This is a genomic window from Streptomyces sp. DH41 (assembly GCF_029813785.1).
GTDB lineage: Bacteria > Actinomycetota > Actinomycetes > Streptomycetales > Streptomycetaceae > Streptomyces.
Genome location: NZ_JARVKY010000010.1, coordinates 229,692 through 284,678 on the forward strand (window position 1 = coordinate 229,692; position 54,987 = coordinate 284,678).

At 71.7% G+C, this 54,987-nt stretch carries 45 protein-coding genes; 25 read left to right on the forward strand and 20 right to left on the reverse strand.

Features of this window, described 5'->3' with window-relative positions; genetic code table 11:
* Positions 1-354: 354 nt before the first annotated feature.
* A complete protein-coding gene (locus QC283_RS18935; protein WP_053132192.1) occupies positions 355-1,032 on the forward strand; it encodes a response regulator transcription factor in 678 nt (225 codons plus the stop codon).
* A 31-nt stretch (positions 1,033-1,063) separates the two neighbouring features.
* A complete protein-coding gene (locus tag QC283_RS18940; protein WP_279562736.1) occupies positions 1,064-2,338 on the forward strand; it encodes an ATP-binding protein in 1,275 nt (424 codons plus the stop codon).
* Positions 2,339-2,411: 73 nt separating this feature from the next.
* Here QC283_RS18940 and QC283_RS18945 read toward each other — a convergent pair whose 3' ends face one another.
* Positions 2,412-3,002 (reverse strand): GtrA family protein, encoded by a 591-nt coding sequence (locus QC283_RS18945; protein WP_279562737.1) that lies wholly within the window; start codon positions 3,000-3,002, stop codon positions 2,412-2,414.
* A gap of 166 nt (positions 3,003-3,168) precedes the next feature.
* On the opposite strand from QC283_RS18945, the gene QC283_RS18950 reads away from it, so the two are divergent.
* The 4 genes from QC283_RS18950 (at position 3,169) to QC283_RS18965 (ending at position 7,283) form a co-directional block, all read left to right on the forward strand.
* Positions 3,169-4,308 (forward strand): 5-(carboxyamino)imidazole ribonucleotide synthase, encoded by a 1,140-nt coding sequence (locus QC283_RS18950; RefSeq protein WP_279562738.1) that lies wholly within the window; start codon positions 3,169-3,171, stop codon positions 4,306-4,308.
* Positions 4,305-4,844 carry a 5-(carboxyamino)imidazole ribonucleotide mutase gene (gene purE / locus QC283_RS18955; protein WP_279562739.1) on the forward strand — a complete coding sequence of 180 codons (540 nt, stop codon included), beginning with the start codon at positions 4,305-4,307 and terminating at the stop codon, positions 4,842-4,844. The genes QC283_RS18950 and purE overlap by 4 nt, the downstream gene beginning before the upstream one ends.
* 5 nt (positions 4,845-4,849) lie before the next feature.
* On the forward strand, positions 4,850-6,028 hold the full coding sequence (locus QC283_RS18960) for a dipeptidase (protein WP_279562740.1): 1,179 nt from the start codon (positions 4,850-4,852) through the stop codon (positions 6,026-6,028).
* A 124-nt stretch (positions 6,029-6,152) separates the two neighbouring features.
* The gene (locus tag QC283_RS18965; RefSeq protein ID WP_279562741.1) at positions 6,153-7,283 is read left to right on the forward strand and encodes a dipeptidase; all 1,131 of its coding nucleotides are present in this window, start codon (positions 6,153-6,155) and stop codon (positions 7,281-7,283) included.
* A gap of 3 nt (positions 7,284-7,286) precedes the next feature.
* Here QC283_RS18965 and QC283_RS18970 read toward each other — a convergent pair whose 3' ends face one another.
* Together QC283_RS18970 and QC283_RS18975 are read right to left on the reverse strand one after the other, a co-directional pair.
* Entirely contained in the window at positions 7,287-7,679 is a 393-nt protein-coding gene (locus QC283_RS18970) for a VOC family protein (RefSeq protein ID WP_279562742.1), read from the reverse strand.
* A 35-nt stretch (positions 7,680-7,714) separates the two neighbouring features.
* Complete coding sequence (locus tag QC283_RS18975; protein ID WP_279562743.1) at positions 7,715-8,086, reverse strand: VOC family protein; 372 nt, start codon at positions 8,084-8,086, stop codon at positions 7,715-7,717.
* A 99-nt stretch (positions 8,087-8,185) separates the two neighbouring features.
* On the opposite strand from QC283_RS18975, the gene QC283_RS18980 reads away from it, so the two are divergent.
* Positions 8,186-8,692, forward strand: coding sequence for a CGNR zinc finger domain-containing protein (locus QC283_RS18980; protein ID WP_279562744.1), 507 nt, complete (start codon positions 8,186-8,188; stop codon positions 8,690-8,692).
* A gap of 110 nt (positions 8,693-8,802) precedes the next feature.
* On the opposite strand, the gene QC283_RS18985 is transcribed toward QC283_RS18980, so the two are convergent.
* Positions 8,803-10,146 carry a UDP-glucose dehydrogenase family protein gene (locus QC283_RS18985; RefSeq protein WP_279562745.1) on the reverse strand — a complete coding sequence of 448 codons (1,344 nt, stop codon included), beginning with the start codon at positions 10,144-10,146 and terminating at the stop codon, positions 8,803-8,805.
* 180 nt (positions 10,147-10,326) lie between these two features.
* Between QC283_RS18985 and QC283_RS18990 the strand changes: the two genes are divergently transcribed.
* Positions 10,327-11,484 carry an acyl-CoA dehydrogenase gene (locus QC283_RS18990; RefSeq protein ID WP_279562746.1) on the forward strand — a complete coding sequence of 386 codons (1,158 nt, stop codon included), beginning with the start codon at positions 10,327-10,329 and terminating at the stop codon, positions 11,482-11,484.
* Positions 11,485-11,526: 42 nt separating this feature from the next.
* Here the strand turns inward: QC283_RS18990 and QC283_RS18995 are convergent, their stop codons facing one another.
* Complete coding sequence (locus QC283_RS18995; protein ID WP_279562747.1) at positions 11,527-12,093, reverse strand: acyl-CoA thioesterase; 567 nt, start codon at positions 12,091-12,093, stop codon at positions 11,527-11,529.
* Positions 12,094-12,210: 117 nt separating this feature from the next.
* Between QC283_RS18995 and QC283_RS19000 the strand changes: the two genes are divergently transcribed.
* Positions 12,211-13,497: an LCP family protein gene (locus QC283_RS19000; RefSeq protein ID WP_279562748.1), complete on the forward strand. Its 1,287-nt coding sequence runs from the start codon at positions 12,211-12,213 to the stop codon at positions 13,495-13,497.
* A gap of 25 nt (positions 13,498-13,522) precedes the next feature.
* Here QC283_RS19000 and QC283_RS19005 read toward each other — a convergent pair whose 3' ends face one another.
* The gene (locus QC283_RS19005; RefSeq protein WP_279562749.1) at positions 13,523-15,034 is read right to left on the reverse strand and encodes an LCP family protein; all 1,512 of its coding nucleotides are present in this window, start codon (positions 15,032-15,034) and stop codon (positions 13,523-13,525) included.
* A 137-nt stretch (positions 15,035-15,171) separates the two neighbouring features.
* On the opposite strand from QC283_RS19005, the gene QC283_RS19010 reads away from it, so the two are divergent.
* Entirely contained in the window at positions 15,172-16,212 is a 1,041-nt protein-coding gene (locus QC283_RS19010; protein ID WP_279562750.1) for a glycosyltransferase family 2 protein, read from the forward strand.
* 87 nt (positions 16,213-16,299) lie between these two features.
* On the opposite strand, the gene QC283_RS19015 is transcribed toward QC283_RS19010, so the two are convergent.
* The 8 genes from QC283_RS19015 to QC283_RS19050 all read right to left on the reverse strand — a co-directional run bounded on the left by QC283_RS19015 (position 16,300) and on the right by QC283_RS19050 (position 27,687).
* A complete protein-coding gene (locus tag QC283_RS19015; protein WP_279562751.1) occupies positions 16,300-16,737 on the reverse strand; it encodes a spore-associated protein A in 438 nt (145 codons plus the stop codon).
* Positions 16,738-16,923: 186 nt separating this feature from the next.
* A complete protein-coding gene (locus tag QC283_RS19020; RefSeq protein ID WP_279562752.1) occupies positions 16,924-18,603 on the reverse strand; it encodes an LCP family protein in 1,680 nt (559 codons plus the stop codon).
* Positions 18,604-18,681: 78 nt separating this feature from the next.
* Positions 18,682-20,433, reverse strand: a complete 1,752-nt coding sequence (locus QC283_RS19025) for an LCP family protein (RefSeq protein WP_279562753.1) — start codon at positions 20,431-20,433, stop codon at positions 18,682-18,684.
* A 204-nt stretch (positions 20,434-20,637) separates the two neighbouring features.
* Positions 20,638-22,302 (reverse strand): LCP family protein, encoded by a 1,665-nt coding sequence (locus QC283_RS19030; RefSeq protein WP_279562754.1) that lies wholly within the window; start codon positions 22,300-22,302, stop codon positions 20,638-20,640.
* A gap of 353 nt (positions 22,303-22,655) precedes the next feature.
* The gene (locus QC283_RS19035) at positions 22,656-23,075 is read right to left on the reverse strand and encodes a spore-associated protein A (RefSeq protein WP_279562755.1); all 420 of its coding nucleotides are present in this window, start codon (positions 23,073-23,075) and stop codon (positions 22,656-22,658) included.
* Between the two features lie 211 nt (positions 23,076-23,286).
* Complete coding sequence (locus QC283_RS19040) at positions 23,287-25,074, reverse strand: LCP family protein (protein ID WP_279562756.1); 1,788 nt, start codon at positions 25,072-25,074, stop codon at positions 23,287-23,289.
* 280 nt (positions 25,075-25,354) lie between these two features.
* Positions 25,355-26,569 (reverse strand): LCP family protein, encoded by a 1,215-nt coding sequence (locus QC283_RS19045; protein WP_443032644.1) that lies wholly within the window; start codon positions 26,567-26,569, stop codon positions 25,355-25,357.
* 353 nt (positions 26,570-26,922) lie between these two features.
* Complete coding sequence (locus QC283_RS19050; RefSeq protein WP_279562757.1) at positions 26,923-27,687, reverse strand: TIGR03089 family protein; 765 nt, start codon at positions 27,685-27,687, stop codon at positions 26,923-26,925.
* A gap of 139 nt (positions 27,688-27,826) precedes the next feature.
* On the opposite strand from QC283_RS19050, the gene QC283_RS19055 reads away from it, so the two are divergent.
* Positions 27,827-29,164 (forward strand): peptidoglycan recognition protein family protein, encoded by a 1,338-nt coding sequence (locus tag QC283_RS19055; RefSeq protein ID WP_279562758.1) that lies wholly within the window; start codon positions 27,827-27,829, stop codon positions 29,162-29,164.
* Between the two features lie 130 nt (positions 29,165-29,294).
* Complete coding sequence (locus tag QC283_RS19060) at positions 29,295-30,377, forward strand: NDP-sugar synthase (protein WP_279562759.1); 1,083 nt, start codon at positions 29,295-29,297, stop codon at positions 30,375-30,377.
* Positions 30,378-30,642: 265 nt separating this feature from the next.
* Here the strand turns inward: QC283_RS19060 and QC283_RS19065 are convergent, their stop codons facing one another.
* The 4 genes from QC283_RS19065 to QC283_RS19080 all read right to left on the reverse strand — a co-directional run bounded on the left by QC283_RS19065 (position 30,643) and on the right by QC283_RS19080 (position 34,670).
* Positions 30,643-31,647: a DNA-3-methyladenine glycosylase family protein gene (locus tag QC283_RS19065; protein ID WP_279562760.1), complete on the reverse strand. Its 1,005-nt coding sequence runs from the start codon at positions 31,645-31,647 to the stop codon at positions 30,643-30,645.
* A 72-nt stretch (positions 31,648-31,719) separates the two neighbouring features.
* Positions 31,720-33,000, reverse strand: coding sequence for a coenzyme F420-0:L-glutamate ligase (locus tag QC283_RS19070; protein ID WP_336620652.1), 1,281 nt, complete (start codon positions 32,998-33,000; stop codon positions 31,720-31,722).
* A gap of 131 nt (positions 33,001-33,131) precedes the next feature.
* A complete protein-coding gene (cofD, locus tag QC283_RS19075; protein ID WP_279562762.1) occupies positions 33,132-34,115 on the reverse strand; it encodes a 2-phospho-L-lactate transferase in 984 nt (327 codons plus the stop codon).
* 33 nt (positions 34,116-34,148) lie between these two features.
* A complete protein-coding gene (locus tag QC283_RS19080; RefSeq protein ID WP_279562763.1) occupies positions 34,149-34,670 on the reverse strand; it encodes a cysteine dioxygenase in 522 nt (173 codons plus the stop codon).
* Between the two features lie 684 nt (positions 34,671-35,354).
* On the opposite strand from QC283_RS19080, the gene QC283_RS19085 reads away from it, so the two are divergent.
* From QC283_RS19085 to QC283_RS19095, 3 genes are all read left to right on the forward strand, one after another.
* The gene (locus tag QC283_RS19085; protein WP_279562764.1) at positions 35,355-35,618 is read left to right on the forward strand and encodes a WhiB family transcriptional regulator; all 264 of its coding nucleotides are present in this window, start codon (positions 35,355-35,357) and stop codon (positions 35,616-35,618) included.
* A 259-nt stretch (positions 35,619-35,877) separates the two neighbouring features.
* Positions 35,878-39,678 carry a glycosyltransferase family 2 protein gene (locus QC283_RS19090; protein ID WP_279562765.1) on the forward strand — a complete coding sequence of 1,267 codons (3,801 nt, stop codon included), beginning with the start codon at positions 35,878-35,880 and terminating at the stop codon, positions 39,676-39,678.
* Positions 39,675-41,204: a DUF5719 family protein gene (locus QC283_RS19095; RefSeq protein WP_279562766.1), complete on the forward strand. Its 1,530-nt coding sequence runs from the start codon at positions 39,675-39,677 to the stop codon at positions 41,202-41,204. Before QC283_RS19090 ends, QC283_RS19095 begins: the two co-directional genes overlap by 4 nt.
* Before the next feature lie 114 nt (positions 41,205-41,318).
* Here QC283_RS19095 and QC283_RS19100 read toward each other — a convergent pair whose 3' ends face one another.
* Positions 41,319-41,780 (reverse strand): metallopeptidase family protein, encoded by a 462-nt coding sequence (locus QC283_RS19100; RefSeq protein WP_279562792.1) that lies wholly within the window; start codon positions 41,778-41,780, stop codon positions 41,319-41,321.
* A gap of 294 nt (positions 41,781-42,074) precedes the next feature.
* Here QC283_RS19100 and QC283_RS19105 point away from each other — a divergent pair, with 294 nt between their 5' ends.
* The 9 genes from QC283_RS19105 (at position 42,075) to QC283_RS19145 (ending at position 52,347) form a co-directional block, all read left to right on the forward strand.
* A complete protein-coding gene (locus QC283_RS19105) occupies positions 42,075-42,500 on the forward strand; it encodes a DUF3499 domain-containing protein (RefSeq protein ID WP_279562767.1) in 426 nt (141 codons plus the stop codon).
* 208 nt (positions 42,501-42,708) lie between these two features.
* Positions 42,709-44,325 carry an L-lactate permease gene (locus tag QC283_RS19110; RefSeq protein ID WP_279562793.1) on the forward strand — a complete coding sequence of 539 codons (1,617 nt, stop codon included), beginning with the start codon at positions 42,709-42,711 and terminating at the stop codon, positions 44,323-44,325.
* 79 nt (positions 44,326-44,404) lie between these two features.
* Entirely contained in the window at positions 44,405-45,772 is a 1,368-nt protein-coding gene (locus tag QC283_RS19115) for a phosphomannomutase/phosphoglucomutase (protein ID WP_279562768.1), read from the forward strand.
* Positions 45,773-45,966: 194 nt separating this feature from the next.
* The gene (locus tag QC283_RS19120) at positions 45,967-46,137 is read left to right on the forward strand and encodes a Trm112 family protein (RefSeq protein ID WP_003975784.1); all 171 of its coding nucleotides are present in this window, start codon (positions 45,967-45,969) and stop codon (positions 46,135-46,137) included.
* Between the two features lie 73 nt (positions 46,138-46,210).
* Positions 46,211-47,338, forward strand: coding sequence for an SIS domain-containing protein (locus tag QC283_RS19125; protein WP_279562769.1), 1,128 nt, complete (start codon positions 46,211-46,213; stop codon positions 47,336-47,338).
* Positions 47,339-47,471: 133 nt separating this feature from the next.
* Positions 47,472-48,623, forward strand: coding sequence for a mannose-6-phosphate isomerase, class I (gene manA / locus QC283_RS19130; protein WP_279562770.1), 1,152 nt, complete (start codon positions 47,472-47,474; stop codon positions 48,621-48,623).
* 154 nt (positions 48,624-48,777) lie between these two features.
* A complete protein-coding gene (locus QC283_RS19135) occupies positions 48,778-49,758 on the forward strand; it encodes a cation diffusion facilitator family transporter (RefSeq protein WP_279562771.1) in 981 nt (326 codons plus the stop codon).
* A gap of 355 nt (positions 49,759-50,113) precedes the next feature.
* Positions 50,114-51,571: an adenosylhomocysteinase gene (ahcY, locus tag QC283_RS19140; RefSeq protein ID WP_279562772.1), complete on the forward strand. Its 1,458-nt coding sequence runs from the start codon at positions 50,114-50,116 to the stop codon at positions 51,569-51,571.
* Between the two features lie 161 nt (positions 51,572-51,732).
* Entirely contained in the window at positions 51,733-52,347 is a 615-nt protein-coding gene (locus QC283_RS19145) for a hypothetical protein (RefSeq protein ID WP_279562773.1), read from the forward strand.
* Positions 52,348-52,399: 52 nt separating this feature from the next.
* Here the strand turns inward: QC283_RS19145 and QC283_RS19150 are convergent, their stop codons facing one another.
* Positions 52,400-53,401, reverse strand: a complete 1,002-nt coding sequence (locus tag QC283_RS19150) for an RDD family protein (protein WP_279562774.1) — start codon at positions 53,399-53,401, stop codon at positions 52,400-52,402.
* 126 nt (positions 53,402-53,527) lie between these two features.
* Here QC283_RS19150 and QC283_RS19155 point away from each other — a divergent pair, with 126 nt between their 5' ends.
* Positions 53,528-54,535, forward strand: coding sequence for a stage II sporulation protein M (locus QC283_RS19155; RefSeq protein WP_279562775.1), 1,008 nt, complete (start codon positions 53,528-53,530; stop codon positions 54,533-54,535).
* The last annotated feature ends 452 nt before the right edge of the window (positions 54,536-54,987 follow it).

Sequence of the window (54,987 nt, forward strand, 5' to 3'; positions counted from 1 at the left end):
CAGGTCATTCCTTTCAAGGCCGGCCGTGGGGGCCGGCCCGCACACAAAAGAGACCCTCAGCGTCGTACTGTCGCCAAAGGGTCCCCTGGGTGCTACAGGCGCTGATTCACCATACGGCAGGACACCGCCCGGTATGGAAGGACTTGAGACGCGGATCACAGGTGATACTGGAACCGCGAACGATCTTTCGAAGGTCCATCACAGGATGGCACCCCACAGCCGCAGGTTCGCACAAGGGGTCGGCGGTGGGCCGAGTGGGCAGGTCACGCGGCGGGTGCCCGGCTTGTCCGCAGGTAAGAGATCCTCGGGTCGATCACGCCCCGGGCGCTGCTCCGAGCGGACTACCATCAGCTCATGACCCGTGTACTGCTCGCCGAGGACGACGCGTCCATCTCGGAGCCGCTGGCCCGCGCACTGCGCCGGGAAGGGTACGAGGTCGAGGTGCGTGAGGACGGACCCACCGCACTCGACGCCGGCCTGCAGGGCGGCGTCGACCTGGTCGTGCTGGACCTGGGCCTGCCGGGCATGGACGGGCTGGAGGTCGCCCGCCGGCTGCGCTCCGAGGGCCACGCCGTGCCGATCCTGATCCTGACCGCGCGCGCCGACGAGGTGGACACCGTCGTCGGCCTGGACGCGGGCGCCGACGACTACGTCACCAAGCCCTTCCGCCTCGCCGAGCTGCTCGCCCGGGTCCGTGCCCTGCTGCGGCGCGGTTCCGTCGAGCCTCCACAGCCGCCCGCGACGCACGGTGTGCGCATCGACGTCGAGTCGCACCGGGCCTGGATGGGCGAGGAGGAGCTCCAGCTCACCGCCAAGGAGTTCGACCTGCTGCGGGTGCTGGTGCGCGACGCCGGCCGGGTCGTCACCCGCGACCAGTTGATGCGCGAGGTCTGGGACACCACCTGGTGGTCGTCGACCAAGACCCTCGACATGCACATCTCCTGGCTGCGCAAGAAGCTGGGGGACGACGCGGCGAACCCCCGCTACATCGCCACCGTGCGCGGCGTCGGTTTCCGTTTCGAGAAGAACTGAGCGCCCGCAGGGCCTGCCCGGGTAAGAGGACATGCGCCGTCGACTGATCCAGTCCACGCTCGCCGTGGTGCTCATCGTGATCGCCGTGTTCGGCGTCTCCCTCGTGATCGTCGAGACCCGGACGATCAGCAGCTCCGCGCAGGAGCGGGTCGACCTGGAGGCGGTGCGGCTGGCCAGCATCGTGGACAGCCGGCTGCTCGGCACCGGATCGGTCGACGCCAAGTTCCTGCGGGAGCAGGTCCGGGACGCCCGGTACGCCGAGATCAGGATCCCCGGCAAGCCGGTCATCGAGGTCGGCAGCCGGCCGACCGGCGAGGTCATCCGCGGCAAGGCCACCGGCGAGGAGGGCGAGACCGTCCTCGTCGAGGAGCCGAGCTCCGCGGTGACCCGTGAGGTCGGCCGGACCCTGCTGATCATCGGCCTGGTGGCGCTGCTCGCGGTGATCGCGGCGGTGCTGCTGGCGATCCGGCAGGCCAACCGGCTCGCCTCCCCGCTCACCGACCTCGCCGAGACCGCCGAACGCCTCGGCTCCGGCGACCCGCGCCCGAGGCACAAGCGCTACGGCGTCCCCGAGCTGGACCGCGTCGCGGACGTGCTGGACTCCTCCGCCGAGCGCATCGCCCGGATGCTCACCGCCGAGCGCCGCCTGGCCGCCGACGCCTCCCACCAGTTGCGTACGCCGCTGACCGCGCTGTCCATGCGGCTGGAGGAGATCACCCTCACCGACGAGCCGGAGACGGTGAAGGAGGAGGCCACGATCGCGCTGTCGCAGGTGGAGCGGCTGACGGACGTCGTGGACCGGCTGCTGACGAACTCCCGCGACCCGCGCAGCGGCTCCGCCGTCACCTTCGAGCTGGACGACGTCATCCAGCAGCAGATCGACGAGTGGCGCCCCGCCTACCGGAGCGAGGGACGGGCGATCGTCAGCTCCGGCAAACGGCATCTGACGGCCGTGGGCACCCCGGGCGCCGTGGCGCAGGTGCTGGCGGCGCTGATCGAGAACTCCCTGATGCACGGGGGCGGCACGGTGGCCCTGCGGACCCGGGTGACCGGCAACCAGGCGGTGGTCGAGGTCACCGACGAGGGACTCGGCGTCCCGGCCGACCTGGGGGCGCGGATCTTCGAGCGCGCGATCAGCGGGCGGAACTCGACGGGCATCGGCCTCGCCGTCGCCCGCGACCTGGCCGAGGCGGACGGCGGCCGGTTGGAGCTCCTCCAGGGCCGCCCCCCGGTGTTCGGCCTGTTCCTGTCGCGCACGCCGCCGTCGAAGAAGCCGTCCGGGGACTCGGGGGAGACGGTGCGCTAGGCGTACCGCACGACGGTGCGCCAAGGCGTACCGCACTGGGCGTCACGCGTCGAGAGGGTGGCCTCGGTCGTCCTCAGCGCTGCGCCGCGGGGGCGCCGTCGGGGGCGCGTACGGCCGTCGGCTCCTCGTGCTCCAGGAAGGTCTCCGCCCGCGTCACCGGCCGGCGGGCCGGCCGCGTGCGGAAGACCCAGCTGCGGTACGACCAGAAGCGGAACAGCGTGCCGATGCCGATGCCGAGGAACTTGAAGATGTTGCTCTGCAGCGGGCTGTCCCAGCCGAAGCCGTACGTCGCCGTGTACAGCACGCCGTTCTCGATCACCAGCCCGACCGCGCTGAACAGCAGGAACAGCGACATCTCGCGGGTTTGGCGGCTCTTGTCGCGGTCCCGGTAGGTGAAGTAGCGGAACCCCAGGTAGTTGAAGGCGATCGCGACGACGGTCGCGACGATGCTGGCCCGCACCACGTGGAGGTCGGTCACGTGCCGTACCAGGTTGAAGACGAGGAGGTTGACCAGGACCCCCGCGCCGCCCACCGCGCCGAACTTCACGACCTCGCGGACCAGCCCTTCGAGCCGATGCCGCACCGGGCCGCGCGGGGCCGGGGGCGTGGGTGATGCCGGGGGTGTCGCGGGAGCCGTATGAGCACCCGAGGAACCATGTTCCATGGTCGTGCAGGCCCCCGTCCGTCGGTTGGCGTCAATCCGTTCATGCTAACCACCCGGACGCGCGATCTTCCTGCGGACGGACCCGGAGCGACGCTCACGGAGGTCGGGACCGTCGGGGAAACGGCCGGTAAACAGGTGGGCCCCGCGCGGCGGATACGCTAGGGGGGTGACGTTCCCGGTAGTCGGTATGGTCGGCGGTGGCCAGCTCGCTCGTATGACACACGAGGCGGGCATCCCGTTGGGCATCAGGTTCAAGCTCCTCAGTGACACTCCTCAGGACTCTGCGGCGCAGGTCGTGAACGAAGTCGTCGTCGGCGACTATCGCGACCTGGACACGTTGCGCGAGTTCGCGCGCGGCTGTGACGTGATCACCTTCGATCACGAGCACGTGCCGACCGAGCACCTCAGGGCCCTGGAGGCGGACGGCATCCCCGTGCGTCCCGGTCCTGACGCGCTCGTGCACGCCCAGGACAAGGGCGTGATGCGCGCGAAACTCGACGCGATCGGCGTGCCCTGTCCACGGCACCGGATCGTGCGCGATCCGGCCGACGTGGCCGCCTTCGCGGACGAGGGTGACGGTTTCCCCGTCGTCCTCAAGACCGTGCGCGGCGGCTACGACGGCAAGGGGGTGTGGGTGGTGGACTCCGTCGAGGAGGCCGCCGAGCCCTTCCGCGCCGGTGTGCCCGTGCTGGCGGAGGAGAAGGTCGACTTCGTCCGCGAGCTGGCCGCCAACGTGGTCCGCTCCCCGCACGGCCAGGCCGTGGCGTACCCCGTCGTCGAGTCCCAGCAGGTGAAGGGCGTCTGCGACACGGTGATCGCGCCCGCCCCCGGCCTCGACGAGGCCCTGGCGCTGCGGGCCGAGGAGATGGCGCTCGGCATCGCCAAGGAGCTGGACGTCGTCGGCCACCTCGCCGTCGAGCTGTTCCAGACCCGCGACGGCCGCGTCCTCGTCAACGAACTGGCGATGCGCCCGCACAACTCCGGCCACTGGACGATGGACGGCGCGATCACGTCGCAGTTCGCCAACCACGTCCGCGCGGTCCTCGACCTCCCCCTCGGCGACCCGCGCCCGCGCGCCCCGTGGACGGTCATGGTCAACGTCCTCGGCGGTGACTATCCGGACATGTACTCCGCGTACCTGCACTGCATGGCCCGCGACCCCCAGCTGAAGATCCACATGTACGGCAAGGACGTGAAGCCCGGCCGCAAGGTCGGCCACGTCAACACGTACGGCGACGACCTGGACGACGTGCTGGAGCGCGCCCGTCACGCCGCCGGCTACCTGAGAGGGACGATCACCGAATGAACGCGGTAAGCCCGGTGAGTCCGGTCGTGGGCATCGTCATGGGGTCCGACTCCGACTGGCCCGTGATGGAGGCCGCCGCCAAGGCACTCGACGAGTTCGAGATCGCCTACGAGGTCGACGTCGTCTCCGCGCACCGCATGCCGCGCGAGATGATCGCGTACGGCGAGCAGGCCGCCGGCCGCGGTCTGAAGGCGATCGTCGCGGGCGCCGGGGGCGCCGCCCACCTGCCCGGCATGCTCGCCTCCGTCACCCCGCTCCCGGTCATCGGCGTGCCGGTGCCGCTGAAGTACCTCGACGGCATGGACAGCCTCCTGTCCATCGTGCAGATGCCGGCCGGCGTCCCCGTCGCCACGGTCTCCGTCGGCGGCGCCCGCAACGCCGGCCTGCTGGCCGCGCGGATGCTCGCCGCGCACGACGAGGAGCTCCTCGCCCGCATGCGCGAGTTCCAGCAGGACCTGGGCGACCAGGCCACCGAGAAGGGCAAGCGGCTGCGCACCAAGGTCGAGGGCTCCGCGGCCTTCGGCTTCGGGAAGTGAGGCCCGTGACCTCCCTCGACCAGGCCCGGGAGCTGCTGCGCGAGTTCCCCGTCGTCGACGGCCACAACGACCTGCCCTGGGCGCTGCGCGAGCAGGTCCGCTACGACCTCGACGCCCGTGACATCGCCGCCGACCAGTCCGCCCACCTGCACACCGACCTCGCCCGGCTGCGGGCCGGCGGCGTCGGCGCGCAGTACTGGTCGGTGTACGTCCGCTCGGACCTGCCCGGCGCGGTGACCGCGACGCTGGAGCAGATCGACTGCGTACGGCGGCTGATCGACCGCCACCCCGGGGACCTGCGCGCCGCGCTGACCGCCGCCGACATGGAGGCCGCGCGCGCCGAGGGCCGGATCGCGTCCCTGATGGGTGCCGAGGGCGGGCACTCCATCGACAACTCGCTCGCCACGCTCCGCGCGCTGTACGCGCTCGGCGTGCGCTACATGACCCTCACCCACAACGACAACATCGCGTGGGCGGACTCGGCGACCGACGAGCCCGGCGTCGGCGGTCTGTCGGCCTTCGGCCGCGAGGTCGTGCGGGAGATGAACCGCGAGGGCATGCTGGTCGACCTCTCGCACGTGGCGGCGACGACGATGCGCGACGCGCTGGACACCTCCACCGCACCGGTGATCTTCTCGCACTCCTCCGCGCGCGCCGTCTGCGACCACCCGCGCAACATCCCGGACGACGTCCTGGAGCGGCTGCCGGCCAACGGCGGCATGGCGATGGTGACGTTCGTGCCGAAGTTCGTCCTCCAGGCGGCCGTGGACTGGACGGTCGCCGCCGACGAGAACATGCGCGCGCACGGCTTCCACCACCTCGACGCCGGCCCCGAGGCGATGAAGGTCCACCGCGCCTTCGAGGAGCACTCCCCGCGTCCGGTCGCCACGGTGTCCACGGTCGCCGACCACCTCGACCACATGCGCGAGGCCGCGGGCGTCGACCACCTCGGCATCGGCGGGGACTACGACGGCACGCCCTTCACCCCGGACGGTCTCGGCGACGTCTCCGGCTACCCCAACCTCATCGCCGAACTGCTCGACCGCGGCTGGTCCCGGGCCGACCTGGCCAAGCTGACCTGGAAGAACGCGGTCCGGGTGCTGGGCGCCGCCGAGGACGTGGCCCGTGGCCTTCAGGCGACCCGGGGGCCGTCCAACGCGACGCCGGAGGAGCTGGACGGCTGAGCCGGCCCCTCCTCGTCCTCGCCCGGGTGGGGCGCTCGTACCCCCGAACGCCCCACCCGCCAGGAAGCCCCTCCCGCTCCGTGCGACGGTGACCGTAACGCACGACGACCGTACGGAGCCGGCCATGGCAGACCTCCAGGACGACCTGCACACCAGCACCGGGGCCGGCGGGCTCGACGATCTGCCCGTGCCGCCCGCCGCCCAGGCCTTCCCGCCGGAGCCCTACGCGCCTGTGTCCGACCCCGACGACGAGCCGCTGGCCCGGGCCCACGCCGTGCTGGCCGCCCACCCCGTCGCCGACGGCTACAGCGGTCTGCCCCGCACGCTCAAGCACCTGCCCTGGTACGACCTGGAGCTCGGCGAGAGCGCCGTCGACACCGACCTGCCGCGACTGCGCGAGGGCCGTGTGGGCGCCCTGTTCTGGTCGCTGCACCTGCCCGAGGCCGTCGACGGCGACCGTGCGGTCGGCGCGACCCTGGAGCAGTTGGACCTGGTCAAGACGGTGGTGCGGGCCTACCCGGAGGGACTGCGCCTCGCCTACGACGCCGGGCAGGCCATCGACGCGCGCAACTGCGGCCGGGTCGCCGTGCTGCCCGGACCCGCCGGCGCCGCCGCCCTCGGCGACTGCCTCGGCATCCTGCGCTCCCTGCACGCTCTCGGCCTGCGCGTACTGACGCTGACCGGGGCGAGTTGGGCGAGTGAGGCGGGACTGACGCGGTTCGGCGAGGAGGTCGTGCGCGAGATGAACCGGCTCGGCGTCGTCGCCGACCTCTCCGGCGCCTGTGCCGACACCATCCGCCGCACCTTCGCCATCTCCAAGGCTCCGGCGCTGTGCACCCGCTCCGCGGCCCGCGCCCTGCGCCCGCATCCCGCCAACCTCCCCGACGACCTGCTCGTCGAGCTGGGCGCGGCCGGGGGCCTGTGCATGGTGCCGCTGACCGCCGAACAGACCGGCCCGACAGTCCGGGACGTCGCCGACCATCTCGACCACGTCCGCACGGTGGCCGGCCCGCGGAGCGTCGGCCTGTCCGGCACCTACGACGCGGGCACCGCCCATCCGCTGGAGCTCGGCGACGCCTCCTGCTACCCGCGGCTCATCGCCGAGCTGCTGCGGCGCGGCTGGGACGAGGCCGACGTGGCCCTGCTGACCTGGGGCAACGTCCAGCGTGTACTGCGGGGAGCGGCCTTCACCGCCCGCGCGGCACAGCTGCGCCGGGAGCCTTCGACGGCGACGATCGCCGAACTCGACGGATGACCGTCACGCGTGCTCGATCCGGCACAGGCAGAACGGATGCCCCGCCGGGTCGGCGTACACCATGAAATCCTTCTTCTCCCGGTCCTCCAGGTCCAGCGGCCGGGCGCCCAGCGCGAGCACCTTCTCGTGCGCCGCGTCCATCTCCTCCCAGGTCGCCCCGCCGTCGAAGTCGAGGTGGAACTGCTGGGCGTCGCGGTCGGCGCGCGGCCACTGAGGCGGGGTGAGCCCCGGCGCCCGCTGGAAGGACAGCCTCGGCCCGCCGGGCACCTGGAGCACCACCCAGTCGGGATCCTGCTCGTCGGGGGTGCCGCCGCCGACCCGCGCGTAGAAGCGGGCCAGCTCGCGGGGCTCGGGACAGTCGACGACGACGGAACGCAAACGTGCCACGGGTGCCATGGGGAACCTTCCGGTGTGGGCGGTCCGGGTCTCGCTCAGCAGGCGCAGAGGCAGAACGGGTGCCCGGCCGGGTCCGCGTAAACCCGGAAGGTCCGGGCCCGGTCCTCCGCGTCCAGCGGCCTCGCGCCCAGCTCCAGCACGGCCTTCTCCGCCGCGTCCAGGTCCTTCACGTCGAGGTCGAGGTGGAACTGCTGCGCGCCGTCGGGCCCGGGCCACTTCGGCGGTACGTAGCCGGGGGAGCCCTGGAAGGCCAGCGTCCGCCCGCCGGGCAGGTTCAGGTCGACCCACTCGTACTGGTCGTCGCTCTTGTCCTCGACGGTGCCGCCGAGGACGTCGGCGTAGAAGCGGGCCAGTGCGTGGGGGTCGGGACAGTCCAGGACGACGACGCCCAGTTCGGCGACAGCCATGACTTCCTCCTTGAAGTCCGCGTCCTTCGGTTACCGGCAAAGTACGGGTAACCAGTAACGGTTACTGCATGCTGCCGTATTGCCGGTAACGTCGCAAGCATGAGTGAGAGATCGCCCGCGCCGGGAGGCCTGGACCTGGTCGAGACCCTGGTGAACACGCTGGACGTCGAGACGGGCGCCGACTCGCTGGACACACCGCAGGGCCGGGCGCGGTTCGGCCTGACGGAGGACGACGTACCGGGGGTGCGCGAGCTGCGCGAGTCGCTGCGCGCGACCCTGCTCGCCCACGCGGGCCACCCGCCGCACCGCGTGGTGACCCCGCTGGGCGAGCTGCTGGCCGGGGCCCCGCTGGTGGTGACGGTCGACGCGGCCGACGGCTCCGCCGCCCTCGCTCCGGCCGGGGACGGCTCCCTGCCCGCCCGGGTCGCCGCCGCCGTCGCCGAGGCGCTGGTCGCGGGCACCTGGACCCGGCTGAAGGCCTGCGAGGCCGCCGACTGCCACTGGGCGTACTACGACCGCAGCCCTGCCGGACGCGGGCGCTGGTGCTCGATGCAGGTGTGCGGGGCACGCGCCAAGATGCGCCGGTACCGGGCCAAGGAGGCGTGACCCACAGGGGTTCACCGGCCGCCGGGCCGCCCGTGGGGCAGAATGCGGATGACGCCGGTTCGGCCGACTGAGCCTCGGCCGAACCGGCGTCACCCGTCGATCGGCCGGGGCTACGCCGTCGGACGGCCCATCGCCCGGTACGTCCAGCCGGCCTTCCGCCAGGCCTGCGGGTCCAGGGCGTTGCGCCCGTCGAGGATCACCCGGGCCGCCACGGCCTCGCCCAGCGCCTCCGGGTCCAGCTCGCGGAACTCCCGCCACTCCGTCAGGTGCAGGACGACGTCCGCGCCCCGCACCGCCTCCAGCGCGGAGTCGGCGTAACCGAGCGTCGGGAACAGCCGCCGGGCGTTCTCCATGCCCTTGGGGTCGTACACCGTCACCTGGGCGCCCTGGAGGTGGACCTGCCCGGCGACGTTCAGCGCGGGGGAGTCCCGTACGTCGTCCGAGTCGGGCTTGAAGGTGGCGCCGAGCACCGCGACCCGCTTGCCGAGGAAGGGGCCGCCGCCCAGCGCCTGCCGGGTCAGCTCCACCATCTGGCCGCGCTGGCGCATGTTGATCGAGTCGATCTCGCGCAGGAAGGTCAGCGCCTGGTCGGCGCCCAGCTCACCGGCGCGCGCCATGAACGCCCGGATGTCCTTCGGCAGACAGCCGCCGCCGAACCCGATTCCGGCCCGCAGGAACTTCTTCCCGATCCGGTCGTCGTACCCGATCGCCTCCGCCAGCTTGGCCACGTCGCCGTCGGCCGCCTCGCACACCTCCGCCATCGCGTTGATGAAGGAGATCTTGGTGGCGAGGAAGGAGTTCGCGGAGGTCTTCACCAGCTCGGCCGTCGGGAAGTCGGTGACGACGAAGGGCGAGCCCTCCGACACCGGCGTCGCGTACACCTCGCGCAGCAGCTTCTCGGCCCGCTCGCTGCGCACGCCGACCACGATCCGGTCGGGGTGCAGCGTGTCCTTCACGGCGAAGCCCTCGCGCAGGAACTCCGGGTTCCAGGCCAGCTCGGCGTCGTCACCGGCCGGCGCCTGCTCGGCGAGACAGCGGGCCAGCCGGTCGGCGGAGCCCACGGGCACGGTCGACTTGCCGACGACGAGCGCGGGGCCGGTCAGGTGCGGGGCCAGCGAGGCCAGCGCGGATTCGACGTACGACATGTCACAGGCGTACTCGCCGTGCTTCTGCGGCGTGTTCACGCACAGGAAGTGCACGTCGCCGAAGGCGGCGACCTCGGCGAAGTCGGTGGTGAAGCGCAGTCGCCCGCTGGACCCCTCGATCCCGGCGACGTGCTTGCCCAGCAGCTCCTCGAGCCCCGGCTCGTACATCGGGACCTGGCCCCGCTGGAGCATCTCGATCTTCTCGGGCACCACGTCCAGGCCCAGCACCTCGAACCCCAGCTCGGCCATGGCCGCCGCATGGGTCGCGCCGAGATAGCCGGTGCCGATCACGGTGATCTTGAGGGCCATGGGTGCTCCAGAGGTGTACGGCTGAGGTGCGCGCCCGAGCATATCCGGGACGCGGCGGAAGCCTTTCGGGCGGCTGTCGTCAACCTCACCTATCCACGGCGCGGAGGGGGCTCTAAAATTTGGGTTACTTAACGGTAGTTAGCGTGCCCAGCATCACAGCGTTTTGGAGCGTGAGAGACCTTGGCCGGATCGGCTGACTTCGACCTGTACCGCCTGTCCGAGGAGCACGACATGCTCCGGGACGCCGTCCGCTCCCTGGCCGAGGCGAAGATCGCGCCGCACGCCGCCGCGGTGGACGAGGAGGCCCGCTTCCCCCAGGAGGCCCTCGACGCCCTGACCGCGAACGACCTGCACGCGGTGCACGTCCCCGAGGAGTACGGCGGCGCGGGCGCCGACGCCCTCGCCACGGTGATCGTCATCGAGGAGGTCGCCCGCGTCTGCGCGTCGTCCTCCCTCATCCCCGCCGTGAACAAGCTCGGCTCCCTCCCGGTGATCCTCTCCGGCTCCGAGGAGCTGAAGAAGAAGTACATGGCCCCGCTCGCCAAGGGCGACGGCATGTTCTCCTACTGCCTCTCCGAGCCCGACGCGGGCTCCGACGCGGCCGGCATGAAGACCAAGGCGGTCCGCGACGGCGACCACTGGATCCTGAACGGCGTCAAGCGCTGGATCACCAACGCGGGCGAGTCGCGGTTCTACACGGTGATGGCCGTCACCGACCCCACCAAGCGCTCCAAGGGCATCTCCGCCTTCGTCGTCGAGAAGTCCGACGAGGGCGTCTCCTTCGGCGCCCCGGAGAAGAAGCTCGGCATCAAGGGCTCGCCCACGCGCGAGGTGTACCTGGACAACGTCCGCATCCCCGCCGACCGCATGATCGGCGAGGAGGGCACCGGCTTCGCCACCGCGATGAAGACGCTGGACCACACCCGCATCACCATCGCCGCCCAGGCCCTCGGCATCGCCCAGGGCGCCCTCGACTACGCCAAGGGCTACGTCAAGGAGCGCAAGCAGTTCGGCAAGCCGATCGCCGACTTCCAGGGCATCCAGTTCATGCTCGCCGACATGGCCATGAAGATCGAGGCCGCCCGCCAGCTGACGTACGCCGCCGCGGCGAAGTCGGAGCGCGGCGACGGCGACCTCACCTTCCAGGGCGCCGCCGCCAAGTGCTTCGCCTCCGACGTGGCGATGGAGGTCACCACGGACGCGGTGCAGCTCCTCGGCGGCTACGGCTACACCCGTGACTACCCGGTGGAGCGCATGATGCGCGACGCGAAGATCACGCAGATCTACGAGGGCACGAACCAGGTCCAGCGCATCGTCATGGCGCGCAACCTGCCGTAGGACCCGGGCCGGACGCGGGGCTGTGCCCCTCGGGGCCCTGTGTCAGTCCTCGTACCCCTCCGCCACCCGCCGCTCCCGCAGCTCCATGATCGCGCGACGGCGGGCCAGGCGGTGGGTGCGACGGATCTGGGCCTCCTGGTAGCGGCGCATGTCCTTCCCGGTCTCCGGGAGGACCGGCGGGACCGTGCGCGGCTTGCCGTCCGCGTCGACCGCGGCGAAGACCAGGTACGCCGAGCCGACCTGGGTGGCGGGGGTGGACTCGTTCCAGCGTTCGGCCAGGACCCGGACGCCGACCTCCATGGAGCTGCGGCCGGTCCAGTTGACCTGGGCCTTCACATGGACGAGGTCGCCGACGCGGACCGGTTCGAGGAACGCCATCTCGTCCATGGACGCGGTGACGGCGGGGCCGCCGGAATGCCGTCCGGCCACGGCGCCCGCCGCGTCGTCGACGAGCTTCATGATCACTCCGCCGTGCACCGTGCCCAGAAGGTTGGTGTCGCTGTGGGTCATGATGTGGCTGAGCGTGGTGCGGGACGCCGAGGTCGGCTTGCCCGGGATCTCCGGAGTCGCCGAGTGCGCGGCTGAGGCCTGTTCTGCCTGGTCTGTCATGGCATCCACCTTATGCCGGGACGACATCGGAGTAATTTGTGTCAGCTTCGCAACAGCGCTGACCTTATTTTCCGACGGCCCTTATGGCCCGCAGCGCGGACCTGCACACTGGTGCGCATGACTGATTGGCCCGAGGCATCGACCGGTGACAACCGCGGCGGCCGGTACGGACGCGGCAGCGCGAGCGCGCGGCCCGAGAGCGCCCGCGTGATGCGACAGGTCCGCCGCGGCCAGGCGCCCCCGCCCGGCCCGGGCCCTGCGGCGCCGCCCTACGGCGGCTCAGTGCCGCAGCAGCCCTCCTACGTCGACGGTCACGGCGGCCAGGACACGTACGACAGCGGCTACAACACCGGCCAGGTCTACGGCAGCCCCGGCGGCCGGGGCTCCGGGCCGGGCCCCGGCGGTCCCGGTCCGGGCCGGCCCGCGCCGGACTGGCGGCGCCGGATCAAGTGGACCGCGATCACCGTGGTGACCGCGCTGGTCGTCACCACCGTCGGCACCTACTTCTGGGCCGACTCCAAGCTCAACCGCGAGGTCGACCTGTCCAAGGTCATCGAGCGGCCCGGGGCCGGTGAGGGCACGAACTACCTGATCGTCGGTTCCGACAGCCGCGAGGGCATGACCGACGAGCAGAAGAAGGACCTGCACACCGGTTCCGCCGAGGGCAAGCGCACCGACTCGATGATGATCCTGCACACCGGGGACAACGGGTCGACGCTGATCTCGCTGCCCCGTGACTCGGACGTGGAGATCCCGAGCTTCGTCGGCTCCGAGTCCGGCAAGAAGTACGAGGGCACGGGCCGGCGCGTGAAGCTGAACGCCGCGTACGCGGAGGACGGCCCCGAGCTGCTGGTCCGCACCATCGAGCACAACACCGGGCTGCGCCTGGACCACTACGTGGAGATCGGCTTCGCCGGCTTCGCGAACATCGTGGACGCGGTCGGCGGCGTCGAGATGGACATCCCGCAGGACATCAAGGACCCCAAGTCCGGCGCGGACCTCAAGAAGGGCAAGCAGACCCTGAACGGCGAGGACGCCCTCGCCTTCGTCCGCACCCGCTACGCGCTGGCCGGCTCCGACCTGGACCGGACGAAGAACCAGCAGAAGTTCCTGTCGGCGCTGGCGAGCCAGGTGGCCACCCCGTCGACCGTCCTCAACCCGTTCAAGCTGTACCCGACCATGGGCGCCGGCCTGGACTCCCTCATCGTCGACAAGGACATGGGCCTGTTCGACCTGGCCGGCATGTTCTGGGCGATGAAGAGCGTCAGCGGCGGTGACGGCACGTCGATGAACATGCCGGTCTCGGGCAGCGTCGGCGGAAACCTCAAGTGGGACGACGCCAAGGTGAAGCAGCTCGTGGAGCAGCTGAAGAACGACGAGAAGGTCACCGTCAAGGGCAACTGACACCCGTGCGCACGCCCGGCCCCGGTCACCGCTTCCCGCAGGCCACCTCGTCGCCGCGCACCACGGTGCCCGACTCCCGCGGCGGGTCCGCCGGTTTCACCTTCACGACCTCCTCGAAGCCGGCGCCCGCGATCACCTTCAGCGTCGGGCCCTGGCCCTCGACCGGCCGCAGCTCGCTGCCCGGCAGGGCGGCGGCCAGCGACTTCGCGGAGCGGTCCCAGCGGGGGTCGAAGGCGACGACGGTCCGCTCGACCGCGCGGTCGACGGCGTTCCTGGGCACCCGGGTGGTGCGGAACCCGGCCGCGGCCAGCGCGTCGTCCACCCGCTTGCCGAGTCCCGGCGTGCGCGTGCCGTTCTCCACCTGGACCCGCACCTGCTCCGGGTCCACCGGAACACGTACCGGCGCCGGACCCTTCGGCTTCGGCTCGGGCGCGGCCAGCCGCCGGTCCTCACGCAGGGCGTCGAAGATCCGCTCGGACTCGGCCGGATCCCACTTCAGGGTCGAGCCGACGCCTTTGACGTCGTGACCCATCTGCCCGATGGGCACGGTGGTGAACTCGGACGACGACGGGGAGAAGTTCCGCATCGCCCGCCCCAGCGCCAGCAGCTCGTCGGTGCCGAAGCCCTCGTCGGCCCGTACCGAGCCCAGTACCGCCTGGGTGACGTCGCGGAACTTGAGCGGGTTCAGCAGCAGCCCGGAGGAGGTCGCCCGGTCGACCAGGGCGGCCAGGAAACGCTGCTGGCGCTTCATCCGGCTCAGGTCCGAGGCCCCGTCGAGGTGGCGGGCGCGGACGTACTGCAGCGCCTGCCCGCCCATCAGCCGGTGGGTGCCGGCCGGCAGGTCGAGCCCGGTGTGGCTGTCCTTGAGCGGCTCGACGGTGCAGATCTCCACGCCGCCGAGGACGTCCACCGTCTTCATGAAGCTGGTGAAGTCGACCTCCAGATAGTGGTCGATCTTCACACGGGTCATGTTCTCGACCGTGCGGATGGTCAGCTGCGGGCCGCCCTCGGCGTAGGCCGCGTTCAGCTTGAGGGGGTGCCCCTTGTGGTGCTCGCCGGTGGTGCGGTCGGTGTGGTCGGGCGTCTCGGCGTACGAGTCGCGCGGCAGGCTGACGACGCTGGCGCGCTCCCGGTCCTCCGAGATGTGCACGATCATGACCGTGTCGGTGCAGTGGCAGGGGGCGCCGCCGAGGCGGTACTTCTGCCGCTCCTCCTCGCTGATCCGGTCGCGGCCGTCGGTGCCGACCAGCAGGATGTTCATGCCGTCGCCCGCCCGCGGCCGGTTCTTCATGTCCTTGAAGGCGTCGACCCGCGAGATGTCCGCGTCGAGGCCGGCGAGCACGGCGTGTCCGATCCCCGCGGAGGCGAGCACCACCACCGACAGCGCGGTCACCGCCCGCACGGCCCAGCGCGGCCGCTTCCGTCGTACGGGGGGCCTCGGCGGGCGGCGGGACGGACGCGCGCCGCCGGGCCGCGGCTCAGGACCGCCACGGGGGGACGCGGCCGGGACCCGGGGGGAGCGGGGCGGCGTGGGCAAGGTGACACCTCCGCGGGGACGGGCCGTGCGGCCGGACGTGGGATCCGTGAGCACCGTAGGCCCATACGATCTGCTGCCCGGGGCAGTGACCCCGCGGCGCGCACCCTTGTCCCCCGTTCGCGGTAACGTGAGCACCGATGAACGCCAAGTCCGACGTGCGGCTGCCCGCCGTTTCCGTGATCATGCCCGTCCTCAACGAGGAACGGCATCTGCGCGGCTCAGTCCGCGCCATCCTCGCCCAGGAGTACGCCGGCGAGATGGAGGTCGTGATCGCCCTCGGTCCCTCCACGGACCGTACGGACGAGATCGCCGCAGAACTCGTCGCCGAGGATCCGCGCGTACACACCGTGCCGAATCCCACCGGCCGTACGCCCGCCGCGCTGAACGCCGCGATCAAGGCCTCGCGCCATCCGGTCGTCGTCCGCGTCGACGGCCACGGCATGCTCTCGCCGAACTACATCTCCACGGCCGTACGTCTCCTCGAGGAGACCGGCGCGCAGAACGTCGGCGGCATCATGCACGCCGAGGGCGAGAACGCCTGGGAGGACGCCGTCGCCGCCGCGATGACGTCGAAGATCGGCGTGGGCAACGCGGTCTTCCACACGGGCGGCCGGGCGGGCCCCGCCGAGACGGTCTTCCTGGGGGTCTTCCGCCGCGAGGCGCTGGAGCGGCAGGGCGGCTACAACGAGGAGTTCATCCGCGCCCAGGACTGGGAGCTGAACTTCCGCATCCGCGAGGCCGGCGGTCTGATCTGGTTCTCGCCGGAGCTGAAGGTGTCCTACCGGCCGCGGCCGAGCGTGCGGGCGCTGGCCAAGCAGTACAAGGACTACGGCCGCTGGCGGCACGTCGTCGCCCGCTACCACTCCGGCTCCATCAACCTGCGCTACCTCGCCCCGCCGACGGCCGTGTGCGCCATCGCGGCCGGCGTCGTGGTGGGCGCGGCGCTGACCCCGTGGGGTTTCGTCGTACCCGGCGGCTACCTGGCCGCGATCGTCGCCGGCTCGCTCCCGGCGGGCAAGGGGCTGGGGCCGAAGGCGCGGGCGCAGATCCCGGTGGCGCTGGCGACCATGCACATGTCGTGGGGCTGGGGTTTTCTGACCAGCCCGCGGTCGCTGGCCAAGCGGGTCATCGCCTCGCGGCGCCCGGCGGTCGTCGACCCGAAGGCGGACAGGCCCTAGGACTCGGCAGCACCGTGTGAACGGGGGCGGGGCCCATCGAGGAGATGGGTCCCGCCCCCGTTCGCAGGGCCGGTGCTTCGGCAGTGGTCAGTTGCATCCCAGGGCGAAACTCGTCCACTCGTGGTTGGGGACCTTGGTGTTCAGGTAGACGCACGTGCTGGGCGCGTGAACGTAGACCGGTCCGGCGTACGTGGTGTAGGAACCGCTGTCCCGGTGCCAGCTGCCGCCGGCGGCCCTGATGGCGACGCTCATCGAGCTCGGCGAGCCGTAGTTGCTGTTACCGCTGTCCTTCACGAGGACGGCACAGTTATAGCCGTTGGAGGGGTTGTAGAGCAGTACGTGCCAGTAGTACCGGTTGGGCAGCCCCTGATCGCCCACTTCCACCGTGACGTTGTAGGCGGAGCCGCAGGCGGATCTGGCCAGACTGACCGCACCGCTCTGGGTCGTCGCACTGGCGTTCGTCGCCAGGGGGGCGATGATCAGGGCTATCGCCGAGAGGAAGACGGCGGCGATCTTCTTGCGCATGGGTACAGCCTCCTGAGGGGTGCGAAAAAGTCGTGGGTATTCGATCACCGATCACATGTTCGAGACCCGCTCAGGTGTGCTTCTGGCTTGTTTCCGGCGAGACAATGGCCAGTTGGAGGTACTTGACTTCCCGCACCCGGACGCCGCCGGAACCCGGTGACGGGCGGCGGTACGCGGGGACGGTGGTCAGGACCAGGTGAACGCCGGGTTCACGTGCATGCAGGCGCTCTCGTCGCCGCCGTTGAGAGCCTTGGCCGAATCGGGGGTCTTGTCGTCAGCCGCGGGTGCCTTGTACGCCGTACCCTCGCGCCAGTCGGCGCCGACGACGAGCGTGACGCCCGAGACGTCGGTCGACCTGTGCACCGAACTCGTCGGAATGCCCAGGGACTTGGCCACGCGCTGCGCGTCGCCCTCCAGGTCGGCGGTCGGGTAGCGGACGACCGTGAGGCTCTCGCTGGGCAGTACCGAGGAGTCGGCGACCGCTTTGGCGAAGCCCTGCTCCACCAGTAGTCCGGCGACCGTGGTCGCACGTCCGCGGGCCAGGCCCAGACGGTCGGTGCGGGTGCCGTTGCGGACCCGGACCGCGATCTCGTCGTCGGCGGCGGCCGGGTCGTCCGAGACCTTCGGCTCGTCGTCGGAAGCCTTCTTCTTCGCGTCCTTGCCGTCCAGCGCGATGTCCTCCCGCACCAGCCGGAACAACTGTTCCGCGTCCTCGGTCGGCTCCACCCGGGCGCCCACGTACCGGTTGGGCATCGTGGTCATGGTGATGCGCTCCGGCTTCACCCCGCGCAGTTCGTTGCTGAGGTCGTACAGCTTCTTGACGGTGTCCAGGCCCGGGTCGACCGTGAGCGCCCCGGTGGCCTCCTCGGCCAGCCTGCGCAGCTTGTTCGGGCTGCTCAGGGTCGCGTTCTCGCGCAGCGTCCGGACCATCGAGTTCAGGTACATGTGCTGGGCCTTGGCCCGCGCCAGGTCGCTGCCGTCCTCGAAGCCGTAGCGGGTGCGCAGCCACTGGAGGGCCTGTTCGCCCTTGATGGGATGCGTGCCCTTCTCCAGTTTGAGACCGGAGCCGTGGCCCTGGCCGTCGCGCGAGTGGATGTTGGCGTCCACACAGACCGGGACGCCGCCGACGGCGTCCGCCATCGACACCACGCCCGCGAAGTCGACCATCATGAAGTGGTCGATGTGGATGCCGGTCAGCTCCTGCCAGGTGGCCACCGTGCAGCCGGGACCGCCGTGTCCCAGGCTCTGGTTGGTCATCGTCCGGCCCTCGCTCGCCGGGTAGACCTCGCCGTCGTCGGGGTCGGTGCACCGGGGTATCTCGACGAGGGTGTCGCGCGGCATGCTCACGACCGACATGTTGCTGCGGTCGGCGGACAGGTGCACCAGCATCTGTACGTCCGCCAGCGGGGTGGAGCCGAACGTCTCGCGGGCGCCGCCGAGTTTCTGGTTCTCCTCGCTGTCGCGCGCGTCCGAGCCGATCACGAGGATGTTCAGCGGGGTCTGCCCGGCGGCGTTCGGTGTCGGCGGGGCGACCTTGCTGTCGCCCAGGTTCAGCGGGACCTTCTTGATGTTGTCGTTGAGGTGCTCGTAGTAGAGGTATCCGGCGCTCGCCGTGCCCACTATGAGCACGGCGAGTGTCACCGCGGTCCAGCGCAGCGCACGGCGTCCTGCGCGGGGCCGGCGTCTGACGGCCTCGGCACCGCCGTCGCCGTCGTCGGTGCCGGGGGTGCCGGCGGCGCTCGTGGAGCCCGCCTCGCCCTCCGTCCCCTCTGTCCCGTCCGCGCTCTCGACGGTGGTCTCCGCACGCCCGGGGGCGTCCGATGCGCCCTTCAGCGTGTTCTCCCCCTGCACACTGCTCCGCGTCATGTCCGCGTCCCCTCCCCACCCCGCGCCAAGACCGCGGGCCCGTCATCGTCCTGTGAGACGTACGACAGGCCCGTCAGGTCAACTGGCGCACTGCTTCTGGTCGGCCGTGGTCTTCGGCAGGTCCGGCGTCTCGATCGATTTGGCGTTGAGTTTGACGCCGGCGCCCTTGAAGTCCTTGCCGAGGGTGAGGGTCATGGTGGGCAGGCCCTGGGCGTTGGCGGTGCTCTCGCCGGGTTTCATGGCGGCGCCGGACAGGCCGAGGATCTCGGCGAGGGCGCGGGCCTGGGCGGCCTGGTCGGGGGCGTACTCGAGGGTGGTCCTGGCGACTTCCGCGTCGGCGTTGCCGGCGTTCTCGGACTTGGTGACGCCGGCCTCGGTCTGGAGGTAGGTCAGTTCCTGCCCCGCGCTGCCGGCCGGGGCGCCGCCGTTGAGGACGCGGACGCGGACCTCGGAGGGGTCGGACTTCTCGCCCTTGAGGCGGGCCGCGACGGCCGCGGCCTCCTTCTTCTCCTTCTGCTTGACCTCGGTGAAGGAGATGTCGTTCCTGATCATGTCGAAGACCTGGGGCGCTTCCGTCTCCAGGGGGACGACGGTCGCCTTGACCTTCTCGGCGGGGTTGTCCTTCACCGGCACCGTGAGGAACGTGATGTTCTTCGTCGGCACCTTCTTCAGCTCCAGGGCGATGTCCTTGAGCGTGCCCACGTTGCCGATGGGCTTGTCCACGGTCAGGGCCTTGGTCGCGGCCTCGGCGAGCTTCACCAGTTTGGTGGGGCTGGTGAGGGTGTCGCTCGAGGACATCTTCCGCATGAGCGAGCCCAGGAACTGCTGCTGCACCTTGATGCGGTCCAGGTCGCCCTCGTTGCCGAAGGCGTGTCGGGTGCGGACGAAGGCGAGGGCGTCCTCGCCCTTGACCACGGACTCGCCCGCGGGCAGCTCGAGTTTGGACTTCTTGTCGTTGACGGCGTGCTCCACGCAGACGGTGACCCCGTCCACCGCGGTGGTCAGCGTCTTGACCGCGTTGAAGTCGGCCATCATGAAGTGGTTCGGCTGGATGCCGGTCGCCTCCTTCACCGTGCGCATGGTGCAGCCCGCGTTCCGGCCGCCCTCGCCGAGGCTCCTGTTGAAGCGGACGTCCTGCTCCCCGGGGACGACCGTCTTGGTTCCGTCCTCCTGCGTGGTCTCGCAGTCGGGGATGTCGACGATCAGGTCGCGGGGGATGCTGAGCGCGGTGGCGTTGGAGCGGTCCTTGGCCACGTGCAGCAGGATCGTGGTGTCGGCGTGGCCGACGCTGCCGGCGTCGCCGTACCCCTCGTTGCCCGCACCGGTGCGCTTGTCGGTGCCGATGATGAGGATGTTGAAGGCCTCGTCCTTCTTGAAGCTGCTGCTGCCGGCGTTGCCGACGTCCGTCGTCGAGACGTTGCCCTCGAGGTGCTTCAGGTAGGCGTAGCCGCCGACACCGGCCACCAGGACCACGAACGCCGTGCTGCCGCCGGCCCACAGCAGGGCCTTCTTGCCCTTCGACTTCTTCTTCTCGGGCCGCCGCCCGCGCCGCCCCGGCGCCGTCTCCTCGGGTGCCGGACGACGCCGTCGCTGGGGCGGGACCTCGCGGCCGGGCGCGGCCGTACGGCGACGTGCCGTGCCGGCGCCGCCGTCGGCGGCGGAGGAGTCCGTGGCGTCGCCCGCACGGCGGGCGCTCCTGCGGGGGCCCGGGACGGCCGACTGCGGTGCGGAAGGAGACAGTCGCAGTTCGTATTCACCGGTGCGCGGATTCAGTACCCACTGGTCTGCGGGATCGACGTTGTCTGCCCGCCCACGTCCTTGCGCGTCCACGGTCTCCCAATCCTCCGGCGGCGCCACGCGGCACCTTCCCCGGAAGGTGCACGATAAAGGGTCAACATGTGCACGACGCCAGGGCGGACCTCGCGGCGGGGGCACTGGAGCGCTCACACTATCGGCCCAGTTCAGCGTCGAACGACACTGGTGACAAATTCGACGGCCCTACAACAGGGCAATTCCTCCTATTTTCATGAACTCCTACCATCGGTAGGGCTGGTACACGTCCATGCACTCGTCGGTGTCCGAACCGTTCAGGGCGTTGCTGTTCTCCGGCAGGTCTCCGGCCTCGGGCGTCTTCTGTTTCGGATAGGACGTCCCCGAGCGCCAGTCCGCTCCCACCACGAGCGTGATCCCGGACACGTCCGTCGACTCGCGCACCGCGCTCGCCGGAATTCCCAGCACCTCGGCGACGCGCCGGGCGTCGCCCGCCAACTCGTCGCTCGGGTAACGGACCACGGTCCTTTCCTCGGAGAGCGCGGACGAGGTGTCCTTGGACGCCTTGCCGAAGCCCTTCTCCACCAGCGCCTGGACGAGGGCGCCCGCACGGCCGCCGACCGGACCGAGAGTGGCGGAGCGGGTCGCGTTCTGGACGAGGACCTCTATCTCGGAGTCGGGGGCGGGGGAGTCCCCGGAAGGTTTCCGGTCGGCGTCCTTTCCCGCCTCCTTTCCGGTGGCGGAGTCCTGCGCGTCCTTGTCGTCCTTGCCCCCGTTGTCGTCGTAGGGCACGTCGTCGCGCAGCATCGCCCACATCCGCTCCGCGTCGGCGCCGTCCAGGAGCAGGTGGTTCTCGTTCCGGTGGTCCTGGACGGTGGGTATCGTCGTCATGGTGATGCGGTCGGTGGGCACCGTCTTGAGCTGCATGCCCAGGTCGAAGAGCTTCTTGACCGTGCCGATCTCCTCGGAGACCCCCAGGGACTTCGTGGCGGCGTCGGCCAGGTCCATCAGCCGGCCGGTGTCGGTGAAGACGTTCTGCCCCTTCAGGGTGCGGATCATCGAGTTCATGTACATGTGCTGCGCCTGGGCCCGCAGCACGTCGCTGCCCCAGGCGTGCCGGGTGCGCAGCCACTGGAGCGCCTGCTCGCCCCGCACCTTCTTCGGGCCGGAGGACATCTTCAGGCCGGAGCCGCCCGGCACGCCGGGCAGCGGGCGGTCCCACACGTTCTGGTTCACGCAGACCTCGACCCCGCCGACGGCGTCCGCCATCGACACCACGCCCGCGAAGTCGATCGTCATCCAGTGGTCGATGTAGACCCCGGTGAGGTTCTCCCAGGTGGCCAGGGTGCAGCCGGCGCCGCCTCGGCCCAGCGAGTTGGTGATGATCGCGTTGGTCGCCGGGTAGGTCTTGCCGGTCTCCGGGTCGGTGCACTCCGGGATGTCGACCCGGGTGTCACGAGGGATGCTGACGACGGAGGCGTTCTCGCGGTCGGCCGACAGATGGACGAGCATCTGCACGTCGCCCCGCGGCGGTTCGTCGCGGGTGTCCCTGCCGCCTCCCAGCGCCACGTTGGCATCGGAGGCGCGGCTGTCGGAGCCGATCAGCAGGATGTTCAGGGGAGTCTGCCCGGCCGCGTTCGGCTCGGTCCGGCGCGCCTTGGAGTCGCCGCTGCTGCGCTCGCCCTTCTCGATGTTGCCGTTCAGATGCTCGTAGTAGAGGTATCCGGCGCCGGCCGTGCCGAGTATCAGGACCGCGAGGGTCGTCGCGGACCACCGCAGCGCGCGATGCCGGCGCCCGGAGCGTCGCCGTCGCCTGCCGTTTCCGCGCCCAGGGCCTCCCTGCCCGCCCGTGCTCGCTCCGCCGTCGTCACGGGCGCGCCGGACGGCGCCCGCTGGTGTTCCCTCCCCGTGCACACCGCTCTGCGTCATGTCCCTCTCCCCCTCGGGCCCGCGAACGCGTCCCTGTACGCGACCTCTTCGCGCAGTTGGACGTACGGGCCCCCTCGTTGGCTGTACGGACGTCCCGACGGACTGTCAGACGCGCGCGGGGCCCGTCAGGTCACTTCGGGCACGCGACCTTCACGGGGGCGGCGTCGAGTCTGAAGCCGGCGCCCCGAAGTCCGTGCCGAGGAGGGGGAGGAGGGGGAGAGGGAGGGGAAGGGGGCGGGGGAGTCCTGACCGGTCCGGGCCGCCCCGTCGCAGGGCACGTCGCGCCCGGCGGCGAAAGCGGTCAGGTGCCGCGTGATCGCTCCCGCGGCCTCAAGCCGTCCGGTGGGTCGCTGTCAGCCGCAGTGGACGCCGTAGTTGATACGCGTGTAGTTGGACTCCGCGCGGCCGCCCCAGTCGATGCACGAGCCCGGGGCGTAGAGGTAGACGGGACCCGCGTAGTAGTTGTAGACCCCGTCGTCCTGCGTGCCGGCCGGCCATGAGGTGGACGTGTTGTGGCGCCGCAGGTTGGCCCCCAGGATCTGGGGCGTCCCCGGGGCGTCGCCCACGGTCACGACGCAGTTGTACCCGGTGGAGCTGTTGTAGGTCAGGAACGTGTTGCCCCCGCCGACATCCATCGAGTTGATCACCCTGTAACCGGAACCGCAGGCGTTGTTGTAGGAGGCCGCCTCGGCGGTGCCGGCCGTGACGGCCATTCCCGCGGTGGTGAGGCCGAGGACTGTAGCGGCGGACGCGAGTCGTCTGGGCAGACGCATGAGTGAACTCCTGTCGGTTCGGCGCGACGTCGAAGGAACCTGGTTCGTGGCGCAGGTCGTCGCCCGGGGATGGCCGAGGGCGGCGGCCTGGAACCGCTCAAGATCATGACATGGCTGGATCAAGTGCGGTGATCCCGCGCAGGGAATGGCCGGATAGGCAGGGGTGATGGCCGACACGTGCGGTCACACGCCCGTGGGGCGGCCCGTCAGGTCACTTCGCGCACTCGACCTTGTCCGCAGTGGACTTCTGGGCCTCTTCGGGCGCTTTCCCGAAGGTGGCGTCGAGTTTGACGCCGGCGCCCTTGAAGTCCTTGCCGAGGGTGAGGGTCATGGTGGGCAGGCCCTGGGCGTTGGCGGTGCTCTCGCCGGGTTTCATGGCGGCGCCGGACAGGCCGAGGATCTCGGCGAGGGCGCGGGCCTGGGCGGCCTGGTCGGGGGCGTACTCGAGGGTGGTCCTGGCGACTTCCGCGTCGGCGTTGCCGGCGTTCTCGGACTTGGTGACGCCGGCCTCGGTCTGGAGGTACCGGAGCTCCTGCTGGGCACTGCCGGCCGGGGCGCCGCCGTTCATGACGCGGACGCGGACCTCGGAGGGGTCGGACTTCTCGCCCTTGAGGCGGGCCGCGACGGCCGCGGCCTCCTTGTCCTCCTCCTTCTTCTCCTTGCGCTTGACCTCGGTGAAGGAGATGTCGTTCCTGATCATGTCGAAGACCTGCTGGGCGGGCCCCTCCTGAAGGACGACCGTCGCCTTGACCTTCTCGGCGGGGTTGTCCTTCACCGGCACGGTGGCGAAGGTGAGGTTCTTGGTGTTGAGCTTGCCCAGCTCCAGCCCGAGGTCCTTCAGCTTGCCTATGCTGTCCAGCTTCGAGTCGACGGTCAGCGCCTCGGTGGCCGCCTCGGCCAGCTTGACCATCTTCGAGGGGCTGGTGAGCGTGTCGTTGGACTTGAGCTTGCGCATCAGCGAGCTGAGGAACTGCTGCTGGATCTCGATGCGACTGAGGTCGCCGCCGAAGCCCACGGAGTGCCGGGTGCGCACGAAGGCCAGCGCCTGCTCGCCCTCGATGGTGCGTTTGCCGGCCCGCAGATTGAGGTGTGAGTCGGGGTCGTTGATGTCCTTCGCCAGGCACACCTCGACTCCCTCGACCGCGGTGGTGAGCGTCTTGACCGCGTTGAAGTCGGCCACCATGAAGTTGTCGGGTGTGACCCCGGTCAGCTCGGTGACGGTCCGCATGGTGCAACTGGGCGTACGGCCGCTCTGGCCGAGGCTGTTGTTGAAGCGGACGCCGGTGGAGCCGGGGATGACCTTCTTGGACCCGTCCTCCTGCGTGGTCGGGCAGTCGGGGATGTCGACGATCAGGTCGCGGGGGATGCTGAGCGCGGTGGCGTTGGAGCGGTCCTCGGCCACGTGCAGCAGGATCGTGGTGTCGGCGTGGCCGGCGCTGCCCGTGTCGCCGTAACCCTCGTTGCCCACACCGGTGCGCTTGTCCGTGCCGATCAGCAGGATGTTGATCGCCTTGTCCTTCTGGAAGCCACCGGTGCTCGCACCGTCGTCCGCGACGGACTTGATGTTGTCGTTGAGGTGCTCCAGATAGAGGTAACCGGCCGTACAGGCGGTGAGGACGACGAGCGCCATGGTGCCGCCGGTCCACAGCAGGACCTTCTTGCTCTTCGACTTCTTCTTGGCCGGCCGCCGTCGGCCGCGCCGGCCGGGGGGCGGCTCCTCGGGTGCCGTACGGCGCCTGCGGGGTGGGGGGACCTCACCGCCGGGGGCGGCCGAGGACGCGGGCGCCGACGCCTGTGCGCCGCGGCCGCGTGACCCGTTGGGTGTGCCGGAACCGCGGGAGCCACGGGTTGTGCCGGGTGTCGCGCCACGGGGGCGGGGGACGGGTGACTGCGGTGCGGAAGGGCTCAGTCGCAGTTCGTATTCACCGGTGTCCGGGTTGAGTACCCACTGGTCTGCGGGGTCGATGTCCTCCGACCGCCCACGGCCTTGCGCGTCCACGGTTGTCCGAATCCTCCGTCGGGGCCACGCGGCGCCCTCCCCTCCAGGCGCCCGGTCTCACTCGGTGCACGGCCCTGGGCTGAGTTTCATGGCCAGGCGCACCGGATCGCTCACACTAACCGCCCTGTCCGGTGCGGGGCGACGGCAGTGCCGCATTCCACGGAACTTACAACTGGGCAATCCGGCGCATTCCTTGGAGAATTGTCCGCCTCTTTCACAGCATCCCCGCCCCAGCCCCGCGTTCGCCCCGCCTGTGCCGCGCGCCTTATTGAAACGCTCTTTACCCGCAGATGTCCTCCGCGGCGGTGTTCCCGCTGAACGTCGGCGCCGGGGAATCGCCGGCGCCGGGTTCGCGGGAGTTCCCGGAACCGGTCGCCTTGTCCCGCTCGGTCGCCGCCGTGATCGCCACGGGTTCGTCCGTCCGCAGGCGGGTGAACAGCTTCTCGGCGGCGGGCTCCACGAGTTGGTCGCGATTGGCGTCACCCGCGTACGACTCCCTGGGAACGGTCAGGAACTGCACGCGTTCGGTGGGAATTCCGCGCAGCCCGCGCACGAGGTCGTACAGACCACGCAGGTTCGCCAGATCCGGATCCGTGGTGAGCGACGACGTGGCCGCGTCCAGAACGGGATACAGCTTCACCGGATTCAGCAGTACGTCATTGCTCTGCACCTTGTTGACGAGCGCCCCCAGGAAACGCTGCTGCCGGTCCATCCGGTCGGTGTCGCTGCCGTCTCCTAGCGACTTGCGGGCGCGGACGTAACCGAGCGCCTGCTCGCCGTCGAGCGTCACCCGGCCCGCGGGCAGCTTCAGCTTGGCGTCCTTGTCGTCGACCGGTTTCCGCAGGCACACCTCGACGCCGTCCAGCGCGTCCACCATCTCCTTGAAGCCCTGGAAGTCGACGACCACATGATGGTCGATCCGGATACCGGTCAGCTTCTCCACCGTCCGGACCGTGCACGCCGAACCGCCCGCCGCGAAGGCGTAGTTGAACTGCGTGAACACCGGCTCGGCGCGTGACCCGTCGGGGCGGCGGCAGTCGGGCACGTCCACCATCAGGTCGCGGGGGAGGGAGACGGCGGTGGCGCTGTCCCGGTCGGCGGCCAGGTGCAGCAGGATCGTGGTGTCCGACCGCTCGGTCCCGGAGTCCCGGCCGTAGCGCGCGTTGCCGTCACCGGAGCGCGAGTCGGAGCCGATCAGCAGGACGTTCCGCGCGTCGCGGACCAACGCGGTGGGCCGCTCTTTCTCGTACCGGGCGAGTTCGGCCGCCGCCGCCTCGTCCGACGTGATGTTGCCGTCCAGCTTGGTGTACACGGCCCACCCGGCGCCCACGGCACCGGCGGCCAGCACGGCGATCGCGAGCCCCGAACACCCCAGCCGCCGCCTCCGACGCCGCCGCCTCAGCCCCTTCCCTGTCGCGGAAACCCCCGCTCCGGGCCCCGGGGCACGCTCGGCGCCGCCCTCACCGAGGGGCGCGTCCGCGTCGTCATCGCCCACGTCTCCCTCCGTCCCGCTCACGTGCGCTCCTACGACCATGACCCGGTCGAGCGCCCGGGGCGGCACGGGACTGACCCGAACGGGTCACGCACACCCGGATCGTCCGGCAGCGCCACCGCCGTGCCCGGCCCCCACCGCGCAGGTCCCACCCCGGGGGACTGCCCCGCGCCGGCACGGACGTCGGGCGCCCCGCCAGCCCCGGGTCGCGTCCGGCCTGGCTTCCGGGACGGGCGCCCCGTCAGCCCCGGGTCGCTTGCGCCCCGTACCCACGGCGGACCCCTCGTCAGCGCCGGGTCACACGTCCCAGGGCCCCACCCCGACACCGAGTCCCCGCCCCCCCCGGGGCAGGCACCTCACCGCGCCGTGGCCGAAACCCTCTCCGACTCGATCCGCTGGTCCACGACACCGGCACCGGCCTGCTCCAGATGCCGGCACAGCACCACGGAGCCCCCGCTGGCCAACGGCCCGTACAACCCCGCGCTCAACCCCTCCCACGTGTCGTACGGCAACCCCGACAGGATCCGCGCCCCCGACCCCGTGAGCCCCAGCCCGGACGCCTCCGCCCGAGCCCGCTCCACGACCTCCGCCCCGCTGAACTCCCGCCCGGCCACGATCAGCGCGGGCGTCTCCGGATCCACCGGCACGTACGGCACGAACCGGTCGCCCTGCCCCGGCACCTCCACCGCGTAATCGGCGAAGCCCTCCGGCGGCCGCGGCACGAACCGCCCACCGAGCGGCCGCAGCGCCAGCGCGACCCGCGCGCCCGAGCACGCCCGTGCCGCCTCCAGCGCCTCAGGCTCCGGCCCGCTCACGACCACGTCGGCCGCCGCCGGGTCACCCGCCACGTCGGCGACGACACCCACCGACGCGCACGCCAGCAGCCACACCGCCGTCTGCCAGTGCGCGGGCAACAGCAGAGCGACCCGGTCGCCGGGTTCGACGGACAGTTCGTCCTGGAGCAGATTCGCCGTCTTGGCCACCCAATTGGCGAAGGTGGCGACGGACAGTTCGACGCGTTCGCCGGTGGCGTCGTCGTAGAAGGTCACCAGGGGGCGTCCCGGGTCCGCGGCGAGCGCGGAACTCAGCAGGTCGGCAGGGGTGCGGTCGGTCGCGTTCATCCGCGCAAGCGTACGCGGGCCCTGGGGCGCGCACCGAGCGTACGGCGTACCGCGCGGCCACCGGATCGGACGAAAACGCCCTACAGCCCGTCAGGTCACGAATGGACAGATTTGTACGACAATGTCAACGATCAATGGCATGCGTGGATTTCTTGCTTCCTCGATCGGTGTCACGTGCGCGGCGGCCCTGGCCCTCCCGCTCGCCCCGCCCGCGGCGGCGGCAGCCACCTCCGCGGCCGAGCCCACGACCGGAAGAACGGCACGGTCCGAGGCACACGTCCCCGGCAGCACCCAGTCGCTGCCCCTCGCCCCCCTCACCCACAACCGCGCCCCCGGCGCCGCCGAACAGGGCGTGCCCCGCCGCGACGTACGCCACTTCTCGCTGGTCGGTGTCGTCTGGGACAACCCGGACACCGACCTGCACGGCCACGTCCAGGTCCGCACCCGTGCCACCGCCACCGGCACCTGGTCCGGCTGGCAGGAGCTGGAGACCCACAACGCCGACCACGCCGCCGACCCCGGCACCCCCGAAAGCACCTCGGGCCGCGTCCGCGGCGCCACCGCCCCGCTGTGGGTGGGCGAGTCCGACGGCGTGGAGGTACGGGTCAGGGCGGAGCGAATTCCCGAAGCCGTCAAGGCCGCGGAGGCCACCGAGGCCGCCGCCTCCCCCCTCCCCACGGGCATGCGCCTCGAACTCGTCGACCCCGGTCAGGCCACCCCGCCCCCGGCGGCCCCGGGCCCGGAGGAGGGCCCCCGCACCACGGCCATGACGGCCGAGTCCGCGAAAGCCGTCGCCGCCTCCGCCGTCAACGCCGGCCTCGCCCCGCTCGGCGCCACCGAGATCCCGGCGGCGGGGCAGAGAGCGAAGCCGTACGTCGGCCCCCGCCCGAGCATCACCACGCGCCGCGGCTGGGGCGCCGACGAGAGCCTGCGCGATCGGAAGTTCGTGTACACGAAGAAGGTCAAGGCGGCCTTCGTGCACCACTCGGCCACGGGCAACAACTACACCTGCAAGCAGGCGCCGTCAGTCATTCGCAGTATCTACCGCTACCACGTCAACAGCATGGGCTGGCGCGACCTCGGCTACAACTTCCTCGTCGACAAGTGCGGAAAGATCTACGAGGGGCGGGCCGGGGGCGTGTCCAAGGCGGTGCTGGGCGCCCACACCCTGGGGTTCAACTCCAACAGCATGGGCATCGCCGTCCTCGGCACCTACAGCTCCAAGAAGCCGTCGTCCGCCGCCGTGAAGGCGGTCGCCCGCCTCACCGCGTGGAAGCTCGGTCTGAACGGCATGAATCCGCGCGGAAAGACATACCTGAAGTCCGGTGGTGGCAATCTCTACCGAAAAGGCAAGAACGTACGACTGAACGTCATCTCCGGTCACCGCGACGGCTTCGCCACGAGCTGCCCCGGCAAGGCGCTCTACGGCAAGCTCGGCACGACCCGCTCGACGGCGGCGAAGTACCAGGGCCGCTGAGGACGTACACCGCCGCACCGCTACACCGCACGACCCACCGCACGGCCATCGAAGACGCCATGGAACGGTCTGCATACACTGGCCGGCCGAAAGAAAGTTCGGCCGGTCCCGGCAGGAAGCAGAGACGACGGTGACAGAAGCGATCCTCCTGGTCGGCGGCAAGGGCACGCGGCTGCGTCCGCTCACGGTGCACACGCCCAAGCCCATGGTCAGGGCGGCGGGGGTGCCGTTCCTCACGCATCAGCTGGCGCGGGCGAAGGCGGCGGGCGTCGACCACATCGTCCTCGCGACGAGCTACCTGGCAGAGGTCTTCGAACCGCACTTCGGTGACGGCTCGTCCCTGGGCCTCCACCTCGAGTACGTCACGGAGGAGGAGCCGCTCGGCACGGGCGGCGCGATCCGCAACGTGGCGTCCCGGCTGCACTCGGGCCCCGACGACCCGGTCCTCATCTTCAACGGGGACATCCTGACGGGCCTGGACATCGGCGCGCTGGTCCGCACGCACGAGACGACGGGCGCGGACGTCTCCCTGCACCTGACGAAGGTGACCGACCCGAGGGCGTACGGCCTGGTCCCGACGGACGACACGGGCCGGGTGCTGGCCTTCCTGGAGAAGCCCCAGACCCCCGAGGAGATCGTCACCGACCAGATCAACGCGGGGGCGTACGTCTTCCGCCGCTCGGTCATCGACACGATCCCGCACGGCCGCCCCGTCTCGGTCGAACGCGAGACCTTCCCGGAACTGCTGGCCACCGGAGCCCACCTCCAGGGCATGGTGGACTCCACGTACTGGCTGGACCTGGGCACCCCGGCGGCCTTCGTACGCGGGTCGGCGGACCTGGTCCTGGGCCGTGCCCCGTCTCCGGCGATACCGGGCCGCTGCGGCGACCGTCTCGTCCTCCCCACGGCACGGGTCGCGCCCGACGCCAAGCTGGCCGGCGGCACGGTGGTCGGCGAGGGCGCCTTCGTGGCGGAGGGCGCGCGCGTCTTCGGCAGCACGATCCTGCCCGGCGCCGTCATCGAACCGGGCGCCGTCATCACCGACTCCCTGATCGGCACCCGGGCCCGCGTCGGCACCCGCTCGATACTCAGCGACACGGTCATCGGGGACGGCGCCGTCATCGGCGCCGACAACGAACTCCGCTCCGGCGCCCGCATCTGGTGCGACGCCCACATCCCCCCGGCATCCCTGCGCTTCTCCTCAGACGCGTAGCCACGCACTCGCGCCACTGCGGGCAGTCGTGCCTCCCCCAGTGCCTGAACGGCCTGGGAGGCACCCCGCAGCGCCGGGCCACGCACCCACCCCCGCCCCACACCCACGCCGGGCAACCGCCCCACACTCATGCCGGGCAACCGCCCCACACTCATGCCGGGCAGCCGCCCCACACTCATGCCGGGCAGCCGCCCCACACTCATGCCGGGCAGCCGCCCCACACCCGCAACCGGCAACCGGCCCTCACCGTCCCGGCGCGCCAACCTCAGAGCCGCTCAATCCCCCGCGGAGCCATCCGCGGCGCCCGCCGCCCCGGCACTCGCCCACTCAGCAACACCAACCGGGCCGCCCGATGCCGCTGCCCGGCATACGGCTCCAGCAACCGCAGCATCGCCAAGTCGTCCGCGTCCCGGTCCCCGCCCAGCGCGAACCCCACGATCCCCGGCAGGTGCAGATCCCCCACCGTCACCTCGTCCGGAGCCCCATGGCTGCGCTGCACGGTCTCGGTGGACGTCCACGGTCCGATCCCGGACACGACCTCCAGCCGCTCCCGCGCCGCCACCGGCTCCATCCCGGCCGCCTCCTCCAGCCGCGCGGCGACCCGCACCGCCCGCAGGATCGTCGACGCCCGCTTGTCGTCCACGCCGGCCTTGTGCCACTCCCAGGACGGGATCAGCGCCCACGTCCGCGCCGCCGGCATGACACACATCCGCCCGGGCGCGGGTCCCGGCGCCGGCTCCCCGTACTTCCGTACGAGCAGCCGCCACGCCTGGTAGGCCTCCAGCGTCGTGACCTTCTGCTCCAGGATCGACGGAATCAGTGATTCCAGGACCAGCCCGGTCCGGGTCAGCCGCAGCCCCGGCCGCCGATGCGCCGTGATCGCCAGCAACCGGTGCCGCGGCACGAACGCCGACGGGTCGTCGTCGGCGCCGAGCATCCGTGGCAGCCGCTCCAGCAGCCATTCCGCCCCGGGCCCCCAGGCCTCGCCCCGCACCTCACCGCCGCGCGCGGTGACTCGTAGCGTGCCCGGCCCCGCGGGCGTCCGGCTGGCCCGCCACACCGACCCGTCCGGCATCGTCCGGAACGTCGGATCGCCCGGACCGCGCCGCAGCGGGCCGAGGACCAGCCCGATCTCCAGCGGCCCGTCCGGCGTCCACGCCCGCACCTTCGCCGGCGCGGCGGCCTGCCGGGGCACACCACCCGCGGGTACGACGGCCTCCCCGGCGCGTACCGAAGCGCGCGCGGGTCGGGGAGCGAAACGTCCTGCCACGAAAGAGGTCCTTGGGAACGGGGGAAACGCGAAGGCGAAGTCCCTACGAGGGTAGAGGTTCGCCCCGACAGCTCACCGCACCTCGATGAACGCCCCCGCGTCCCGCTCCGGCCGTGCCTTCGGTTCCCGGGCGGGATGGCCGACCGCGACCGCGCCCATCGGGTCCCAGTCGCCCGGCAGCCCGAGCACCTCCCGTACGACGTCCCGGCAGAACATGGTCGAGGACACCCAGGCCGAACCCAGCCGCTCCCCGGCGAGCGCGACGAGCAGGTTCTGTACGCCCGCGCCGGTGGCGACCACGAACATCTCCCGCTCGGCCCCGTCGCGGCGCGCGTCGCCGTACGTGTGGGAGCCGTCCATGACCAGGCAGGGGACGACGAGGTACGGCGCGTCTCGCAGTACGTCGCCGCGTCTGACCCGCTTGGCGACGGACTCCTCGCTCTTGCCGTCCCGCCGCAGGTCCGCGATCCAGGCGTCCCGCATCGCGTCCAGCAGCCGGGTGCGGGAGGCGGCAGACTCCAGCAGCACGAAACGCCACGGTGTCGTGTGGTGCGGCGCCGGCGCCGTCACCGCCGCGGCGACCGCCCGGCGCACGGCATCCGGATCGACCGGCTCGTCCGTGAAGGCCCGTACCGTACGGCGCTGGGTGACCGCCTGCCGTACCGCCTCCGACGTGCCCAGCCGGAACATGTCGTCGCGCGCGCCGCGCACCATCGCCCGCGCGCCCTCGCCGTCGTCCTCGGCCACGACCTGAGGCAGCCCGCGCACGACGGCGACGGGCAGCCCCGCGGCCTTCCCCTTGACCAGGTCCCCCGCGGCGGCGAGCTCGTCGGCGGTGGCGACGACGGTGGCGCCGAGCGGATTGCCGTGCGCGTCCGTGCCCCCGCGCAGGTCGTCGAGGACCCGCACGCCGGCGGCACCGATCGCCACGTCCGTGAGCCCGGCCCGCCAGGGCCGGCCGAACGTGTCGGTGACGACCACGCCGACGTTCACGCCCAGCGCGTCGCGCAGAGCGTCGCGCAGGCCGCGCGCGGAGGCGTCCGGGTCCTCGGGGAGCAGCAGCACCGTCCCGGAGGGGGTGTTGGAGGCGTCGACCCCGGCCGCCGCCATGATCAGCCCCTGGCGGTTCTCCACGATGCGCAGCGCGCCGCGCCGGGCCACCACCCGTACGGTCTCCGCGTCGATCGCGGCCTCCCGGTCGGTGGCCCGCACGACACGCCCCTCGGCCTTGGACACGATCTTGGACGTGACGAGCAGCACGTCCCCGTCGGCCAGCCCGGGCTCGGCCGCCGCGATCAGCTTGGCCAGGTCGTCGCCCGGCTGGACCTCCGGCAGGCCGGGGACGGCCCACACCCGGTAGCCGTGCCGGTTGTCACTCCGGTGGTCGCCCCGGTGGCCATCGAGGTGGTCGTCCCGGTGGCCATCGAGGTGGTCGTCCCGGTGGCCGGACGCCTCCGCGCGCACGCCGCCGCTCGCCCCGTCGCTCACGCCTCCCCCACCTCCTGCGCCAGCGTCAGGGCCTCCCGGGCCATCCGCGCCGTCGCGTCGAGGTCGGTCATCATCAGCGGGACGGCGCGGCAGAGGATGCCGGCCGCTCTCACGCGTGTGACGGACTCCGCGTCGACCGTGTCGACCAGCCAGCCGTCGAGCAGCCCCGAGCCGTAGTGCTCGGCGACCGCGGCCGCCGTGGACTCCACGCCGACCGCCGCGAGGACCTTGTCGGCCATCCCGCGCACGGGCGCGTCCCCGACGATCGGGGACAGGCCCACCACCGGTACCCCGGCGTCGGCGATCGCCTCCCGGATGCCGGGCACGGCGAGGATCGTGCCGACCGAGACGACCGGGTTGGAGGGCGGGAAGAGGATCACGTCCGCCTCCGCGATGGCCTCCAGGACGCCGGGCGCCGGCTTCGCCTGCTCGGCACCCACCGGCACCACGGCCTCGGCGGGGACCGAGGCCCGCAGCCGTACCCAGTACTCCTGGAAGTGGACCGCCTTGCGCTCCCCGGGGCCCTCGGCGGAGCCGCTGTCGGGCAACGTGACGGCGACGTGCGTCTCGACGCGGTCGTCGCTCATCGGAAGGAGGCGCACGCCCGGCTTCCAGCGGTCGCACAGTGCCTGCGTCACCGCGCTGAGCGGATACCCGGCGGCCAGCATCTGCGTCCGCACGATGTGCGTCGCGAAGTCGCGGTCGCCGAGGCCGAACCACTCCGGCCCGGCCCCGTACGCCGCGAGCTCCTCCTTGAGATGGAAGGTCTCCTCGGCCCGCCCCCAGCCCTGCTCCTCGTTGATGCCGCCGCCGAGCGTGTACATCACCGTGTCGAGGTCCGGGCAGACCTTCAGCCCGAAGAGGTGGATGTCGTCCCCGGTGTTGCCGATGACCGTGATGTCCGCGTCCGGCGCGGCCTGCTTCAGACCACGCAGGAACCGGGCACCGCCGATGCCGCCTGCCAGAACCACAATGCGCATGGCCCCAGTCTTGCAGGCGGGTACGACAGTGCGTCAGGCAGTCGTCACGGCACCAGCACCAGCACCAGCACCGGCACCGACGTCCGAGCACTGTGCCGAGTGCATCGGCATGTCCGTCAGCCCCGGGTGGTAGACGTGCAGGCTGACCGCCGGCCGCAGCGCGTCGTTGACCACCTCGTGGACGTAACCCGGCGCGAACACGCGCTGGGCCCCCGCCCGCAACTCGCGCGTGCCGCGCGGCGTTCGCTCGGTCAGGGAGCCGTCCAGGACGGTCAGTACTCCGGAGGAGGGCCCGTGGTCGTGGAGTCCGCTGCCCTGGCCGGGCACCCAGGACAGCAGCCAGACCTCGTAGCCGGGGCCGGTGCGCAGCCGGTGGTACCAGCGTGTCGTCGCGTCGTACCGGACGAGGTGCTCCCACTCGGACCGGTCGGCGGCGATGGAGCGGGCCAGGCCGGCGAACTCGGCGACGGTGGCCGGGTGCTCGCGTGGCGCTTGCAGGAGATGGGGGACTTCGAGGATGTCGCCGGCGATCTGGAGGTCGCTGTCGCTGTTCATGGGTGCGGTGGGTCCTCGGCAGAAGAGTGCGGGGGAGTGGCGAAAAGCGAAGAAAGCCCTGGTCGGGCGGGCAAGGGAGAGCCGAGTCGCGTGGACTCGGGGACAGCCGGAGCGTGGTGGCTCAACAGCTGGAACGGCAACAACAGCTACAGCGAGCGCGGGCAGCACCGTGGGACCCGGCGGTGCGGGTCGAGGTGAGCGCCAAGTTCGCGAGCATGCCCACAAGGACAGCGGCTCACACCGGCACTGTCAACTCGCTGACCGATATGTGGGACATGTTTCACCTCATCCGGTTCATCTCGGAGGTGAAAGGTTTGCTCAGGCGGCTTCCGGGACACATGGCGCACAAGCCGGGCGCACAACCCCCGTTGCGAATGTGTGATCCGAATGTGATCAGCTTCGCTTCGGCGTGTGTATCGGAACGGGATCGAACGCCGAGGCGTCCTTCCTGATGCAGACGCTGTGCGGGGCGGGTGCCCTTGCGGCCCTCGTGGGTATGTCGAGGTTTAGGTCGATTTGAACACTTTCTGCTTGGCCTTGGTTCCGCAGAGTGAATAAGGGGCCCAATAGCAGATCTCGGCTTGACTCGCCCGGAGCAGCACACTTGTAATTTCACTCGTGTCGTTCAGCCGGAATCGGTAACGGCTGGATCACGGGGACGCGAAAGACGGACGAGGGGCGCACATGACCGAGCTGGTGCAGCAACTGCTGGTCGACGACGCGGACGAGGAGCTCGGCTGGCAGGAGCGCGCACTGTGCGCCCAGACCGACCCCGAGTCCTTCTTCCCCGAGAAGGGCGGCTCCACAAGGGAGGCCAAGAAGGTCTGCCTCTCCTGCGAGGTCCGCTCCGAGTGCCTCGAGTACGCCCTGGCCCACGACGAGCGCTTCGGCATCTGGGGCGGCCTGTCCGAGCGGGAACGCCGCCGCCTGAAGAAGGCCGCCGTCTGACCCGCGGGTCGGCATGCGGTGCACCTCCACGCGTATGCGGTGCACCTCCACACGTACATGCGGTGCACCTCCACATGTACATGCGGTTCACCTCCACACGTACATAACGGCAGGAACGGCCCCTCGCGGGCGGGTTGTCCACAGGCGGCGGGTCGCCGCCCTGCCCAGCCGATAGTGTGGGCGCTCGTCCGAGACGCCCCGCCGCCCCCAACAGGCACGGGCGTCCACCGCAGTCCACCGAACCGGGGCCCGTACCTCGATGTCCGTGCACAGCCACACGGCAGCCCAGCAAGACCTCGCTGCCACACCTGAGTTCCCGCGTCACGTGGTGACCGCGGTCCTCGTCGCCCACGACGGAGCCCGCTGGCTGCCCGACGCCCTCGCCGGGCTGCTCGGCCAGGAGCGCCCCGTCCAGTACGCCGTGGCCGCCGACACCGGCAGCGCCGACGACTCCGCCCGGCTGGTCACCGACGCCCTCGGCGACGACCGCGTGCTCCACCTCGCCCGGCGCACCGGCTTCGGCCAGGCCGTCGAGGAGGCCGCCCGCACCGCCCCCCTCCTCACTCAGGACGACCTGTCGTACCTGAGGCGGCCCAGCGGCTGGGACCCCGTCACCCACACCTGGCGCGACGACACATACGACCTGCCGGAGCTTCCCCACGGAGAACCGGTGCAGTGGCTGTGGCTGCTGCACGACGACTGCGCCCCCGAACCCGACGCCCTGGCCCAGCTGCTGCGCGTCGTGGACAACGAGTACGAACTCGGCCGCGACGACGTCGCCGTGGTGGGCCCCAAGCTCCGCGGCTGGTACGACCGCCGGCAACTGCTGGAGGTCGGCGTCTCCATCGCCAACTCCGGCCGCCGCTGGACCGGCCTGGACCGCCGCGAACAGGACCAGGGCCAGCACGACCACGTCCGGTCCGTCCTGTCCGTGTCCACCGCCGGCATGCTGATCCGGCGCGACGTCTTCGAGCGGCTCGGCGGATTCGACCGCCGGCTGCCGCTGATGCGCGACGACGTCGACCTGTGCTGGCGCGCGCACGCCGCCGGACTCCGCGTCCTCGTCGCCCCCGAGGCGGTCGTACGCCACGCCGAGGCGGCCTCCCGCGAACGCCGCGCCGTCGACTGCGCGGGCCGCACCACCGCCTCCCCGCACAAGGTGGACAAGGCCGGCGCCGTCCACACCCTCCTCGTCAACGTCCGTACGGCCGCCCTGCCCTGGGTGCTGCTGCGCATCGTCCTCGGCACCCTGCTGCGGACCCTCGCCTACCTCGTCGGCAAGGTCCCCGGACAGGCCCTCGACGAGATCCGCGGCCTGCTGGGCGTCCTGCTGCGCCCCGAGCGAGTCATCGCCGGACGGCGCGAACGCGGTCGCCCGCAGGTCGAGAAGGACGAACTGCGCCCCCTGTTCCCGCCCCCCGGCGCCACCATCCGCGTCACCGTCGAACAGGTCGCGGGCAACCTGGCCGGCAGCTCCGACGCCGAGACGGCCCCCGGGGCCGGACGGCACGGTGGAGCCATCGAGTCCGGACCCGGCGGCGACGACGCCGACTTCCTCGAGGTGGAGCAGTTCGCCCGCCTCAAGCGCGTCGCCCGCAAGCCCGGCCCGCTGCTCTTCGTCGTACTGCTGCTCGTCTCCCTCGCCGCCTGCCGCGCACTCCTCGGCGGTGGCGCGCTGGCGGGCGGCGCGCTGCTGCCCGCACCGGCCGGCGCCGGTGAGCTGTGGTCGCGGTACACGGACGCCTGGCACACCGTGGGCACCGGCGGCACCGCCTCCGCGCCGCCCTACCTCGCGATCGTCGCCACGCTCGCCTCACTGCTGCTGGGTTCCACCGGGCTCGCCGTCACCCTGCTGCTGGTCTGCTCGGTGCCGCTGGCGGGCGTCACCGCGTACTTCGCCTCCCGCCCGCTCGTCACCTCCCGGCTGCTGCGCGCCTGGGCGGCCATCGCCTACGCCTTCCTGCCCGCCGTCACCGGCGCCCTCGCCGGTGGCCGTATCGGCACCGCCGTCCTCGCCGTGCTGCTGCCGCTCATCGCGCGCGCGGGCGCCGCGGCGGCCGGCCTGACGAGCGCGTCCGGCGCCCGCGGCAGCTGGCGCGCCACCTGGGCGTACGCGCTGCTGCTGACGATCACCACCGCCTTCACACCCATCGTGTGGCCCATCGCGCTGCTCCTCGGTGTCGGTGTCCTGGCCCTGCGCCGGGGCGACATCACGGCGTACGGACCGCGCTTCCTCGCCCAGCTCGGCACCCCGCTGCTGCTCCTCGCCCCCTGGTCGCTGTCGCTGCTCCCGTTCGGCTTCTTCGACGAGGCCGGACTGGAATACGGGGCTTCGGCCGCCTCCGCCCTGGACCTGCTCGGGGCGAGCCCCGGCGGCCCGGGCTCGGTCGGCGGGCTGGTCCTCATCGGCATCGTGCTGGCCGCGCTGGCCGCCCTGCTGCGCTCGGAGCGGCAGTTGGGCGTCCGCACGGCCTGGGCCGTCGCCCTGGTCGCCCTGGTCTTCGCGGTGCTCTCCAACCGCTCCGCCTGGGCCGGTCCCGCCACCCTCGTCCACGGCATCGCCCTGCTGTCCGCCGCGACCCTCGGCGCCGACGGGGCACGCTCGCGCGTGGCCGAGCAGAGCTTCGGCTGGCGTCAGCCCGTCGCCGCCCTGATCGCCCTCGCCTGCGCCGTCGGTCCGCTGATCGCCGCCACCGGCTGGATGATCGGGGGCGCCGACGGGCCCCTGGAACGACGCGACCCCGTCCAGGTGCCCGCGTTCGTCGCCGAGGAGAGCCGCACCCGCGACCAGGCCCGCACCCTCGTCCTCGACAGCGACTCCCCGGCCCATGTGAGCTACATGCTGGTCCGCGGCTCCGGAGCCCGCCTCGGCGACGGCGAACTGGCCGCCGGGGACGGCGGGAACAGCGGACTCGACAAGATCGTCGCCAACCTCGTGGCCGGTTCCGGCGCCGACCAGGCCGACCAGCTCGGCGGCTTCGCCGTGCGCTACGTCCTCGTACACAAGGGCGCGCCCCGAGAGGTCACCCGAGTCCTGGACTCCACACCCGGCATGAGCCGGCTCAGCCAGCAGGACGGCAGCGGGCTGTGGCGGGTGGACCAGGAGGTCGCGCGCGCGACCATCGTGCCCGGGGACGACTCCGGTGACGGCCCCGACACAGGCGCCGGCTCCGGCGCCGGTGAGCCGCAGCCCGTCGCGGCCGGGCCCGTCGAGATCCACACCAAGATCCCGTCCGGCTCCGAGGGCCGTGTGCTGCGCCTCGCCGACACCGCCGCCGAGGGCTGGACGGCCAGCCTGGACGGCAAGCCGCTCACCCGCACCACGGTCGACGGCTGGGCCCAGGGCTTCGAACTCCCCGCCTCCGGCGGGAAGCTGGACGTCACCTACGACGCCCCCTTCACCCACACCCTCTGGCTGTGGGCCCAGGGTCTCCTCGCCGTCGTCCTGGTCGTCCTCGCCCTGCCCGGCAGACGCCGAGACGTCGACGACGACCTGCCCGACGAGCCGGTCGTCCCCGCCGAGGCCCTCGAAGGCGAAGGCCGCAGGGCCCGGCGCCTGCGCGCCCAGGCCGAGGCGGAGGCGGAGGCCGGCACCGATCCGGTGACCGGGACCCCGGACGCCACCGAGGAGGCCGGCCCACCCGCGCAGGCCCCCGTGCCGGTCCCGCAGCAGCCGGCGTACGGCGAGTGGGACTCGGCGGGGTACGCCGGCGCCGAGTACGGCACGTACGGCGGCGAGCAGTACCAGGGCGCCCAGCAGTACGACCCGGGCGCGTACGGACAGCAGCGGTACCAGGGCGACCCCTATCAGGCGGACGCCTATCAGGGCGGCCAGGGCGGCCAGGGCGGCCAGGCCGGTCAGAGCGACCAGGCCGGTCAGTACGAGGCGGGCCAGTACGACCCGTACGCCGCCTACGTCGACCCGTCCCGGCCCGGCACGTACGACCCCGCCTACGACCAGGCGTACGGCCAGGGCGGATACGACACGTCGTACGACCCTTCCCAGCCCCACCACCCCCACGGCACGGGCAGTGGGCGTCCCGACGGGAGCCAGCAGTGAAGCGCACGACCCTGTCCCTGTTCGCCGGCGCGACCGCGCTCGCCGCCGTCACCGGGTTCGCGGCGGTGTCCACACCGGATGCCACCGGAGCGGACACGGCGGGGCCGGCCGCCCGGCTGCCCGTGGAGCGCACCAGCCTGCTGTGCCCGGCGCCCAGCACCTCCGACCTCGCCGAGACGTCGTACACGTCCTTCACGCCCGTCACGAAGGGCGCCGACGAGAAGGGCGAGGCCGCACTCACGGCCGGAGCCACCAAGGACGAGGAGACCGGCGAGAAGTCGGAAGAGAAGAAGCAGGGCGAGAAGGCAGGGACAGAGAAGGACGAGAAGGCCGAGAAGCCCGTCCTACAGCCCAAGGCGCCCGGCACGCCGGTCACCGGCAAGGCCTCCGGCGCCGACACCCCCGCGCTGATCGGTACCGCGGAAGGTGGCTACGCGCCCGGCTGGACGGTCCAGCAGACCACCGAGGTCGCCGCCGGGACGGGCCGGGGCCTGCAGGGCGTCAACTGCACCGCCCCGGACACGGAGTTCTGGTTCCCGGGCGCCAGCACGGCGACCGACCGCACCGACTACGTGCACCTGACGAACCCGGACGACTCGGCGGCCGTCGTCGACATCGAGCTCTACGGCAAGGACGGAGCCCTGAAGTCGACGGTGGGGGAGGGCATCACGGTGCCGGCGCACGCCAGTGAGTCGCTCCTGCTGTCCACGCTCGTCGACGAGGAGCAGACCGACCTCACGGTGCACGTCGGCGTGCGCAGCGGGCGGGTCGGGGCCGCGGTGCAGGCCCTGGACGACAAGACGGGCGGCGACTGGCTGACCGCTGCCGCGGACCCGGCGAGCGACCTCGTGCTGCCGGGCATCCCCAAGGACGCCACAGCCGTACGCCTGGTGCTGTTCACGCCCGGCGGCACCGACGCCGACCTGAAGGTGCGGCTCGCCTCGCCGTCCGGGCTGATCACGCCCGCCGGGCACGAGACGGTGCGCGTCAAGGCGGGCATGACGACGGGCGTCGACCTGGGCGAGGTCACGCGCGGTGAGGCGGGGTCGCTGGTGCTGACGCCGACGAGCGGGTCCGTGCCGGTCGTGGCGGCGGTCCGGGTCGTGCGGGGCAAGGGCGGCGAACAGGAGTCGGCGTTCATCCCGGCCTCCGACCCGGTCGGGGCGCGTGCGACGGTCGTGGACAACCGCGCCAAGAGCACGACTCTCTCCCTCACCGCCCCCGGAAAGGGCGCGAAGGTCAAGGTCACCGCGTCGGCGGGCACCGAGGGCGGTACGACGGCGACCAAGACGTACACGGTCGAGGGCGGCACGACCCAGGACGTGGACGCGCCGGTCCCCGCCGGACTCAAGGGGACCTACGCGCTGACGGTCGAAACCGTCTCGGGCGGCCCGCTCCACGCGTCCCGCACCCTGACCGGGCAGGACGACGACGTGGCGTCCTTCACCGTGCAAACCCTGCCCGACGACCGGGGAACGGTCTCCGTGCCGAACGCGGACGAGGACCTGTCGGTACTGCAGAGGTAGCCGGGTCGCTCGGCCCGCGGGCGTCCGCGATCGCGTCAGGCCCACAGAACCGGCCCCGGGCCGCCGTCGGACACGGCCCGGGGCGGCCTCCCGCGGCGCACTCCCGCCGCTCGCTCAGTCCTCCCCGTACCGGGGATCCACCGTATCCGGCGTCAACCCCAGCAACTCCGCGACCTGTTCCACCACGACCTCGTGGACCAGCGCCGCCCGCTCGTCCCGCCCCTTGGTCCGGATCTCGACCGGCCGCCGGTACACGACGACCCGCCCCCGCCGCCCGTCCCGCGAGGGCACCGTTCCCCCGAGGGGAACCGCCTCGTCGTCCCAGGCCTCCCCGGGTCCGGCGGCGGCGTCCAGTCGCGGCACGTCGAGGACGAGGAAATCGATGTCGGCGAGCTGCGGCCACCGTCGCTCCAGGCGCTCCACGGAGTCCTGCACCAGGTCCGCGAACAACTCGCCGCGGCTCGCGGCGAGCGGTACCTGCGGAGGTGCGACCGGTCCGCGCATGCCCCGACCGTGGCGATCACGACGGCGGGGCCCTGGGCGGCCGGCATCACGGGGCGTCACGGGGTTGTCCATCACTGCTGAAGGGTAGTCCCCGCGCGGTCCGCGCGCCGGTCCGCACACGCACACCGCACCACGCCCGGGCCCCCCGCGCCGCATGTCGCCGGATGACCATTCCAGCCAAGGTTGGGCTCGATTCCGTATCTCTCCGCGACCGTGGAACTCGAGGCAAATGTCGCTGTTTGTATCAGGTCGTGACCGCTTCCGAAGCCGCCAGGTAGCCCGAGAACCGGTGTCACCGCAGGTCAACGGGGTGTGTCCGGAGGGCTCCGTCGAGCGTTTCGCACCACGACACGGTGGTGTGACCTGGTGGAGAGTCGTCGCGGCCCGCTCAAGAGTGCGGTACCGTCCAACATCGTGAGCCCTGTACGTCGCTGTTCGCGCACCGCCTGCGGTCGTCCCGCCGTCGCGACGCTGACGTACGTCTACGCCGACTCGACCGCGGTCCTCGGCCCGCTCGCCACCTACGCCGAACCCCACTGCTACGACCTGTGCGCCGAGCACTCCGAGCGCCTCACCGCCCCGCGCGGCTGGGAGGTCGTCCGCCTTCTCGACGGCTCGGCCCCGGCCCGCCCCAGCGGCGACGACCTGGAAGCGCTCGCCAACGCGGTGCGCGAGGCGGCCCGCCCCCAGGAGCGGGCGGCCGAGGCCGGCGGCGGACCGAGGGCGGCGGCCGATCCCATGGAGGTCGCGCGCCGCGGCCATCTGCGCGTCCTGCGCTCGCCGGACAACTGAGCCCGTTCACTCCGACCGTGCCCGCTCACTCCGGCTGAGCCCCCGGCTCCCGCACCGCTCCGGCCCCCACACCCGGCTCCCGCACCCGGTCCCGTCACCTTCACCGCATCCGTCGCCGCAGACCCATTGACGCACCGTTGTCGCGGACACAACCATTCCGGAAGTCGCGAGAAATCCCTTTCGCATGGCGGAATTCAGGGAGGCGCCCGTGTACGTCCAGGAACTGGAACCCGTCGCCGGTTCGCTCGGCCTGTCCGCCCTGGTGGCGGCCCTGCCCCTGGTGATCGTCCTCGTCCTGCTGGGCGGCGTCCGGATGAAGGCGCATCTGGCGGGCCTCGCGGGCCTCCTGGCGGCCGTACTCGTCGCCTGGCTCGCCTACGGCATGCCGCTGGACCAGACGGCCTCCAGCGCCGTCCAGGGCGCCGTGTTCGGGATCTTCCCCATCCTGTGGATCGTCGTGAACGCCCTGTGGGTCTACCGGATGACCGTCCACACCCGGCACTTCGACATCCTGCGCCGCTCCTTCGGACGACTGTCCGACGACCCGCGCATCCAGGCCCTGGTCGTCGCCTTCTGCTTCGGCGCCCTGCTGGAGGCACTCGCCGGGTTCGGCGCACCCGTCGCGATCTGCTCGGTCATGCTCGTGGCCCTCGGCTTCGACCCCGTACGCGCGGCGGTCGTGGCGCTGGTCGCCAACACCGCACCGGTCGCTTTCGGCGCGATGGGCACCCCCGTGGTGACGCTGGCCCAGGTCACCGGGCTGCCGCTGGACGACGTCGCCTCCGTGGTGGGCCGCCAGACGCCCCTGCTCGCGCTCGTCGTCCCGTTGCTGCTGGTCGCGTTGGTGGACGGGCGGCGCGGACTGCGCGAGACCTGGGTGCCCGCGACGGCCTGCGGGGTCGCCTTCGCCGTCGCCCAGTTCGTCGCCTCCAACTACGTCTCCGCCCAGCTCGCCGACATCGGCGCCGCGCTCCTGGGGGCCGGCGCCCTGGTCGCCGTACCGCAGTCCCGCAAGCCCGCCACCGAGCCCGTACGCGCGTCCGTACTGACCGGCGTACGCAGCGAGGAGCTGGACGAGCGGGACCCCGGCCGGGAGGTCCTGCGCGCGTACGCGCCGTACGCGCTGATCGTCGCCGTCTTCTCCGTCGCCCAGATCCCGGCGGTCAAGGACTGGCTGGCCCGGTCGACCCAGACCTACGACTGGCCGTTCCTGGACGTCGCCGACCCCGAGGGGAACCCGGTCGGCGGCAACGTCTTCTCCTGGCCGATCGTCTCCACCGGCGGCACGCTCGTGCTGTTCGCCGGCCTGGCCACGGCCGTCGTCCTCGGCGTGCACGCGCGCGTCGCGGTCAGGGAGTGGCTCGCGACCGTGCGCGAACTGCGCTTCGCGATCCTCACCGTGACCTCCGTGCTGGCCCTCGCCTACGTCATGAACCTCTCCGGGCAGGCCGCCACCATCGGCCACTTCGTCGCGGCGGCCGGCGCCGGACTCGCCTTCCTGTCACCGGTGCTCGGCTGGTTCGGCGTCGCCGTCTCCGGTTCCGACACCTCGGCCAACGCGCTCTTCGGCGCCCTCCAGGTGACCGCCGCGCGGGAGTCCGGTCTGTCGCCCGAGCTGCTCGCCGCCGCGAACAGCTCGGGCGGTGTCCTCGGCAAGATGATCTCCCCGCAGAACCTCACCATCGCCTGCGCGGCCGTCGGCCTCGCGGGCCGCGAGGGAGACCTGCTGCGCAAGGTGCTGCCCTGGAGCCTGGGGCTGCTGCTGGTGATGTGCCTGATCGTGGTCGGGCAGTCCACGCCGGTCCTGGGCTGGATGCTGCCCTGACCTTCGGGAACCGCCCGACACCCGGCCGGCGGTTGCGGGTAGTTTGTGGGCTCCGACAGGACTTCCAGGAAGGTTGGCCGTGGCTGCTGCTGATCTGTCGCAGATCGTGAAGGCGTACGACGTACGCGGTGTGGTCCCGGACCAGTGGGACGAGTCGCTGGCCGAGCTGTTCGGCGCGGCCTTCGTCGAGCTGACCGGCGCGGACGCCATCGTGGTCGGCCACGACATGCGGCCCTCGTCCCCGGGCCTGTCCGGCGCATTCGCGCGCGGGGCGACCGCCCGTGGCGCCGACGTCACCGAGATCGGCCTGTGCTCCACCGACCAGCTGTACTACGCCTCCGGCGCGCTGGACCTGCCGGGCGCCATGTTCACGGCCTCGCACAACCCCGCCCAGTACAACGGCATCAAGCTGTGCCGCGCCGGCGCCGCCCCCGTCGGCCAGGACACGGGCCTCGCGGAGATCCGCGAGTGCGTGGAGCGGTGGAGCGCGTCCGGCCCCCCGCAGCCGTCGTCCCGGCCGGGCAGGGCCACCCGGCGCGACACGCTCGCCGACTACGCGGCCCATCTGCGCTCCCTGGTCGACCTCACCGCCATCCGTCCCCTCAAGGTCGTCGTCGACGCGGGCAACGGCATGGGCGGCCACACCGTCCCCTCGGTCTTCGCCGGCCTGCCCCTCGACCTCGTGCCGATGTACTTCGAACTGGACGGCACCTTCCCCAACCACGAGGCCAACCCGCTCGACCCGGCCAACCTCGTCGACCTGCAAAAGCGCGTCCGCGAGGAGAGCGCCGACCTCGGCGTCGCCTTCGACGGCGACGCCGACCGCTGTTTCGTCGTCGACCAGAACGGCGACCCCGTCTCCCCGTCCGCGGTGACCGCCCTCGTGGCCGCCCGTGAACTCGCCCGCAACGGCGGCAAGGGCACGGTCATCCACAACCTGATCACCTCCTGGTCCGTGCCGGAGGTCGTGCGGGAGAACGGCGGCACTCCGGAACGCACGCGCGTGGGCCACTCCTTCATCAAGGCCGAGATGGCCAGGAGCGGCGCCATCTTCGGCGGCGAGCACTCCGCGCACTACTACTTCCGCGACTTCTGGAACGCCGACACCGGCATGCTGGCCGCCCTCCACGTCCTCGCCGCCCTCGGCGGCCAGGAGGGCCCGCTGTCCTCCCTGGTCGCCCAGTACGACCGCTACGCCGGCTCCGGCGAGATCAACTCCACCGTCGCCGACCAGGCCGCCCGCCTCGCCGCGATCAGGGCCGCGTACGAGGGCCGCGACGACGTCACCCTGGACGACATGGACGGCCTCACCGTCACGGCCGCCGACTGGTGGTTCAACGTCCGCCCCTCCAACACCGAGCCGCTGCTGCGCCTGAACGCGGAGGCACGGGACGAGGCGACGATGACGAAGGTGCGGGACGAGGCACTGGCGATCATCCGGGCGTGAGGGGCGGCTCGCCCTTCAGCCGGCCGAGCCGGCGGCCGGTGAACACAGGCCCGGGGCCGGTGGGCACAGGGCCCGAGGCCGGCAGGCGGTGCCCCTGACGGGGTCGCGGGGGCGGCACCCCACACCCGCCCCCCACCGGCGGTACCCTGACCAGCACATCCGCACAAGCCGAACCGCCCCCGAAGGGAACCCCCATGCCGCTCGAAGCCGGCCTCCTGGAGATCCTCGCCTGCCCGGCCTGCCACGCACCCCTCGAGGAGCGGGACGCGGAGCTGATCTGCACCGGTCAGGACTGCGGCCTGGCGTACCCGGTCCGCGACGGCATCCCCGTCCTCCTCGTCGACGAGGCCCGCCGCCCCGAGTAGCCGAGGGCCCGCGCACCGCCCGGCGACCCGCGTACCCGAACACGAACGCATCCGGCGATCGGAGACTGCCGCCATGCTCGACGAATCGCTCCTCGACGCCCCGGAACGCCTCACCGAGGCCGACCGCCGCGGCCTGCTCCGCGGCGCCGCCGAGGCCGGTGCGCGCGTACGCACCGCCGCCCGGCACGCCGCCGAGGCCGGAGTGGGCAACCTCAAGCCGGACGGGCGCCCCCGCGCCGTCCTGATCGCCGGCCCCGGCGCAGCCGCCACCCAGGCCGCCGACCTCCTCGGCACCCTCGCCGGCGCCGGCAGCCCCGTCACCCGCCTCGCCCCCACCGGCGTCGCCCCCGCCGCGGGCGCCCTGCGCTGGGAACTGCCCGGCTGGGCCGGCTCCGTGGACCTCCTGCTGATCGCCACCCCCGACGGCACCGAGCCGGGCCTCGCCCTGCTCGCCGAACAGGCCTACCGCCGGGGCTGCACGGTCGTCGCCGTCGCCCCCGCCCGTTCCCCGCTCGGCGAGTCGGTGAACGGCTCGCACGGCCTGTTCATCCCGATGGCGACCGCCCCCTACGACCACGACGAACCCCTCGCCGGTGCCGCCCCCGGCGTCCTGTGGGCACTGCTCACCCCGTTCCTCGCGCTGCTGGACCGCACCGCCCTGCTCGACGCACCGCCCGACGCCATCGAGAAGGTCGCCGACCGCCTCGACCGCATCGCCGAGCGCTGCGGGCCGGCCATCGTGACCTACAGCAACCCCGCCAAGACCCTGGCGTCCGAACTCGCCGACTCCCTCCCGGTCATCTGGACCGAGGGCACCTCGGCCGGTCCGGCGGGCCGCCGCTTCGCCGCCGCACTCGCCGAACTGGCCGGCACCCCGGCCGTCGTCGCCGAACTGCCCGAGGCGCTCGCCGCGCACAGCGCCCTGCTCGCCGGCCAACTCGCCGCCGGCGCCGACCCGGACGACTTCTTCCGCGACCGCGTCGATGAGGCACCCGCACTGCACGCGCGCGTGGTGCTCCTGCGCGACCGCCCCAGCGGCGGCCTCACCGCCGCCCCGGGCGCCCGTGAACTGGCCCTCGGCCACGACACGCCGATCAGCGAACTGGAGCCGGAAGCCGGTGGCGAACTGGAGACCCTCGCCGAACTGATCGCCGTCACGGATTTCGCCGCCGTTTACCTGGCGCTCGCCTCGGGCGCCTGATCCCGTACGCACGATCTCGTACGAACCATTCCGTACGCACGATCTCGTACGCACCAGCGTCACGTACCAGGACACGAACTCGGCGCCGCGTACCAGAACACGCACCGCGGCACGACACCGGCAGAGAGAGCCCATGGACCGCCTCGACAACACCGTCCGCCCCTACGCCTGGGGTTCCACCACCGCGATCCCGACCCTGCTCGGGACCGAGCCGACCGGCGAGCCGCAGGCGGAGATGTGGATGGGAGCCCACCCCGGCGCCCCCTCCCGCACCGGCCGGGGCACCCTCGCCGAGGTCGTCGACGCCGACCCCGAGAAGGAACTGGGCGCCGCCTCCGTCGCCAAGTTCGGCCCCCGGCTGCCCTTCCTCCTCAAACTCCTCGCCGCCGGCGCCCCGCTCTCCCTCCAGGTCCACCCCGACCTGGCCCAGGCCAGGGCGGGCCACGAGGACGAGGAACGGCGCGGCGTCCCCCTGGACGCCCCGCACCGCAACTACAAGGACGCCAACCACAAGCCCGAACTGGTCTGCGCCCTCACCGAGTTCGACGGCCTGTGCGGCTTCCGGGCCCCGACCGAGACGGCCGACCTGCTCGACGGGCTCGGCGTCGCCTCCCTCAAGCCCTACGTCGACCTGCTCCGCGCGCACCCCGAGGACGCCGCCCTGCGCGAGGTCCTCACCGCGATCCTCACGGCCGACCCCGAGGAGATGTCCCGCACGGTCGCCGAGACCGCCGCCGCCTGCGACCGCCTCGGCGGCGCCTACGCGCCCTACGCCGGCATCGCCCACCACTACCCGGGTGACCCCGGCGTCCTCGCCGCGATGCTCCTCAACCACGTCCGGCTCCAGCCCGGCGAGGCCCTGTTCCTCGGCGCCGGCATCCCGCACGCCTACCTCGACGGCCTCGGCGTCGAGATCATGGCCAACTCCGACAACGTCCTGCGCTGCGGCCTGACCCCCAAGCACGTCGACGTCCCCGAACTGCTGCGCATCGTCCGCTTCGAGGCCGGCGACCCCGGCATCCTCCGACCGGAGGCGTCCCCCGACGGCGAAGAGGTCTACGACACCCCGATCGACGAGTTCCGCCTGTCCCGCTACGTCCTCCCCGACGGCTCCGGCGTCCACGACCTCACCCTGCCCACCCCGCAGATCCTGCTCTGCACGGCCGGCACCGTACGGACGGGCGAACACGAACTGGCGCCCGGCAGGTCCGTCTTCGTCCCAGCAGGTGAAAAGGCCGAAGTGTCGGGATCCGGCACCCTCTTCCGGGCCACCGTGCTCGCCTGACGCAGGCCTGACGGGCGTACGACGGGGCAACCGGCATGTCGGGGCCCGCGAGGGCTGCAACAATGACGCACCGCCAAGGAGGGGCAGAGCCGGTGACCGGCCGAGCCCTCACCGGCGTACGGACGCAGACGAAGGCGAAGGGACAACGCGACACATGAGCGCGTCAGGCGGAACCAAGGCGATCGTGGCGGCACTGTTCGCCAACCTCTCGATCGCGGTAGCGAAATTCGTGGCCTTCATCTTCAGTGGATCGTCATCGATGCTCGCGGAGTCCGTGCACTCCCTCGCCGACTCCGGCAACCAGGGACTCCTGCTCCTCGGCGGCAAGCGCGCCGAGCGTGAGGCCACCCCTCAGCACCCGTTCGGCTACGGCCGCGAGCGCTACATCTACGCCTTCCTCGTCTCCATCGTGCTCTTCTCGGTCGGCGGCATGTTCGCCCTCTACGAGGGCTACGAGAAGATCAAGCACCCGCACGAGATCGAGCACTGGTACTGGCCGGTGGGCGTCCTGGTCTTCGCGATCATCGCCGAGACCTTCTCCTTCCGGACCGCCATCAAGGAGTCCAACGCCCTGCGCGGGAAGAAGTCCTGGAAGGAGTTCGTCCGCCACGCCAAGGCCCCCGAGCTGCCGGTCGTCCTCCTCGAGGACCTCGGCGCCCTCGTCGGCCTGATCCTCGCCCTCGGCGGTGTCGGGATGGCCCTGCTCACCGGCGACGGTGTCTGGGACGGCATCGGCACCCTGTGCATCGGCGTGCTGCTCATCCTGATCGCGCTGGTCCTGGCCGTCGAGACCAAGTCCCTGCTGCTCGGCGAGGCCGCCGGTCCCGAGGCGGCGCAGCGGATCGAGGCCGCGATCGTCGCCGGCGACACGGTCACCGGCGTCATCCACATGCGCACGCTCCACCTCGGCCCCGAGGAGCTGCTCGTCGCCGCCAAGATCGCCGTCCGCCACGACGGCACGGCCACCGAGATCGCCTCCGCGATCGACACCGCCGAGGCCCGTATCCGCGAGGCCGTGCCGATCGCCCGCGTCATCTACCTGGAACCGGACATCTACAGCGAGTCCGAGGCGACCAGGGGCCCGGACCGCGAGGCGACCCCGGGCGGCCCGGCCACGCCGCCCGCCGCCCACTGACACCCGCGCCTCCCACGCCCGACGGGGCCCGCCGGTCCGCCCGGCGGGCCCCGTCCGCTTCCGTGCCCGCGCCACCCCGTGACTCCTCGCTCCACTCCTCCTCGAGAACGACCTGAAGTGTTCGGAGGCGGACTGGGGGCGGCGGGCGCCCTCGGTGTAGCTTGGGACGGAGCCAGACGTCGCTGCTGATGGCGGTCGGGCGGTCCAGTACGGACCGGCCGAGGGAGAGAGGGCCTCCGACGGACTGCGCTGCGCGCACGCGGGCATGCCTGTGTCCTCCTTCGGGGCACCCCTGTGTCCGCCGCCGCGCAGGTCAGCCGTACCCACCTCGACCCAACCCGAGGAGCAGCCCGTAATGACGACTGTCGACAACCAGCAGGACTTCAAGGTCGCCGACCTCTCCCTGGCCGCGTTCGGCCGCAAGGAGATCACCCTCGCCGAGCACGAGATGCCCGGCCTCATGGCGATCCGCAAGGAGTACGCCGAGGCCCAGCCCCTCGCCGGCGCCCGCGTCACCGGCTCCCTGCACATGACCGTGCAGACCGCCGTGCTCATCGAGACCCTGGTCGCCCTGGGCGCCGAGGTCCGCTGGGCCTCCTGCAACATCTTCTCCACCCAGGACCACGCGGCCGCCGCCATCGCCGTCGGCCCGAACGGCACGCCCGACAACCCGCAGGGCATCCCCGTCTTCGCCTGGAAGGGCGAAACCCTGGACGAGTACTGGTGGTGCACGGAGCAGGCGCTGACCTGGCCGAACACCCCCACCGGCGGCCCGAACATGATCCTGGACGACGGTGGCGACGCCACCCTCCTCGTCCACAAGGGCGTCGAGTACGAGAAGGACGGCAAGGTCCCCTCGGTCGACACCGCCGAGTCCGACGAGCACCGCGTCATCCTCGAACTCCTCACCCGCACGGTGAGCGAGAGCCCGCAGAAGTGGACCCAGTTGGCGTCCGAGATCCGCGGCGTGACCGAGGAGACCACCACCGGCGTCCACCGCCTGTACGAGATGCACCGCGACGGCACCCTCCTGTTCCCCGCCATCAACGTCAACGACGCGGTGACGAAGTCGAAGTTCGACAACAAGTACGGCTGCCGCCACTCCCTGATCGACGGCATCAACCGCGCCACGGACGTGCTGATCGGCGGCAAGACCGCGGTCGTCTGCGGTTACGGCGACGTGGGCAAGGGCTGCGCGGAGTCCCTGCGCGGCCAGGGCGCCCGCGTCATCGTCACCGAGATCGACCCGATCTGCGCCCTCCAGGCGGCGATGGACGGCTACCAGGTCACGACGCTGGACGAGGTCGTCGGCCAGGCCGACATCTTCGTCACCACGACCGGCAACAAGGACATCATCATGGCCGCGGACATGGCCAAGATGAAGCACCAGGCCATCGTCGGCAACATCGGTCACTTCGACAACGAGATCGACATGGCCGGCCTCGCCGCCATCCCCGGCATCGTCAAGGACGAGGTCAAGCCGCAGGTCCACACCTGGACCTTCCCCGACGGCAAGGTGCTCATCGTCCTGTCCGAGGGCCGCCTGCTGAACCTGGGCAACGCGACCGGCCACCCGTCGTTCGTGATGTCCAACTCGTTCGCGGACCAGACCCTGGCCCAGATCGAGCTGTTCACCAAGCCCGACGAGTACCCGACCGACGTCTACGTGCTGCCCAAGCACCTCGACGAGAAGGTCGCCCGCCTGCACCTCGACTCTCTCGGCGTCAAGCTGACCACGCTCCGCAAGGAGCAGGCCGACTACATCGGCGTCAAGGTCGAAGGCCCGTACAAGGCGGACCACTACCGCTACTGAGCAAGCCCGCGTCGCAGCCGGCGGGGGCGCGTCCGTGCACCGACGCGCCCCCGGCCGACTGCCGGCTCCTCCGAGACAGGCCCCCGCACCCCCGTGCCGGGGGCCTGCCCCGTTGGCGCCTCAGCGGCCGGACCAGCAGCCCGTCACCACTCAGGACCACCATGCCCCGCGGCCGTTATTCGCTCCACGATCCGCACGACCACACCCCCCTCGCAGAAGAACACTTCCAGTGCGCACCCGGCCCCTCCGGCTGGCGCTACGTCTCCCGGCTGACCACACCCGCCGGAGACCACCACGGCTCCGTCGACCTCGCCCTCGACGAACTCGGCCGGCCCATCCGCCTCGAGCTCCAGGCCGCGAGCTGGCAGGTCCGAGGTGCGGCCATCGACGGCGTCACCTGGGTCCGTACCGACCCCACCGGAGTCCACGCCACCGAAGGCAATGCGCGCGCCCACGCCTTCACCGGCACCTCCCCGGCCTTCCTCGTCGCGGTCACCCGTCTCCTGCGCCTCACCCCCTCCGCATCGGCCACCCGCGTACGCCTCGTCGCCCTCACCGACCCGGTCCTCGCCCCGCGCACCGTGGATCAGTCCTGGGCACTGCTCGACAGAGAAGCACACGCCACTGACAACGGCCCCCTCGTCGTGGACGAATACCAGGTCACAGCCCTGGACACCGGCGAACAGCACGCCGTGCACATCGCCGGCGACGTCGTGCTCGCGGCCCCCGGCCTGGAGCTGGAGGACCTGGAGTCACCGCCGTCCGTCTTCCCGTGAACGACGTCGGACGGCAAGCGCCGCGGGGCCGCGGGGCTACAGCCCGCCCGGCCTACGCGGGCGGTACGAACCCGGTGCCGGGACGGGCGTCCGGCGGAGTGTCCTCCGACGCCTCGGGCCGGCCCTCCGGCGATGGCGCGACGGGCGGCGCCGCGGGAGTCACCGCAGGCGGCAGCACCGGCGACGCCTCAGGGAAAGCCACCGGAGGCGAACCGGCGGGCCCTGCCGCCGTCTGGCCCGTGTGGCCTGTGCCGCCGATGTGGCCCGTGTCGCCCATGTGGCTTACGGGGGCACCAGGGACCGCACCGCCCCTGAACGCCCGCCGGGCCTCCCGGTGCTGCCGCTCGTGCAGCACCGCCGCCAGATAGGCCGCCGGCGGTACACCCTCCGGCGCCGGAGCACCGGTACGAGCCGCCACATCGGCGGCGAGCCGTTCCGCCATGCTCCAGCCGACGTGGGGATCGAGCTGCCCCATCCTCGTCAGGTACTGACGGACGGCGAGCCACAGAGCATCGGGCACGGCGGACAGGTCGAGCCCGGAGAACCGCCCCGCCAGCCACGGCGGAGGCGGCGGCATGAAGCCCGCCGTCGACACCGGCACCCGTTCCCGCACGACGAGAGTCCCCGCGAACACATCACCGAGCCGCCGCCCCCGCGCCGACACCAGCGAGGCGATACAGGCGACGACGCCGAACGTCATGAGGATCTCGATCACCCCGATCAAGCCCCGCACCAGCGAGTGCCGGAACCGGATCGGCCCGCCGTCGTCCCGCACCACCCGCAGACCGCAGGCCATCTTCCCGAGCGACCGCCCATGACTGAGCGTCTCCACCGCGATCGGCCCTCCCACGAGCACCAGGACGAAAGCCGCGATCGATATCGCTGTCTGCGCGGCCATGTCCAGGGAGGCGGTGGAGACCATCAGAGCGACGGTCACGGCCACATAGACGGCCACGGCCACCGCCAGGTCGAGCAGCACGGCCAGCGCCCTGCTGGGCAGCCTCGCGGGGCGCAGCTCCAGCGCCACCGCCTCGCCCGTCACCAGCTCACTCACGCCTGCCGTCCTTCCCCTGACTGCCCCCGTCCCCGCCAGTCTGCCAAGCTGAGGACACACCGCGCCGCAGTACGACAAGCTGATCCACGACGAGCCGCCGACGATAGCCGAGGAGCAGGCACACCGATGGACCTCGACGTCTTCGTCTCCGCCCACCGCGCGGAGTGGGACCGCCTCGACGCCCTGCTCCGCCGCCGGCGCCGTCTGACCGGCGCCGAGACCGACGAGCTCGTCGCCCTCTACCAGCGCACGGCCACCCACCTCTCCCTGATCCAGTCCAGCGCGCCCGACCCGCAGCTGACCGGACGGCTCAGCCAACTGGTGGCACGCGCGCGCAGCGCCGTGACAGGAGCTCGTCGAGCTTCCTGGCGCGACGTCACCCGCTTCCTGACCCACCAGTTCCCGGCCGCCGTCTACCGGGCACGCCACTGGTGGGTTCCCACGGCACTCCTGTCGACCGCCGTCGCGGCGCTCCTGGGCTGGTGGATCGGCACCCACCCGGAGGTGCAGTCCACCATCGCGGCACCCAGCGAACTGCGGGAGATGACCCGCCCCGGCGGCCAGTACGAGACGTACTACTCGAGCCACCCCGCGGCCTCCTTCGCCGCACAGGTCTGGACGAACAACGCCTGGGCCGCCGCACTCTGCCTGATCCTGGGCGTTTTCCTGGGCCTGCCCGTCCTCTGGATCCTGTTCCAGAACATGCTCAACCTCGGCGTCGGCTTCGGCCTGATGTCGTCGGCCGACCGCCTCGACACCTTCCTCGGCCTCGTCCTGCCTCACGGCCTGCTCGAACTGACCGCGGTCTTCGTGGCCGCCGGCACCGGTCTGCGCCTCGGCTGGACCGTCATCGACCCGGGCCCGCGCACCCGGCGCACCGCCCTCGCCGAGGAGGGACGAGCCGCCATCGGCATGGCGATCGGCCTTGCCCTGGTCCTCTTCCTCTCCGGCGCCATCGAAGGCTTCGTCACCCCGTCCGGCCTGCCCACCTGGGCCCGGATCACCATCGGAGTCGTCGCCGAGCTGGCCTTCCTCGCCTACGTCTACGTCCTGGGCGCCCGTGCGGTGCGCGCCGGCGACACGGGTGACGTGGAGGCGGCCGAGCGCAGCGCCACCGTGCCGACGGCCGCCTGATGTGCGTCCGCCCCCGGTGAGCTGCTAGTGTCCTCTTCGTTCCCGCAAGAGCCGTTGACACGGAGCTAGCGGGGAGGTAGATTCGAACAGTTGCCTGGAGATGGGTTCACCCCAGAGGGCAACTGTGAGTACCTATCTGCTTCACTCCGGATCATCGAATTCGGCGAAGCACTCTCCCGATGAATCGGAAATGAACGGCCGGTCAGACCGGCTCAGAATCTCTGATAAAGTCGGAACCGCCGGAAAGGGAAACGCGAAAGCGAGAACCTGGAAAGCACCGAGGAAATCGGATCGGAAAGATCTGATAGAGTCGGAAACGCAAGACCGAAGGGAAGCGCCCGGAGGAAAGCCTGAGAGAGTCTCTCGGGTGAGTACAAAGGAAGCGTCCGTTCCTTGAGAACTCAACAGCGTGCCAAAAGTCAACGCCAGATATGTTGATACCCCGACCTGAT

What these genes read in the sequence shown, in the direction of transcription:
- QC283_RS18980 (WP_279562744.1), top strand. Translation starts at nt 8,186, where the DNA reads ATGAGTGAGAGATCGCCCGCGCCGGGAGGCCTGGACCTGGTCGAGACC.
- QC283_RS19035 (WP_279562755.1), bottom strand. Translation starts at nt 23,075, where the DNA reads ATGCGTCTGCCCAGACGACTCGCGTCCGCCGCTACAGTCCTCGGCCTC.
- QC283_RS18965 (WP_279562741.1), top strand. Translation starts at nt 6,153, where the DNA reads ATGGCAGACCTCCAGGACGACCTGCACACCAGCACCGGGGCCGGCGGG.
- manA (WP_279562770.1), top strand. Translation starts at nt 47,472, where the DNA reads ATGGACCGCCTCGACAACACCGTCCGCCCCTACGCCTGGGGTTCCACC.
- QC283_RS19015 (WP_279562751.1), bottom strand. Translation starts at nt 16,737, where the DNA reads ATGCGCAAGAAGATCGCCGCCGTCTTCCTCTCGGCGATAGCCCTGATC.
- QC283_RS19120 (WP_003975784.1), top strand. Translation starts at nt 45,967, where the DNA reads ATGCCGCTCGAAGCCGGCCTCCTGGAGATCCTCGCCTGCCCGGCCTGC.
- QC283_RS19155 (WP_279562775.1), top strand. Translation starts at nt 53,528, where the DNA reads ATGGACCTCGACGTCTTCGTCTCCGCCCACCGCGCGGAGTGGGACCGC.
- QC283_RS18945 (WP_279562737.1), bottom strand. Translation starts at nt 3,002, where the DNA reads ATGGAACATGGTTCCTCGGGTGCTCATACGGCTCCCGCGACACCCCCG.
- QC283_RS19145 (WP_279562773.1), top strand. Translation starts at nt 51,733, where the DNA reads ATGCCCCGCGGCCGTTATTCGCTCCACGATCCGCACGACCACACCCCC.
- purE (WP_279562739.1), top strand. Translation starts at nt 4,305, where the DNA reads ATGAACGCGGTAAGCCCGGTGAGTCCGGTCGTGGGCATCGTCATGGGG.
- QC283_RS19030 (WP_279562754.1), bottom strand. Translation starts at nt 22,302, where the DNA reads ATGACGCAGAGCGGTGTGCACGGGGAGGGAACACCAGCGGGCGCCGTC.
- QC283_RS19080 (WP_279562763.1), bottom strand. Translation starts at nt 34,670, where the DNA reads ATGAACAGCGACAGCGACCTCCAGATCGCCGGCGACATCCTCGAAGTC.
- QC283_RS18940 (WP_279562736.1), top strand. Translation starts at nt 1,064, where the DNA reads ATGCGCCGTCGACTGATCCAGTCCACGCTCGCCGTGGTGCTCATCGTG.
- cofD (WP_279562762.1), bottom strand. Translation starts at nt 34,115, where the DNA reads ATGCGCATTGTGGTTCTGGCAGGCGGCATCGGCGGTGCCCGGTTCCTG.
- QC283_RS19090 (WP_279562765.1), top strand. Translation starts at nt 35,878, where the DNA reads ATGTCCGTGCACAGCCACACGGCAGCCCAGCAAGACCTCGCTGCCACA.
- QC283_RS19000 (WP_279562748.1), top strand. Translation starts at nt 12,211, where the DNA reads ATGACTGATTGGCCCGAGGCATCGACCGGTGACAACCGCGGCGGCCGG.
- QC283_RS19050 (WP_279562757.1), bottom strand. Translation starts at nt 27,687, where the DNA reads ATGAACGCGACCGACCGCACCCCTGCCGACCTGCTGAGTTCCGCGCTC.
- QC283_RS19055 (WP_279562758.1), top strand. Translation starts at nt 27,827, where the DNA reads ATGCGTGGATTTCTTGCTTCCTCGATCGGTGTCACGTGCGCGGCGGCC.
- QC283_RS19100 (WP_279562792.1), bottom strand. Translation starts at nt 41,780, where the DNA reads ATGGACAACCCCGTGACGCCCCGTGATGCCGGCCGCCCAGGGCCCCGC.
- QC283_RS18995 (WP_279562747.1), bottom strand. Translation starts at nt 12,093, where the DNA reads ATGACAGACCAGGCAGAACAGGCCTCAGCCGCGCACTCGGCGACTCCG.
- QC283_RS18970 (WP_279562742.1), bottom strand. Translation starts at nt 7,679, where the DNA reads ATGGCACCCGTGGCACGTTTGCGTTCCGTCGTCGTCGACTGTCCCGAG.
- QC283_RS19125 (WP_279562769.1), top strand. Translation starts at nt 46,211, where the DNA reads ATGCTCGACGAATCGCTCCTCGACGCCCCGGAACGCCTCACCGAGGCC.
- QC283_RS19020 (WP_279562752.1), bottom strand. Translation starts at nt 18,603, where the DNA reads ATGACGCGGAGCAGTGTGCAGGGGGAGAACACGCTGAAGGGCGCATCG.
- QC283_RS18985 (WP_279562745.1), bottom strand. Translation starts at nt 10,146, where the DNA reads ATGGCCCTCAAGATCACCGTGATCGGCACCGGCTATCTCGGCGCGACC.
- ahcY (WP_279562772.1), top strand. Translation starts at nt 50,114, where the DNA reads ATGACGACTGTCGACAACCAGCAGGACTTCAAGGTCGCCGACCTCTCC.
- QC283_RS19085 (WP_279562764.1), top strand. Translation starts at nt 35,355, where the DNA reads ATGACCGAGCTGGTGCAGCAACTGCTGGTCGACGACGCGGACGAGGAG.
- QC283_RS18975 (WP_279562743.1), bottom strand. Translation starts at nt 8,086, where the DNA reads ATGGCTGTCGCCGAACTGGGCGTCGTCGTCCTGGACTGTCCCGACCCC.
- QC283_RS19010 (WP_279562750.1), top strand. Translation starts at nt 15,172, where the DNA reads ATGAACGCCAAGTCCGACGTGCGGCTGCCCGCCGTTTCCGTGATCATG.
- QC283_RS19135 (WP_279562771.1), top strand. Translation starts at nt 48,778, where the DNA reads ATGAGCGCGTCAGGCGGAACCAAGGCGATCGTGGCGGCACTGTTCGCC.
- QC283_RS18935 (WP_053132192.1), top strand. Translation starts at nt 355, where the DNA reads ATGACCCGTGTACTGCTCGCCGAGGACGACGCGTCCATCTCGGAGCCG.